The 57,671-nt window shown below is 65.4% G+C and carries 48 protein-coding genes and 1 tRNA gene (2 of these 49 cut by a window edge); 24 read left to right on the top strand and 25 right to left on the bottom strand.

The features are described from left to right. Positions 1 to 873, bottom strand: the 5' portion of a protein-coding gene (locus HG718_RS07285) for a bifunctional 2-C-methyl-D-erythritol 4-phosphate cytidylyltransferase/2-C-methyl-D-erythritol 2,4-cyclodiphosphate synthase (RefSeq protein ID WP_160588061.1). Its footprint begins 312 nt before the window's first position; the window shows 873 of its 1,185 coding nt (coding positions 1-873); the start codon lies at positions 871 to 873; the stop codon falls past the left edge of the window. Between the two features lie 286 nt (positions 874 to 1,159). On the opposite strand from HG718_RS07285, the gene dusB reads away from it, so the two are divergent. From dusB to hflX, 9 genes are all read left to right on the top strand, one after another. Beyond that, a complete protein-coding gene (gene dusB / locus HG718_RS07280; protein ID WP_280521613.1) occupies positions 1,160 to 2,194 on the top strand; it encodes a tRNA dihydrouridine synthase DusB in 1,035 nt (344 codons plus the stop codon). Further along, positions 2,194 to 3,372, top strand: coding sequence for a two-component system sensor histidine kinase NtrB (locus tag HG718_RS07275; protein ID WP_160588058.1), 1,179 nt, complete (start codon positions 2,194 to 2,196; stop codon positions 3,370 to 3,372). The genes dusB and HG718_RS07275 overlap by 1 nt, the downstream gene beginning before the upstream one ends. Next, positions 3,362 to 4,804 (top strand): nitrogen regulation protein NR(I), encoded by a 1,443-nt coding sequence (gene ntrC / locus HG718_RS07270; RefSeq protein WP_160588056.1) that lies wholly within the window; start codon positions 3,362 to 3,364, stop codon positions 4,802 to 4,804. Before HG718_RS07275 ends, ntrC begins: the two co-directional genes overlap by 11 nt. Positions 4,805 to 4,959: 155 nt before the next feature. Beyond that, positions 4,960 to 7,326 carry a sensor histidine kinase NtrY-like gene (locus tag HG718_RS07265; RefSeq protein WP_160588055.1) on the top strand — a complete coding sequence of 789 codons (2,367 nt, stop codon included), beginning with the start codon at positions 4,960 to 4,962 and terminating at the stop codon, positions 7,324 to 7,326. An 18-nt stretch (positions 7,327 to 7,344) separates the two neighbouring features. After that, entirely contained in the window at positions 7,345 to 8,739 is a 1,395-nt protein-coding gene (gene ntrX, locus HG718_RS07260; protein WP_027841595.1) for a nitrogen assimilation response regulator NtrX, read from the top strand. Between the two features lie 112 nt (positions 8,740 to 8,851). Then, entirely contained in the window at positions 8,852 to 10,228 is a 1,377-nt protein-coding gene (gene trkA / locus HG718_RS07255) for a Trk system potassium transporter TrkA (protein WP_027841594.1), read from the top strand. A gap of 23 nt (positions 10,229 to 10,251) precedes the next feature. Further along, a complete protein-coding gene (locus tag HG718_RS07250) occupies positions 10,252 to 11,736 on the top strand; it encodes a TrkH family potassium uptake protein (RefSeq protein WP_160588053.1) in 1,485 nt (494 codons plus the stop codon). Between the two features lie 342 nt (positions 11,737 to 12,078). Next, positions 12,079 to 12,330, top strand: coding sequence for an RNA chaperone Hfq (hfq, locus tag HG718_RS07245; protein WP_027841592.1), 252 nt, complete (start codon positions 12,079 to 12,081; stop codon positions 12,328 to 12,330). Between the two features lie 87 nt (positions 12,331 to 12,417). Next, the gene (gene hflX, locus HG718_RS07240) at positions 12,418 to 13,770 is read left to right on the top strand and encodes a GTPase HflX (RefSeq protein ID WP_205345748.1); all 1,353 of its coding nucleotides are present in this window, start codon (positions 12,418 to 12,420) and stop codon (positions 13,768 to 13,770) included. A gap of 21 nt (positions 13,771 to 13,791) precedes the next feature. Here the strand turns inward: hflX and mazG are convergent, their stop codons facing one another. The 8 genes from mazG to HG718_RS07200 all read right to left on the bottom strand — a co-directional run bounded on the left by mazG (position 13,792) and on the right by HG718_RS07200 (position 20,214). Next, positions 13,792 to 14,640, bottom strand: a complete 849-nt coding sequence (mazG, locus tag HG718_RS07235; RefSeq protein ID WP_205345683.1) for a nucleoside triphosphate pyrophosphohydrolase — start codon at positions 14,638 to 14,640, stop codon at positions 13,792 to 13,794. Between the two features lie 4 nt (positions 14,641 to 14,644). Beyond that, positions 14,645 to 16,051: an MFS transporter gene (locus HG718_RS07230; RefSeq protein WP_036264816.1), complete on the bottom strand. Its 1,407-nt coding sequence runs from the start codon at positions 16,049 to 16,051 to the stop codon at positions 14,645 to 14,647. Between the two features lie 100 nt (positions 16,052 to 16,151). Beyond that, complete coding sequence (locus HG718_RS07225) at positions 16,152 to 16,502, bottom strand: DUF3147 family protein (protein ID WP_160588048.1); 351 nt, start codon at positions 16,500 to 16,502, stop codon at positions 16,152 to 16,154. Positions 16,503 to 16,539: 37 nt separating this feature from the next. After that, positions 16,540 to 17,307: an SDR family oxidoreductase gene (locus HG718_RS07220; protein ID WP_160588046.1), complete on the bottom strand. Its 768-nt coding sequence runs from the start codon at positions 17,305 to 17,307 to the stop codon at positions 16,540 to 16,542. Further along, positions 17,304 to 17,960, bottom strand: a complete 657-nt coding sequence (locus tag HG718_RS07215; protein WP_027841588.1) for an MBL fold metallo-hydrolase — start codon at positions 17,958 to 17,960, stop codon at positions 17,304 to 17,306. The genes HG718_RS07220 and HG718_RS07215 overlap by 4 nt, the downstream gene beginning before the upstream one ends. 65 nt (positions 17,961 to 18,025) lie before the next feature. Then, positions 18,026 to 18,877, bottom strand: coding sequence for an SDR family NAD(P)-dependent oxidoreductase (locus HG718_RS07210; protein WP_160588043.1), 852 nt, complete (start codon positions 18,875 to 18,877; stop codon positions 18,026 to 18,028). 146 nt (positions 18,878 to 19,023) lie between these two features. Then, the gene (gene hspQ / locus HG718_RS07205; protein WP_027841586.1) at positions 19,024 to 19,353 is read right to left on the bottom strand and encodes a heat shock protein HspQ; all 330 of its coding nucleotides are present in this window, start codon (positions 19,351 to 19,353) and stop codon (positions 19,024 to 19,026) included. A gap of 15 nt (positions 19,354 to 19,368) precedes the next feature. Continuing rightward, entirely contained in the window at positions 19,369 to 20,214 is an 846-nt protein-coding gene (locus HG718_RS07200) for a mechanosensitive ion channel family protein (protein WP_160588041.1), read from the bottom strand. A gap of 101 nt (positions 20,215 to 20,315) precedes the next feature. On the opposite strand from HG718_RS07200, the gene HG718_RS07195 reads away from it, so the two are divergent. Then, a complete protein-coding gene (locus HG718_RS07195) occupies positions 20,316 to 20,732 on the top strand; it encodes a hypothetical protein (RefSeq protein WP_027841584.1) in 417 nt (138 codons plus the stop codon). A gap of 18 nt (positions 20,733 to 20,750) precedes the next feature. On the opposite strand, the gene HG718_RS07190 is transcribed toward HG718_RS07195, so the two are convergent. The 3 genes from HG718_RS07190 to HG718_RS07180 all read right to left on the bottom strand — a co-directional run bounded on the left by HG718_RS07190 (position 20,751) and on the right by HG718_RS07180 (position 23,181). Beyond that, positions 20,751 to 21,191 (bottom strand): hypothetical protein, encoded by a 441-nt coding sequence (locus HG718_RS07190; protein ID WP_160588039.1) that lies wholly within the window; start codon positions 21,189 to 21,191, stop codon positions 20,751 to 20,753. Between the two features lie 130 nt (positions 21,192 to 21,321). Next, positions 21,322 to 22,467, bottom strand: a complete 1,146-nt coding sequence (locus HG718_RS07185; protein WP_188658402.1) for an acyl-CoA dehydrogenase family protein — start codon at positions 22,465 to 22,467, stop codon at positions 21,322 to 21,324. Positions 22,468 to 22,536: 69 nt separating this feature from the next. Next, positions 22,537 to 23,181, bottom strand: coding sequence for a TetR/AcrR family transcriptional regulator (locus tag HG718_RS07180; protein ID WP_160588037.1), 645 nt, complete (start codon positions 23,179 to 23,181; stop codon positions 22,537 to 22,539). Between the two features lie 128 nt (positions 23,182 to 23,309). On the opposite strand from HG718_RS07180, the gene HG718_RS07175 reads away from it, so the two are divergent. The 5 genes from HG718_RS07175 to HG718_RS07155 are packed head-to-tail and all read left to right on the top strand — an operon-like array spanning position 23,310 to position 30,436. Then, the gene (locus tag HG718_RS07175) at positions 23,310 to 25,118 is read left to right on the top strand and encodes an acyclic terpene utilization AtuA family protein (protein WP_160588035.1); all 1,809 of its coding nucleotides are present in this window, start codon (positions 23,310 to 23,312) and stop codon (positions 25,116 to 25,118) included. Continuing rightward, on the top strand, positions 25,118 to 26,740 hold the full coding sequence (locus HG718_RS07170; protein ID WP_160588033.1) for an acyl-CoA carboxylase subunit beta: 1,623 nt from the start codon (positions 25,118 to 25,120) through the stop codon (positions 26,738 to 26,740). Before HG718_RS07175 ends, HG718_RS07170 begins: the two co-directional genes overlap by 1 nt. Positions 26,741 to 26,752: 12 nt before the next feature. Further along, positions 26,753 to 27,556: an enoyl-CoA hydratase/isomerase family protein gene (locus HG718_RS07165; protein WP_160588030.1), complete on the top strand. Its 804-nt coding sequence runs from the start codon at positions 26,753 to 26,755 to the stop codon at positions 27,554 to 27,556. A gap of 15 nt (positions 27,557 to 27,571) precedes the next feature. Continuing rightward, entirely contained in the window at positions 27,572 to 29,569 is a 1,998-nt protein-coding gene (locus tag HG718_RS07160; protein WP_188658400.1) for an acetyl-CoA carboxylase biotin carboxylase subunit, read from the top strand. Positions 29,570 to 29,629: 60 nt separating this feature from the next. Next, on the top strand, positions 29,630 to 30,436 hold the full coding sequence (locus HG718_RS07155; protein ID WP_160588028.1) for a TIGR03084 family metal-binding protein: 807 nt from the start codon (positions 29,630 to 29,632) through the stop codon (positions 30,434 to 30,436). Positions 30,437 to 30,463: 27 nt separating this feature from the next. Here HG718_RS07155 and HG718_RS07150 read toward each other — a convergent pair whose 3' ends face one another. The 9 genes from HG718_RS07150 to HG718_RS07110 form a co-directional block, all read right to left on the bottom strand. Next, a complete protein-coding gene (locus HG718_RS07150; RefSeq protein WP_160588026.1) occupies positions 30,464 to 31,855 on the bottom strand; it encodes a DEAD/DEAH box helicase in 1,392 nt (463 codons plus the stop codon). A gap of 255 nt (positions 31,856 to 32,110) precedes the next feature. After that, on the bottom strand, positions 32,111 to 32,716 hold the full coding sequence (locus HG718_RS07145; protein ID WP_160588024.1) for a TetR/AcrR family transcriptional regulator: 606 nt from the start codon (positions 32,714 to 32,716) through the stop codon (positions 32,111 to 32,113). A 95-nt stretch (positions 32,717 to 32,811) separates the two neighbouring features. Next, positions 32,812 to 35,886, bottom strand: coding sequence for an efflux RND transporter permease subunit (locus tag HG718_RS07140; RefSeq protein WP_160588022.1), 3,075 nt, complete (start codon positions 35,884 to 35,886; stop codon positions 32,812 to 32,814). A gap of 11 nt (positions 35,887 to 35,897) precedes the next feature. Beyond that, positions 35,898 to 36,986, bottom strand: coding sequence for an efflux RND transporter periplasmic adaptor subunit (locus tag HG718_RS07135; RefSeq protein ID WP_160588020.1), 1,089 nt, complete (start codon positions 36,984 to 36,986; stop codon positions 35,898 to 35,900). 84 nt (positions 36,987 to 37,070) lie between these two features. Beyond that, positions 37,071 to 38,198, bottom strand: coding sequence for a DUF1513 domain-containing protein (locus HG718_RS07130; protein ID WP_160588018.1), 1,128 nt, complete (start codon positions 38,196 to 38,198; stop codon positions 37,071 to 37,073). Beyond that, complete coding sequence (locus tag HG718_RS07125; protein ID WP_160588016.1) at positions 38,188 to 39,288, bottom strand: imelysin family protein; 1,101 nt, start codon at positions 39,286 to 39,288, stop codon at positions 38,188 to 38,190. Before HG718_RS07125 ends, HG718_RS07130 begins: the two co-directional genes overlap by 11 nt. Next, positions 39,266 to 40,780, bottom strand: a complete 1,515-nt coding sequence (locus tag HG718_RS07120; protein WP_160588172.1) for a di-heme oxidoreductase family protein — start codon at positions 40,778 to 40,780, stop codon at positions 39,266 to 39,268. Before HG718_RS07120 ends, HG718_RS07125 begins: the two co-directional genes overlap by 23 nt. A gap of 81 nt (positions 40,781 to 40,861) precedes the next feature. Further along, positions 40,862 to 42,145: an imelysin family protein gene (locus HG718_RS07115; protein WP_160588014.1), complete on the bottom strand. Its 1,284-nt coding sequence runs from the start codon at positions 42,143 to 42,145 to the stop codon at positions 40,862 to 40,864. Between the two features lie 21 nt (positions 42,146 to 42,166). Continuing rightward, positions 42,167 to 43,258: a porin gene (locus tag HG718_RS07110; RefSeq protein WP_160588012.1), complete on the bottom strand. Its 1,092-nt coding sequence runs from the start codon at positions 43,256 to 43,258 to the stop codon at positions 42,167 to 42,169. A 259-nt stretch (positions 43,259 to 43,517) separates the two neighbouring features. Between HG718_RS07110 and HG718_RS07105 the strand changes: the two genes are divergently transcribed. From HG718_RS07105 to HG718_RS07090, 4 genes are all read left to right on the top strand, one after another. Beyond that, positions 43,518 to 44,117 (top strand): biliverdin-producing heme oxygenase, encoded by a 600-nt coding sequence (locus HG718_RS07105; RefSeq protein WP_160588010.1) that lies wholly within the window; start codon positions 43,518 to 43,520, stop codon positions 44,115 to 44,117. After that, complete coding sequence (locus HG718_RS07100; RefSeq protein ID WP_244617713.1) at positions 44,110 to 46,686, top strand: HWE histidine kinase domain-containing protein; 2,577 nt, start codon at positions 44,110 to 44,112, stop codon at positions 46,684 to 46,686. The genes HG718_RS07105 and HG718_RS07100 overlap by 8 nt, the downstream gene beginning before the upstream one ends. Positions 46,687 to 46,899: 213 nt before the next feature. Then, the gene (locus HG718_RS07095) at positions 46,900 to 47,355 is read left to right on the top strand and encodes a (2Fe-2S)-binding protein (RefSeq protein ID WP_027841096.1); all 456 of its coding nucleotides are present in this window, start codon (positions 46,900 to 46,902) and stop codon (positions 47,353 to 47,355) included. A 17-nt stretch (positions 47,356 to 47,372) separates the two neighbouring features. Continuing rightward, positions 47,373 to 49,592 (top strand): xanthine dehydrogenase family protein molybdopterin-binding subunit, encoded by a 2,220-nt coding sequence (locus HG718_RS07090; RefSeq protein WP_160588006.1) that lies wholly within the window; start codon positions 47,373 to 47,375, stop codon positions 49,590 to 49,592. A gap of 91 nt (positions 49,593 to 49,683) precedes the next feature. Here HG718_RS07090 and HG718_RS07085 read toward each other — a convergent pair whose 3' ends face one another. Further along, the gene (locus HG718_RS07085; RefSeq protein ID WP_160588004.1) at positions 49,684 to 51,066 is read right to left on the bottom strand and encodes a cytochrome P450; all 1,383 of its coding nucleotides are present in this window, start codon (positions 51,064 to 51,066) and stop codon (positions 49,684 to 49,686) included. Positions 51,067 to 51,228: 162 nt separating this feature from the next. Between HG718_RS07085 and HG718_RS07080 the strand changes: the two genes are divergently transcribed. From HG718_RS07080 to HG718_RS07070, 3 genes are all read left to right on the top strand, one after another. Beyond that, positions 51,229 to 51,693 (top strand): cupin domain-containing protein, encoded by a 465-nt coding sequence (locus tag HG718_RS07080; protein ID WP_160588002.1) that lies wholly within the window; start codon positions 51,229 to 51,231, stop codon positions 51,691 to 51,693. A gap of 144 nt (positions 51,694 to 51,837) precedes the next feature. Further along, on the top strand, positions 51,838 to 53,058 hold the full coding sequence (gene zigA / locus HG718_RS07075) for a zinc metallochaperone GTPase ZigA (RefSeq protein ID WP_160588000.1): 1,221 nt from the start codon (positions 51,838 to 51,840) through the stop codon (positions 53,056 to 53,058). Further along, positions 53,055 to 53,777, top strand: coding sequence for a DUF1826 domain-containing protein (locus HG718_RS07070; protein ID WP_160587998.1), 723 nt, complete (start codon positions 53,055 to 53,057; stop codon positions 53,775 to 53,777). Before zigA ends, HG718_RS07070 begins: the two co-directional genes overlap by 4 nt. 78 nt (positions 53,778 to 53,855) lie before the next feature. On the opposite strand, the gene HG718_RS07065 is transcribed toward HG718_RS07070, so the two are convergent. Continuing rightward, on the bottom strand, positions 53,856 to 54,731 hold the full coding sequence (locus tag HG718_RS07065) for a pirin family protein (RefSeq protein ID WP_160587996.1): 876 nt from the start codon (positions 54,729 to 54,731) through the stop codon (positions 53,856 to 53,858). A 110-nt stretch (positions 54,732 to 54,841) separates the two neighbouring features. Between HG718_RS07065 and HG718_RS07060 the strand changes: the two genes are divergently transcribed. Next, entirely contained in the window at positions 54,842 to 55,753 is a 912-nt protein-coding gene (locus HG718_RS07060) for a LysR substrate-binding domain-containing protein (protein WP_160587994.1), read from the top strand. 8 nt (positions 55,754 to 55,761) lie between these two features. Here the strand turns inward: HG718_RS07060 and HG718_RS07055 are convergent. Beyond that, positions 55,762 to 55,851: transfer RNA gene (locus tag HG718_RS07055), tRNA-Ser, on the bottom strand. 333 nt (positions 55,852 to 56,184) lie between these two features. On the opposite strand from HG718_RS07055, the gene HG718_RS07050 reads away from it, so the two are divergent. Next, positions 56,185 to 56,631 carry a hypothetical protein gene (locus HG718_RS07050; RefSeq protein ID WP_160587993.1) on the top strand — a complete coding sequence of 149 codons (447 nt, stop codon included), beginning with the start codon at positions 56,185 to 56,187 and terminating at the stop codon, positions 56,629 to 56,631. 44 nt (positions 56,632 to 56,675) lie between these two features. On the opposite strand, the gene HG718_RS07045 is transcribed toward HG718_RS07050, so the two are convergent. Next, a protein-coding gene (locus HG718_RS07045) for an MmgE/PrpD family protein (protein ID WP_160587991.1) crosses the window boundary here: on the bottom strand, positions 56,676 to 57,671 show its 3' portion. The gene runs 351 nt beyond the window's last position; 996 of the gene's 1,347 nt are visible here — the last part of the coding sequence; its start codon lies beyond the right edge, outside the window; its stop codon occupies positions 56,676 to 56,678.

Raw genomic sequence — 57,671 nt, 5'->3', positions numbered from 1 at the left:
ACCCGCGCCGATGGCACCGAGAAGCGCATCGGTGAGCGCATGCAGCCCCACATCCGCATCCGAATGGCCCACCGTGTCGCAATCATGGGGCACCGGAATGCCGCACAGCATGATCTCGCTCGCCGTGCCCGGCGCATCGAATTTGTGTACGTCGAAGCCGGAGCCGGTGCGGATATCCCCCAGCCGCAGGGACAAGAGCCCCTCCGCCCGCACAAGGTCGTCCTGGGTCGTGATCTTCAAATTGTCCTCCGCACCCTCAACCAGCGCTATGGCCATCCCGGCCCGTTCCGCCACCGCCGCGTCATCCGTCAGCGCTTCACCTGCCACCGCTTTGTGCGCCGCCATGATCTCGGCGAAGCGGAAGCCCTGCGGCGTCTGCGCGCGCGCCAGCCCGGTCCGGTCAACCGTATCGCCCACCATGCCGTCCGCCACCCGCTTCAGGGTGTCCGTCACCGCCACGCAGGGCAGGGCGGCTGCGTGCGTGTCCAGCGCGCTCACCACCCGGGTGATCAGCCCGGCGCTCGCCAGCGGCCGCGCCCCGTCCTGGATCAGTACCTTGGCGGGGCCATGCGCTGCCAGCGCCTCGAGCCCCATCCGCACCGAATCCTGCCGCTCGGCCCCCCCATGCACCGGCGCCAGCAGCTTCGGCTGGGTGCCCAGCGGTGCAATAGCGGCATCATAGAGGTCCCGGTCATCCGGGTGGATCGCGGTAATCACCTGCGCCACATCCGGGTGCTGCAGGAAGGCGCGCAGCGTATGGGTCAGCACGACGGCACCCTGCAGCGGCATATATTGCTTGGGCATGTCGCCGCCAAACCGGTGGCCGCGCCCGGCGGCGACAATCAGGACGGCGGTAGCGGGCTGGGCGGTCATGGACTAAGGGTCTGCCTGAAAAACGGGACATGCGAAAAAACAGGCAGCCCCTCGGGAATTTGGGGCTGAAAGCTAGCCGCCGCTCCCCGGCCTGCCAAGCGCCGGGGGCAAAAATATCATGCAAAGCCGCACCTTACCGCTTGTCGCGGCCCGCGCATCTGTGTAGTTTGATCAACAAATAGGCAGCCAGAATATGTGCACACCAACTGAGCAAGTAGCGGGCGGGGCCCCATCCCCGTCCACCGCCGCCGATGACACCGCTCCCGCAGACGGGGCGGGCGGTCAGGTGCGGCGCGATCCTGTGTGCATCAGCCGGGGCGGCACGGACATCCATGTGGAGCCGGTGTTTCTTGCTCCCATGTCCGGCATCACCGACCTGCCGTTCCGCCGGGCCGTCCGCGCCCAGGGCGGCGGCCTCGTCGTCTCCGAGATGATCGCGTCCGAGGATCTTGTCCGTGAAAAGGAAGACGTGGTCCTGCGCGCCCGCCGGGAGGCGGCGGAAGAGCCCATGGCCGTGCAGCTCGCCGGCCGCGAAACGCGCTGGATGGGGGAGGCGGCCCGCATCGCCCAGGCCTCCGGTGCCCGCATCATCGACATCAATATGGGCTGCCCCGCCAAGAAGGTGGTCGGAGGCCTCTCCGGCTCGGCGCTCATGCGCGATCTCGATCACGCCATCGACCTCGTAAAGGCCACCCTCGACGCGGTGGATGTGCCCGTCACCCTCAAGATGCGCACCGGCTGGGACATGGACAGCCGCAACGCGCCCGAGCTTGCCGCCCGCGCCGAGGAAGAAGGCGTGGCACTTGTCACCGTGCATGGCCGCACCCGCAACCAGTTCTACACCGGCACCGCTGACTGGGCCTTTGTCCGCGAAGTAAAGGCCGCCGTCAGCGTCCCCCTCATCGTCAATGGCGATATCTGCACCATTGCTGACGCCGAAGACGCCCTCGGCCAGTCCGGTGCCGACGGCGTCATGGTGGGGCGCGGTGCCCAGGGCACGCCGTGGCGGCTGGCGCAGATCGCAGCCTCCCTCGCCGGGCGGCCCGTGCCCGAAGATCCGGATACGGAACAGCGGCTGGAGATCGTCCGCCGCCACTATGCCGATACGCTGGAGCATTACGGCGAGGCGCTGGGCGTCCGCTGCGCCCGCAAACACCTGGCTTGGTATGTGGAAGACCTCGAGCAGCATCTCGGCGTCAGCCTGCGCGCCGCCAAGGCCAGCCTGTGCCGCATGTCCGACCCCGCCGAGGTGCTGTCGGCCCTTACCGCCATTTTCACCGCCGTCGGCGATCAAGCCGCCGCAGAGGAGAGCGCCGCCTGATGGCAGAGCACGCGATTGACCTGAGCAAGGCTGATTTTTCTTCCGGCTCACCGGAAGCGCATCTGCTGGACGCCCTGCCGCATCCCGTCATGAAGGTCGATCCCGACGGCAATGTTGCCTTCGTCAATGTGGTGGCCGAACAGTTCTTTGCAGCCAGCGCCGCCGTCATTCTCGGCAAGCCGCCGAGCGAACTCGTGGCCTTCGGCAGCCCCCTTGTCGCCCTTATTGACCAGGTGCAGGCCACCGGCGCCTCCGTCACCGAATATGGCGTCGCCATCGGCAGCCCGCGCATGGGCGAGCGGGACGTGGACATCCAGGTTGCCCCCATCGTCGAGGAGCCCGGCGCCGTCGCCGTCATGCTCCAGGAGCGCACCATCGCCCACAAGATGGACCGGCAGCTCACCCATCGCGGCGCCGCCCGCTCGGTGATGGGCATGGCCGCCGTCCTGGCGCATGAAATCAAAAACCCCCTGTCCGGTATTCGCGGCTCCGCCCAGCTCCTTGAAATGGGCGTGCAGCCGGAAGACCGCCATCTCACCCGCCTGATCACTGAGGAGGTGGACCGCATCTGCAAGCTGGTGGATTCGATGGAGGTGTTCTCCGACCAGCGCCCGCTGGAGGTGGAGCCCGTCAACATCCACGAGGTGCTGGACCATGTCCGCCGCCTCGCCGGCACGGGCGTCGCAAAGGATATTCGGCTTACGGAGGAATATGACCCCTCCCTGCCGCCGGTCCCCGGCTCCCGCGACCAGCTGATCCAGGTCTTCCTCAACCTCGTTAAGAACGCCGCGGAAGCAGTGGACCCGGAAGACGGCGAGATCGTCATCTCTACCGCGTATCGGCCCGGCGTGCGTCTCTCCATTCCCGGCAGCAGCGAGCGTGTCAGCCTGCCGCTTGAAGTCTGTGTGCGCGACAACGGCCCCGGCGTGCCGGAGGACCTGCTGCCGCACCTGTTTGATCCCTTCGTTACCACCAAGTCCTCCGGCACCGGCCTCGGCCTTGCGCTGGTGGCAAAGATTGTCGGCGACCATGGCGGCGTCATCGAATGTGACAGCCAGCCCCGCCGCACCGTGTTCCGCGTGCTCCTCCCCATCAAGCGCGCCCCCATCAGGAACCCGTCCCTCGGTGCCAACAGCGCCGTGATCGGCAACGGCTCAGGAGAGCAAGATGCCAAGTGAAACAATTCTCGTTGCCGATGATGACGGCGCCATCCGCACGGTCCTCAACCAGGCGCTGGGCCGGGCAGGCTTCGATGTGCGCTCCACCGGCAACGCCTCCACCCTGTGGCGCTGGGTCAGCCAGGGGGAGGGCGATCTGGTCATCTCCGATGTGGTGATGCCGGACGAAAACGCCTTCGACCTGATCCCCCGCATCAAGAAGCTGCGGCCCGAACTGCCCATCATCGTCATGAGCGCCCAGAACACGCTGATGACCGCCATCACGGCAGCCGAGCGTGGCGCCTATGAGTATCTGCCCAAGCCGTTTGACCTCAACGAGCTGACCGGCATCGTCCGCCGTGCCCTGTCACAGCCCAAGACGAGCGTCGCCAAGCGCGAGCCGGAAAGCGACGAGGACCGTATCCCCCTCATCGGCCGCTCCGCCGCCATGCAGGAAATCTACCGCGTCATGGCACGCCTCGTCGGCACGGACCTGACCGTGATGATCATCGGCGAAAGCGGCACCGGCAAGGAGTTGGTCGCCCGCGCCCTGCATGACTACGGCAAGCGTCGTAATGGCCCCTTCGTCGCCATCAACATGGCCGCCATCCCGCGCGAACTCATCGAGTCCGAGCTGTTCGGCCACGAGAAGGGCTCCTTCACCGGCGCCAGCGGCCGCGGCGTCGGCCGCTTCGAGCAGGCCGAAGGCGGCACGCTGTTCCTCGACGAGATCGGCGACATGCCGATGGACGCCCAGACCCGTCTGCTGCGCGTGCTGCAGGAAGGCGAATACACCACCGTCGGCGGCCGCAACCCCATCAAGACCGATGTGCGCATCGTCGCCGCCACCAACCGCGACCTGCGCCAGCTCATCAATCAGGGCCTGTTCCGCGAAGACCTGTTCTATCGCCTCAACGTGGTGCCGATCCGGTTGCCGCCGCTGCGCGAACGCTCCGAGGACATTCCCGATCTGGTCCGCCACTTCCTCGCCCTGTGCGAGGAAGAGGGCCTGCCCGCCAAGTCGATCGACAATGCAGCGCTTGACCTGCTCCGCCGTCACCGCTGGCCGGGCAATGTGCGCGAGCTTGAAAATCTCGTCCGCCGGCTGGCAGCGCTCTACACGGAAGACACCATCACCGCGGAGGTGATCCACGCCGAACTCTCCGAACCTGCCGCCGCCACGGGCGTGGCGGAAGGGGCCGAGGACGAGACCCTGGGTGCGGCCATCGAGCGCCACTTGCAGCGCCTGTTCGCGGAATATGGCGATGCCCTGCCGCCGCCGGGCCTCTATGAGCGACTGCTGAAGGAGCTGGAGCGGCCGCTGATTTCCATGTCCCTGGGCGCCACCCGTGGCAACCAGATCAAGGCCGCGCAGCTACTGGGCCTCAACCGCAACACCCTGCGCAAGAAGATCCGCGACCTCGATATCCAGGTCGTGCGGGGAATACGCTAACGGAAACAACGGCTTGGCGTGCTTGTCTGCCTGTCGCATTCCGGCAACAATGTTGTTGATTTGCATCTGTTGCATCGTCACAATACCGCTTCCCCCGTGAGGCCGGTGTGACACCGCAGGGCTGAAACGGGGTTTGCACACAGGGCACCCCGGGGATGACGTCCACAAGTTCGACAGCAGATCTCAAGGGCTCCTACAGGACCGCCACAGCGCGCGTTGCCTGGTGGCTGCGTCGTATCCAGTGGCCCACCTTTCTCGGCATCGCCCTGGCCATCGCCGCGGTCATCAGCGGCATCATCACCTATCTGTCGCTGACCGGCGCCACTGATTTCACCCCCACCCGCGGCCAGGCCATCGCCATGATGCTGGTCAACCTGGCGCTGGTGCTGACCCTGCTGGCCCTCATCGCCTACCGGCTCGTGCGCCTGTGGATGGCCCGCCGCGCCGGCAATGCGGGTGCGCGGCTGCATGTGCGGCTCGTCGCCATGTTCAGCCTCGTGGCGATCATGCCGGCCATCATCGTGGCCGTCTTCGCGGCCATCACCCTCGACCGCAGCCTCGATTCCTGGTTCTCCGACCGCACCCGCACCATCGTCAACAATGCCGCCACTGTCGCCCAGGCCTATCTGGACGAGCACCGCCAGGTGCTCCGCGCCGACGCGCTGGCCATGGCGGCGGACCTCAACCGCTACGCACCGCTTTACTTTTCCAATCCCGCCCGCTTCCGCGAGGTGATGACGACGCAGGCGGCACTCCGCTCCCTGTCCGGCGCCTTCGTGGCGGATTCATCCGGCACCCTCATGTCCTATGCGGACGGTTCCGCCCAGACGCGGATTGATCCGCCGACCCCGGAATTCCTGAAGGAGCTGGGGGAGGGCGAAGCCCACCTGACGTCGAGCGAAGCCGGTGACCAGGTGCAGGCACTGGTGCGGCTGACCGGCTTCGAGGATGCCTTCCTGCTCGTCACCCGCTTCGTTGATGCGCGCGTGCTGGACCACCTGGCCCGCACCCAGGCGGCCGCCGCGGAATACGACAATCTCGAAAGCCGCCGCTACACCTTCCAGCTCACCTTCGCCCTCATCTACGTCATGGTGGCGCTGCTCGTGCTGCTGGCAGCCATCTGGTTCGGCCTGTGGGCGGCCAACCGCATGGTCGCCCCCATCGGCATGCTGGTGGGCGCGGCGGAGCGCGTCTCCGACGGCGATCTCACCACCCGCGTTGAAGTGGGCAGCGACGCCGATGAGATCACGGCGCTGGGCCGCACCTTCAACCGCATGACCGGCCAGCTGCAAAGCCAGCGCAACGAACTGGTGGAAGCCAACCAGCAGCTCGACCGCCGCCGCCGCTTCACCGAAACCGTGCTCTCCGGCGTCAGCGCCGGCGTCATCGGCCTCGACGCCAAGGGCCGCATCAATCTCGTCAACCGCAGCTGCCTGTCGCTCCTGGGCCGCACCCGCGACGAGCTGATCGGCCAGCCCCTCATCACCGCAGTGCCGGAGACCAGCATCTTCGTCCGCCAGGCCATTGCCCGCAGCGACCGCCCGTCCGAGGGCCAGATCATCATCCCGCAGGAGGATGGCGGCGAGCGCACCCTGACCATCCGCGTGGTGTCTGAAAAATCCGGCGACGGCGCGCACGGCTTCGTCGTGACGCTCGACGACATCTCCGAGCTTGTCTCCGCCCAGCGCGCCTCCGCCTGGGCCGACATCGCCCGCCGCATCGCGCATGAGATCAAGAACCCGCTGACACCGATCCAGCTCTCCGCCGAGCGCCTCAAGCGCAAGTTTGGCCCGCAGATCGAGAAGGACCACGAGGTCTTCGAGCAATGCACCAGCACCATCGTCCGCCAGGTCGGCGACCTTGGCCGCATGGTGGATGAGTTCTCGTCCTTCGCCCGCATGCCCACCGCCGTCATGGCCGAGGAAGACGTGTCCGAGCTGGCGCGCGAGGCTCTGTTCCTGCAGCGCGTCGCCGCCACCAACCTGTCCTTCGAGTTCGACGAGACGAGCCCGCCGGTGCACGCGGAATGTGACCGCCGCCTCATCGGCCAGGCGCTCACCAACCTCATCAAGAACGCGCGCGAGGCCATCGAAACCCGTCACGCGCAACACGGCACGGCGCCGGACGAGGAAGCAGACCGCATCGTCGTCGATGTGCGCGACATGGGCGAGATGGTATCGGTCAGCGTATCCGACACCGGCATCGGCCTGCCGCGGTCAGAGCGCTACCGGCTGCTTGAGCCTTACGTGACCCACCGCGAAAAGGGCACGGGTCTCGGCCTCGCCATCGTGAAGAAGATCATGGAAGACCATGGCGGCACCCTGGCGCTGGAGGATGCGCCCTGGGTTGCCGAGGGCGGGCACGGCGCGTGCATCCGCCTCACTTTCCCGAAGCGCCAGGAAGCGGCGCCGTCGGACGACGACACACTTGAGCAGTATCCGGACGATCCGGATACGACCGAAGGATTTGCCGATGACTCGCTGAACGGCCTTTTCGGCCTCGGCACATCGGCCGGACGTTAAGATTGGGGGGCTAGACGAATGGCATCTGACATTCTGATCGTCGATGACGAGTTCGACATCCGCGAACTCATGGCGGGCATCCTGGAGGATGAGGGCTACGAGACGCGCCTTGCCGCCAACAGCGATGAGACGCTGAAGGCCATTCAGGCCCGCGTGCCGCGCCTCGTGGTGCTCGATGTGTGGCTGCAGGGCAGCCGCATGGACGGCCTCGACCTGCTCGCCGCCATCAAGGAGAAGCACCCGGACCTGCCGGTCGTCGTCATCTCCGGCCACGGCAATGTCGAAACCGCCGTCACCGCCATCAAGAACGGCGCCTATGACTACATCGAAAAGCCCTTCAAGGCGGACCGGCTGGTCCTCATCGTCAAGCGCGCCCTTGAAGCCTCGACCCTCAAGCGCGAGAACGAGGAACTGCGCCAGCGCTCCAGCGACGAAGCAGAGCTTGTCGGCAATTCCTCGAGCCTCAACCAGCTCCGCCAGATGGTGGACCGCATCGCCCCCACCAACAGCCGTGTGCTGATCACGGGACCGTCGGGCTGCGGCAAGGAAGTGGTGGCGCGCATGCTGCACGCCCGCTCCCTGCGCACCACGGGAGACTTCGTGGTCATCAACGCGGCCACCATGGCGCCCGAGCGCATGGAAGAGGAACTCTTCGGCGTCGAGGCGGCGGAGGGCCGCCCGGCCAAGGTCGGCGTCTTCGAGCAGGCCCACAAGGGCACGCTCTTCCTCGATGAAGTGGCGGACATGCCGCTGGAAACCCAGGGCAAGATCCTCCGTGTCCTCGTGGACCAGACCTTCGAGCGCCTTGGCGGCGGCCCTCGCGTGCAGGTGGATGTGCGCGTGGTGTCGTCATCAAGCCGCGACCTCACCACCGAGATCGCCGCGGGCCGCTTCCGCGAGGATCTCTATCACCGCCTCAACGTGGTGCCGATCACCGTGCCCGCCCTGGCCGACCGCCGCGAAGACATCCCCGTGCTCGCCGAGCACTTCATGGATCGCATCGCATCCGCCACCGGCCTGTCGGTCCGCAAGATCGGCGAAGACGCCATGGCCGCGCTCCAGGCCCATGACTGGCCGGGCAATGTGCGCCAGCTGCGCAACAACATCGAGCGGCTGCTGATCCTCGCCTCCGGCGACAAGGACGGCGCGATTACCGCCGACATGCTGCCGTCGGAAGTGGCGCGCACCACCCCGCAGGTGGGCGAGGGCGAGGCGGGCCAGAACATCATGGCCCTGCCGTTGCGCGAGGCGCGGGAAAGCTTCGAGCGCCAGTATCTGATGGCGCAGATCCGCCGTTTCGGGGGCAACATCTCCCGCACCGCCGCCTTTATCGGCATGGAGCGCTCGGCGCTTCACCGCAAGCTCAAGTCGCTGGGGGTCACCACCTCCAACCGCTCGGAAGTAAGCGCCTGACGCCCGATTGTGATACCACCATCGCCTGCGCCCGGCTTCAGCCGTCAAGCGCAGGCGGCGTTTTCTGTCCCCGTCCCCCGGCGGCACTCAAGAGCAGTCCCACGAGCATCTCATGAAAGTCATCGTTTGCGGCGCGGGCCAGGTCGGCTCCGGCATTGCCCGTCAATTGGCGGCGGAACACAACGACGTCACCGTCATCGACAATTCGCCGGACCTGATCCAGCAGATGGCCGACAATCTCGATGTGCGGACGGTGGTGGGCTATGCCTCCCATCCGGACGTGCTGGAGCGCGCCGGCGCGCGCGAGGCCGACATGGTCATCGCTGTCACCTTCGCCGATGAAGTCAACATGGTCGCCTGCCAGGTGGCGCACTCGCTGTTCAACGTGCCCACAAAGATCGCCCGCATCCGTGCCCAGAGCTATCTGTGGCCCATGTGGCAGGACCTGTTCACCCGCGATCACATGCCCATCGACGTGATCATTTCCCCGGAACTGGAAGTTGGCCGCGACGTGATGCGCCGCCTGGAAATGCCCGGCGCACTCGAAGCCATTCCCTTCGCCGACGGGCATGTCTCCTTCCTCGGCATTGCCCTTGAAGACGATTGCCCGGTGGTCAACACCCCGCTTCGTCAGCTGACGGAGCTTTTCCCGGACCTCAAGGCCGTTGTTACCGGCGTGCAGCGCGGCGACCGTCTGTTCGTGCCGGATTCAGGCGACCAGATGATGGTCGGCGACGTGGCCTATGTGGTGACCGAAACCAGCCAGACCCGCCGCGTCCTCTCCCTGTTCGGCCATGAGGAACAGGCCGCCCGCCGCATCGTCATCGTCGGTGCCGGCAATATCGGCCGCCACGTGGCCAAGGAGCTGGAAGAGACCCACAACCGGGTCAAGGTGAAGATCATCGAGGCAGACAAGTCCCGCGCCGTCATGGCCGCAGACGCCCTGTCCCGCACGGTGATCCTCAACGGTGACGCGCTGGACGAGGAAGTGCTACGCGAAGCCGGGGCCAACAATGCCGAGACGCTGGTGGCGCTAACCAATGACGACGAGGTCAATATCCTGAGCTGCGTCATGGCCAAGCAGCTCGGCTGCGAGCGCACCGTCGCCCTCATCAACAACCGCGCCTATGCCAGCCTCAAGGGCGCCATGGGCATTGATGCCTTCGTCAACCCGCGCGCCACCACCGTGTCCACCGTGCTGCGCCATGTGCGCCGCGGGCGTATCCGCGGCGTGTCCTCCGTGCAGGATGGCAAGGCGGAAGTGATCGAGGCCGAAGCACTGGCCACCTCCACCCTGGTGGGCCGCCCGCTGCGCGAGGCCGAACTGCCGAGCGGCATGCGCATCGGCGCCATCCTGCGTGAGGAGGAGGTCCTCGTGCCCCGTGGCGACACGGAAATTCAGGCCGGTGACCGCGTCATCATGTTTGCCATGGCCGACGAGGTGCGCCGCGTCGAGCGCATGTTCCGCGTCAGCATCGAGTTCTTCTAAGAGGCAAGGGAGCGGGCAGCGCCATGTCGTTTCCCATCATAGGCGTCGTCCTTGCCGCATCCCTGTCGGTAATCGCCTTCGCGCATCTGCTGCCCGCCGTCATCGCCCTGTCCGTGGGCCAGCCGGGCCAGGCGGTCATCTTCCTGATGACCGGTCTGCTGACAGCCTTCATCGCCGGTGCGCTGGCTTTCAGCGTGCGCGGGCAGGGGCACCGGCCCTCGGCGGCTGAACGCATTCTCGCGCTCTCCACCATCTGGCTGGTCACCCCGGCCTTCGCAGCCATCGCCTTTGTCGGCATCGACCCTGAAGTCCTCTATATGGACGCCTATTTCGATGCGGTCTCGGCCCTCACCACCACCGGTGCCGTGGCCACAAACCCCAGCTTCGCCAGCATCGAGGAAGCCGCCCCGCTCACCATCTGGCGCGCCACCCTGCAATGGATCGGGGGCTATGCCTCCGTGATGACCGCCATGCTGGTGCTGGCGCAGCTTGGCCTTGCAGGCCTGTCCCTGCGCCGCGCGCCCATCCCGCCGGGCATGACGTCAGGCCCCTTCGGGCGCTACTGGCCTGCCATGCTGGCGCTGGGGGTGGCCTATGGCGGCATCACGCTCATGGGCCTTGTCGGGCTGCTGATCAGCGGCATGCCGCTGGTGCCCGCCATCGCGCTCAGCTTTTCAGCGATCGCCACCGGCGGGCTGATGCCTGAAAGCAGCTTTGCCCTTGCCGCCATCGGCCCGTTCCCGGCGCTGGTCATCTGTCTCCTGCTCATTGCCGGTGCCACCAATTTCCTGCGCCACGCCGGCATGTCCCGCCGCACCATCGCCAGCTACCTTGATGATCCGGAAGTGCGCTATCTTCTACTCGGCATCGCGGCGGGCGGCATCGTGCTGGCGACGGTCATTGCCCTGTTCTCCGGCGGGGGCCTGTCTGTGCTCGATGCCATGATGTGGATGGCATCCCTGTTGTCGACATCCGTGGTCCCGGTCACCGAGGAAGGCTTCCGCCAGATCCCGCTGCTGGTGGCACTTGCCGTCGTCTTTGTCGGCGGCAGCACCATGTCCACGGCAGGCGGCCTCAAGCTCATGCGCATCTCCCTGCTCATCAAGCAGGGTTCGCGCGAGATTTCCCGCCTGTCCCATCCGCACGGCATCGTGCACACGGAGTTCGGCGGACGGCCGTTCTCCATCCCCATCATGCGCGGCGTCTGGGCCATGTTCGTCATGATGCTGGTGGCAGCGGTGCTCACCACCCTGGGCCTCACCCTTTATGGCGTGTCCTTCGAGATGGCCATCGCGGCCTCCATCGCGGCACTGTCCAATGCAGGCCCCGTACTCGGCTTTGCGCCTGATGCGGCAGGCAATGTGCTGGGCCTCGACATGATGCAGGCCTATGCCGCCATGGCCCCCGGCGCCAAGCTCGTGCTTGCCATCGCCATGATCGCCGGGCGCATCGAGGTGCTGGCGGCCGCTGCCGTACTTGCAGCCTTGCGCACGACCGACAGCGCCTGATGAGCACCTGTGGGCCCCCGTAATCCTGCGGGACAGATATGCGCCCTTTCATGCGAACCCTGTGCTACACGGTCGCCCCGCCCGGCAGACACCGGGCAGGCAGCGCTGACGACAGGAGCGGCATCCTCCCGTTTTTTCCTGTGCAACTGCTCATGAATTATGCAAATCCGCCCGTACCGGCGAATTAGGACTTGTTCCGCAAGAAAACTGTATCAATTAATTGGTAGTCAGGGCGCGTGGAACAGGACCAGCCAGGTGCTGTAGCCTGCCTCAAGTCCCGCGAGGTTGCCGTCCCCACAGGCAGCCGGCGGTCGGCACAAGAAAAAAAGAAAGGCCAAACTGATGTCCTCCGAGAAACCTCAAAACCTCCAGGACACCTTCCTCAATTACATTCGCAAGCAGAAAATGCCGGTCACCGTCTTCCTGGTGAACGGCGTGAAGCTGCAAGGCGTGGTAACCTGGTTTGACAGCTTCTGCGTGCTTCTGCGCCGTGACGGCCATTCGCAGCTCGTGTACAAGCACGCGATTTCTACCATCATGCCGTCTGCGCCGGTCCAGCTGTTCGATGATGAAGGCGAAGGGTCCGGCGCGTAACAAGCGCAGGACCGCATCCGCCAATTGACGACACCTAAGGACGCCAAGCAGAGCCGCCGCACGGCCCCCGACGACGAGCCGGATTTCATCCCGCTTGAGGACCGCGTTGCGGCGACCGATATCGGCCGCGCCATCGTGCTGCACCCCTGGATCAAGTCCGGGGGTGCTGGCGCGCATCTGCGCCCCGGCCAGCGCGCGCCCGAGGACCGGCTGGAAGAGGCCGTGGGCCTTGCCGCGGCCATCCATCTCGACGTCGCCCATTCAGCCGTCGTGCCCGTCGCCTCGCCCAAGCCCGGCACCCTGTTCGGCGAAGGCAAGGTGGAAGAGATCAAGGGGCTGGTGAAGCTGGAGGAGGCGGGCCTCGTCATCATCGACGGCCCGGTCACCCCCATCCAGCAGCGCAATCTCGAGCGCGCCTGGAAGACCAAGGTGCTGGACCGCACCGGCCTGATCCTCGAGATCTTCGGCGAGCGCGCGGCCACCCGTGAAGGCGCTTTGCAGGTGGAACTGGCCCACCTCATCTACCAGAAGAGCCGCCTGGTCCGCTCCTGGACCCACCTTGAGCGTCAGCGCGGCGGGCTCGGCTTTGTCGGCGGCCCCGGCGAAACCCAGATCGAGGCTGACCGCCGCCATATCCAGGACCGCATCACCAAGCTGGAAAACCAGCTTGAGCGCGTCACCCGCACCCGTGAGCTGCACCGCAAGAAGCGCCGCCGCGTGCCTTATCCCATCGTCGCGCTCGTCGGCTACACCAATGCCGGCAAGTCCACCCTGTTCAACCGCATGACGGCAGCGGAGGTGATGGCGGAGGACATGCTGTTTGCCACCCTCGACCCCACCATGCGGGCGCTCGACATGCCCGGCGGCCAGCGCGTCATCCTGTCCGATACGGTGGGCTTCATTTCCGATCTGCCCACGTCCCTCGTTGCCGCCTTCCGCGCCACGCTGGAAGAGGTGCTGGAAGCCGACCTGATCCTGCATGTGCGCGACATCTCCCACCCGGAGACCGCCGCCCAGCGCCTCGACGTGCACCAGGTGCTGCGCGAACTCGGCGTCGACCCGCAGGACACTGGCCTCATCGTCGAGGTTGCCAACAAAATTGACCTGCTCGAGCCCGCCGCCCGCACCGTGCTGGAGGCGGAAGCAGCCGCAGACCCCAACCAGGTCCTCGTATCCGCGATGACGGGGGAGGGGATCGGCACCCTCAACACCCTCATCGAAACCCGGGTGACGGCGCATCTGATGGATCTCGACGTGACGCTGACACCGGCGGACGCCGCCGCGCGCGCCTGGCTGCATCAGCACTGCACGGTGGTGCGGGAGGATGCGCCGGATACGGACGGCAATGTGGAGATCCACATCAAGGCATCTGCGGCCGATATCGGGCGGATCAACAAGCAGTTCCCCGGTCTGCTGCCGGAGGCGGTGACGCTGCACTAGCAGCAGCCGGGCGGCGGGGCGCTAGAGCTCGCCGCGCTCTTCCTGCTTGGCGCGGGTCCACAGGGCGTCCATCTCGTCCAGCGTGGACTGGTCCGGCGTGCGGCCCTCTTCGGCCAGCCACGCCTCGATGCGGCGGAAGCGCCGCTCGAACTTCGCGTTGGTCCCGGCAAGCGCCTGCTCGGGGTCCACGTCGAGATGGCGGGCGAGATTGGCATAGACAAACAGGATGTCGCCCAGCTCATCCATCACCCGGGCCATGTCCGCGCCATCCTGCTTTTCTGCGCTGTCGATCTCGGCTTTCAGCTCGTTGGTTTCTTCCACCAGCTTGTCCAGCACCTGCGCTGTCTGCGGCCAGTCAAAGCCTACGCGCGCGGCGCGCTTCTGAAGCTTCACGGCACGCACAAGCGAGGGCAAGGCGCGCGGGATCCCGTCCAGCGTGCCCGGCGGCGTGTCCTGGCCGGATTTCGCCGCCCGTTCCTCCGCCTTGATCTTCTCCCAGGTGCCGGCCACCGCAGGCGCCGTATCCGCGTCGCCGTCGCTGAACACATGCGGATGGCGGCGGATCATCTTGTCGGAGATCGACTGCACCACGTCGGCGAAGGTGAACGCTCCTTCGTCCTCGGCGATGCGGGAGTGGAACACCACCTGCAGCAGCAGGTCGCCCAGCTCGTCCTTCAGATCGGCCATGTCCCCGCGCTCGATCGCGTCCGCCACTTCATAGGCTTCCTCGATCGTGTAGGGCGCGATGGTTGCGTAGGTCTGTTCCAGGTCCCACGGACACCCGCCCTCCGGATCCCGCAGCCGCGCCATGATGGCCAAAAGGGCCTCGATGCGGCGGCGGTCGTCGGGGGGCGGGGTCGAATGGGGCATGGGGTCAGTCCGCGGGCCTGTCATGGATGGTTGTCGCCACAGCACTCACGGCCGCAGCGGCATCCGCCGCAGTCTCGTGGTCATGGTGCCGGTCCGCAAGCTGCCGGCGCATTTCTTCCTGCGCGGCCTTGGTCAGCGGGTAATTCCACATCACAAGCCCCGCCGCCAGCATGAACAGCGCCGGCATCCCCACATAGAGCGCCAGGAGCTGGTCCAGCGTCTCCGGACTATTGGCCCCGGGCTCCGCCACGAAGCCGATCAGGTCAAGGATGGGGTAGGTGATGCCGACCGAGAGGGCAAAGCCGATCTTGTTGGTCATGGTCAGCAGCGAATAATAGAGCCCGGTCCGCTGCTGGCCGGTCTCCAGCAGATCCTTGTCGCACACATCAGCCATGATCGCGCGCAGCAAAAACGAACCCGCCCCATAAGCAATGCCGTACAGCACATTGCCGAAGAACAGCCACCAGAACTCCCCGCGCGGCATGAACACCACCAGCGGCAGGGCGATGGCGCCATAGAACATGGCCGTCGCCAGCGTCCGGTGCTTGCCGAAGCGGTGCGACATCCGCAGCCAGATCGGCACGCCCACGAACCCGGCCACGAAATAGACCAAGAGCAGCAGGCTCGCCCATTTCGGCAGGTCCATCACATAGGACGCAAAGAAGATGTAGAGCGACCCGGTAATGCCAGGTGCCACGCCCACCAGAAGGTCTGCCAGCAAGACCCGGCGCAGCAGCGTGTTCTTCAGCAGCAGGCGGCCGGACTCCATCCAGTTGATCGCCGCCTGCGGCACGCCCTTGAACTCCGGCACCGCCCACACGGCGATGCCCACGGTCAGTGGCAGCAGGATGATGACAAACCAGCCCATCGCCGCCACGCTGTCCGACCGGCCCGTGCCGTCGGCGGCAAATTCCACCAGCGCCGGCAGCGCCAACACGGTGAACGACCCGAAGATCAGCGCAAATTCCCGCCAGCCCTGAATGGATGAGCGCTCGTCATAATCCTGCGACAGCTCGGCGCCCCAGGACATGTGCGAGATAGTGATCAGCGTCCAGCCCACATAGAGCACCACCATCCAGCCGAACAAATAGAGTCCCGTCACTTCCCCCTGCGGCATGAACAGCATCCATGCCGAGAACATCAGGATGGGCGTTGAGATGACGATCCAGTGCCGCCGCCGCCCCCAGGGCGAGTGAATACGGTCCGAGACCGTGCCCAGCACCGGGTCGGTGAACACGTCCCAGAACCGGGCGATCATGAAGATCCAGCCAACCAGCGACAGCGACAGCCCCATATCCTCCGCATAGAAGGGAGGCAGGTAGACCACGATGGGAAGGCCAAGGGCGGAAATGGGGATGGAGGGCAGGGCGAACGCGGCAAGCTGCCCCCGGCTGATGCGGCCTTTGGCCATGGAACTCGTTACCTCACTGAACTCTGGGATACGCGGATCGGCTTTTTGCGGGGCACCCTAATGCCCCTTCACTCCGCGCACAATCACGCGTGACAGTTTGTCAAAGCTGAATCCCGAAGCGTGACGCGACGAAAACCACCAGCCCGTAAAGCGCAACCGTCATCAGAACCGATGCACCTAGCGCCGCCCAGAAGGCCATCCCCCCGCGCAGTAGCATCGGCATGACAAGAAACATCGGCAGCGACGGCAGCACGTAGAAGAAAGTCGCTTCCAGATGGTTCGCCACCCGCACCGTGTCGCCGGTATCGTTCCATAGCCAGATCACCGCCAGGATCGAGATCAGCGGCAGCGACGCCACCAGAGCCCCGAAAGCCGGGCTGCGCTTGGACGTCTCGGCGACGATCATCACCAGAATGCCCGACAGGGCGGCCTTGATGGCGGCTTGCAGCATGAAAATCCCTCCGCAGGCGCGCGCAGTGCGCCGCCGGCTAGTAGTGGCTCATATAGCCGCCATCCACGGCCAGCGTGTGCCCGGTCACATAGCTTGCGGCATCGGACGCGAGAAACACCGCCGCCCCGCCGATTTCCTGCGGTTCACCCCAGCGCCCGAGCGATGACCGGTCGCGCGGCATCTGGGTGATGGCCTCGACCTCCACCAGCGGTGCATTGAACTCGGTGGCGAAAAAGCCGGGGCAGATCGCGTTGACCGTGATGCCATGCGGCCCGAGCTCCGCCGCCAGCGCGCGGGTCGCCGTTGCCAGCCCGCCCTTGGCCATGCCGTAGACCGGGTCGCCCTTGAGCGAGATATGGGCGCCGATGGAGGTGACGTTGATGATCCGGCCGCGCCCCTTACCCACCATGTGGCGGGCCGCCATGCGCGACAGCTCGAACGGCGCAATGAGGTCCACATGGATCAGGTCGGCGATGGCCTGCTCCTCGAACGCGAACAGGTCGCGCCGGTCACGCGCCGCGGCATTGTTGAGCAGGATGTCGATGCCGCCATCCGTGTCCACCAGGTGCTGCACCGCCTTGCGCGCGGCGGCGAGGTCGCCGGGGTCAAAACACAGCGGCTGCACCTTGAGGTCCTCCGCCGTCAGCCGTTCCGCCGTTGCATGCAGCGTCTCAGCGTCCCGCCCGCCAATGGCCACATGGGCACCGGCGCCTGCCAGGGCCCGCGCCATTTCAAGGCCAAGCCCGCGCGCAGCCCCTGTTACCAGCGCCACCCGGCCGGTCAGGTCAAACGGATGCGCGCTCATGCGAGGCCCAGAACCTGGTCAGAAACATAGGGGTTGGTCTGCCGCTCATACTCAAAGGTGGAAAGAGGCCCGTGCCCCGGCACAAAGCCCGTATCGCCGCCCAGCGTGAACAGGCGGTCCCGAATCGAATCGATGAGCTGCTGGTGGTTTCCGCGCGGAAAATCAGTGCGTCCCACAGATCCCTGGAAGATCACGTCGCCCACCAGCGCGATGCGCGACGGGCCATGATGAAAGACCACATGCCCCGGCGTGTGGCCCGGGCAATGAATCACATCCAGCGTCAGCCCGCCGACGGTCACCGTGTCCCCATGGTCCAGCCAGCGCGTCGGTTCGAACAGGGGATATTCCGGCAGGCCGTATTTGGCGGATTGCTCGGGCAGGGTCTCGATCAGGAAGGCATCGTCCTTGTGCGGCCCCTCGATGGGCACCCCGTAGGTGCGGGCGATCTCGCCCGCCGCGCCCGCATGGTCCAGATGCCCATGGGTCAGCAGCACCTTTTCAAGCGTGAACCCGGCTTCCGAGATGGCGTCGCTCAGCCGTCCGATATCGCCGCCGGGGTCGCAGATCGCCCCCACCATGGTTTCATCGTCCCACAGCAGCGAGCAGTTCTGCTGCAGCGGGGTCACGGGCACGATGGCGATTTTCAGGGGCATGGCGGCAATCCGGTCTCTTCAATAATGGGTCGCCCTAGTTCTAGCGCGTTGCCGCGCCAGCGCAACTAGCTGCCGGACGCCATGAAGGCCTCGAACGCTGCCGCGTAATCCTTGTGCCAGCGCGACAGGGGCGGGCGGTTTTCAATCATGTCCCCGGCGGTCCACGCGATCCGCTTTTCGTCTGTCTGCCGGTCTACGTCATTGTCCGGACACAGAATATAGAACTCGTCGCGTCCAAGCGCGTCGAACAGGAAGTCCGCCACCTGCTCGGACGTCCAGGCAGCCGGTGGCTTCTCCGGCAGGAACTGGCTGATCATCCCCGTATAGGTAAAGCCCGGCACCAGCAGATGCGCGCTCAGTGCCCCGCCTTCAAGCGAGCGCAGCTCATGGGCCAGCATCTCGGTAAATGCCTTCACCCCGGCCTTCGACACATTGTAGGCGCTGTTGCCCGGCGGCAGGGTGATGCCCTGCTTGGAGCCCGTATTGACCACGAAGCCTGCCTGCCCATGCGCCAGCATATGCGGCACGAAGGCCTGCACCCCGTTGATGACACCGCCGAGATTGATTGCCAGCAGGTCACGCCACTTGTCGCCGTTCTCCCACGGCTTGCCCGGGTTCATGCCCGCGCCCGCATTGTTCATCAGGAAGGTGACAGGCCCGCAATCCGCTGCCACGCGGGCCGCCAGCGCATCCAAGGCGCCCGCGTCGCTCACATCCAGCGCATGGGTAATCAGGTCCGGCCCGTCGCCCAGTTCGGCGCGCGCCGCCGTCAGCGCGTCCTCGTTGCGGTCAGCCAGCACCAGCTGCATGCCCGCACCGGCAAGCTGCCTGGCCACCGCGAGGCCGATGCCGTTGGCACCGCCGGTGATGACGGCGGTGGTGCCGGACGCAAGCGGGGTGAGATCGGACAGGGCCATGAAATCCTCCGGACAGGCTGGGGAGTGCTGCGGCCATTATCCGACCGCGAGTCATTTCTGACGCGGAGTGTGGCGATCCGCCCGCAGCCCCGCAAGAGGCCGCAGCCGGAAAACCCTATCCATCACGGATGGGATGGGTGCTGCGCCTAATGCGCCGAGCCTGCCGGAATTTCGTACAGCCCGTCTTTCAGCTCGCCGAACATCTCTTTCACCTGCGGGTGACGGACCGGCTTGCCGCTGTCGTCGATGAGCAGGTTCTGCTCCGACACATAGGCTTCGTACTCGGTTTCGTCATTCTCGGCGAGCAGGTGATAGAACGGCTGATCCTTGTGCGGGCGCATATGCTCCGGGATCGCCAGCCACCATTCCTCGGTATTGTTGAACACCGGGTCCACATCAAAAATGACACCCCGGAACGGGAACAGGCGGTGCTTCACCACCTGGCCGATCCGGAACTTGGCGCGTTTTTCTTCCATGACAGCAGAATAGTCTCAGTCGGCGGCGTTGTCGCCTACGTGATAGACGGTGCGGCTGGGGAACGGGATGGTGAGACCGGCGGCATCGTAGCCTTCCTTCACCTCGCGCGTCTTGTCGAAGGTGAACGGCCAGAAGTCAGCAGACTTCACCCACACACGGCAAATCACGTTGACGGAACTGTCGCCCAGCGACTTGACGGCGAAGACCGGTTCCGGCGTCGGCAGCACGCGCTCGTCCTCCGCCACCACCTTGCGCATCACGTCCATCGCCTTGCCGATGTCGTCGTCATAGGAAATGCCGCAGGCGATTTCCACGCGCCGCGTCGGCTTGGAGCTGTAATTCTTGATCGCCGAGCTCCACACATCGCTGTTGGGCGCGAAGATCTGCACATTGTCCGGCGTCGCAAGCTCGGTGTTGAACAGCGAGATGCCTTCCACCGTGCCGGACACACCGCCCGCTTCGATATAGTCACCGGTCTTGAACGGGCGCAGGAACAGCAGCATCACGCCCGCCGCCACGTTGGACAGCGTGCCCTGCAAGGCAAGGCCGATGGCGAGGCCTGCCGTGCCCAGCACCGCCAGAAGGCTCGCCGTCTGCACGCCGAACTCCGACAGCACCGCCAGCACCGTGACGATGATGATGATGTAGCGGGTGACATTGCCCAGGAAGCGGCCCAGCATCGGGTCGACGCCGTGCATGCGGCCCAGCAGGCGTTCCACCAGCTTGCGCGCGCGCCCCGCAGCCCAGAAACCGACGATCAGGATAATGAGCGCGCCGATCACACTTAGGCCATAAGTTACGGCAACCTTGCTCAGGGTCTCGGCGGCTTGTTCGGTAATGGTCGCGAAATTCTGGTCCATGAGTGGGCCTTCCAGTCGGGATACATGCGGGATTTGGCGAGGCCGGCTGCCCGGGCGCTCCCAAGCGCACCGGCGAGTCGGCTCAACGGGGAAGATAGAGCATGAAACAGCATAATCAGGCAATTTCCGGGCGTCTGGCCGGGTCTCTCGCCCTTGTCTGCGGGCTGCTGATGTCCGGTGCGGCCGCAGCCCAGCACCAGGGCCTGTTCGAGCGCGGCCCCCGGGCATCCGTCACCGGCGAACACGGCACCTACAACATCGCCTGGATCACGATCACCGATCAGGTGCTGCTGCAGAAGCCCGAATATGAAGTGATGGTGACCTATCACAGCCCCCGCCGCGGTGCCGGCGCAGTGAAGCAGAAGCACTGGGATGAAATGCTGCAGGTGGCCACCGACGAGATCGCCCGCCGCTGCCAGCCCCCCGCCGAATGGGAAGTCCTCACCTCATGGCAGGACTACGACCCCAGCGAGCGCGGCATGGGCGCTGAACTGCGCGTGACCTATACCTGCCGGTAATGAGGGCAGGCCGCCGCCTCAGTTGTTGGTGTTGGTATTCGTGTTGCGCGGGTTCGCCGTCTGGTTCTGACGGATGATCGTTGTTTCCTCGCTTCGGTCGATGCCGACCGAATGCGGATAGGGAAACTCCGTATAGGGAATGGTGGCGGGCACGCCGCCGTCATGCCCCGCCACGCCGTCACCGCAACGCGGCCGCAGGGCGTCGCAGTTCCATTTCACCCCTGACAGCTCACCGCTGATCGACCCGCCGCGCACCTGCACGCACTCGCACGAAATCCCGCCCATGCAGGCGGTGGCACCAAGCGTTGCAGGCTCGCAGCGCGGCAGTTCCGTGCTTGCGGCCTCATCGGCGCGCACGCCGCCGGGCATGGCAAGCACCAATGCCGCGGCCATGGCGAGCGCCGGCACGAGCGCGCGGCTCACATCCAGACCGGAAGTGCTGAAACGGGCAGGGCGCATGGCATCCTCCTTGGGGCGCCGGAAGGGCGCATCCCAGTCTCCCCCGTTCCGGTGAACGATCCGTTGCCCGTGCAGGCACAATTGCCGCTGCCCAGTGTAACAGCCGGGGCAGGGGGACATAGAACCGAGCCTACAGCCCCATCTGCCGCACGGCCAGATCGCGCATGATCTCTTCCGACCCGCCGCCGATCGCCAGCACCTTCACCTCGCGATAGATGCGCTCCACCGAATTGCCGCGCAGATAGCCCGCGCCGCCGAGGATCTGCATCGCTTCCGATGCCACGAATTCCAGCGCCTTGGTGCCGAACACCTTGGCCTTGCAGATTTCCGCCACCGGCATCTCGCCCTCATTGATGGTGTGGCAGATCTGGTCGAGATAGGCGTCCAGCGCCTCGGTCTTGGCGGACATGTCGGCGATCTTGTGGCGGATCACCTGGTGCTCGATCAGCCGCTGGCCGAAGGTCTTGCGCTCCTGCGCCCATTCAATGGAGCAGCGCAGCGCCTCCTTCATCATGCCCAGAGCTTCCGCCGTCAGCCCCACGCGTTCGAGATTGAAGTTCTTCATGATCTCGATGAAGCCGCGTCCCTCAGTGCCCATCAGGTTTTCCGCCGGCACGCGGCAATCATCGAAATAGAGCGTCGCCTGGTCAGAGGCCCACCAGCCCATCTTGGCGCCCAGCGGCGTGCGCGAGAAACCGGGGAAGTCCTTTTCAACGAAGAACAGCGAAATGCCGTTGAGGCCCTCGCCGCCGGTGCGCGCGCCGACCACGAAATAGTCGCTCTTCATGCCGCCGGTGATGAAGGTCTTGGAGCCGTTCAGCACATAATGGTTGCCGTCGCGGTGGGCCCTGGTCTGCAGGTTGGCCACGTCCGAGCCGCCCGAGGGTTCGGTGATCGCAAGGCTCGAGCCCTTCCGGCCTGCCACCACATCCGCCAGCACCCGCTCGCGGATTTCTTCGGACGCCAGCTTCTGGATCGGGTCGATGGAAATGGTGCGCCCCACCAAGGCCGCCAGCACGCCGTTTGCGCCCGAGGCCCCCATCTCCTCCATCCATGCCTTGCGCATGAAGCAGTCATCGAAGCCGAGCCCGCCATACTGCTCGTCGATGCCGAACCCGAAGACGCCGAGCGACCCGGCCTTCTCATGCAGCTCCCAGGGAATGTCCCCCGCCTCGTCCCATTCGTCCGCATAGGGGCGCACTTCGGTATCCACAAAGCGGCGCACGGTGTCGCGGAACTGGCGGCGTTCTTCGGTATCATAGGCGTTGAGCAGCATCGGGGTCTCCCTTGGGCAGAGCAGGCAGGCAGCGCCAGTCAAAGCGGCGCGCGAATTGTTGATTAGGTTCTAGCGGAGTTTGAGGTGCGGCGCGACGAGATCGATGAAGCGGTCCACGATCTCCGTGCCTTCGGCGCGCGTGCGCGTGAAGCGTTCATGCAGGATCATGCCGCGCATGAACACCCGGCAGATCGCCCACAGGGTCTCCACGTCCCGGTCATCCAGCCCCGGCGACTGATAGACTTCCACCACGGCCTCGCCCATGCGCGCGTTCCACGCGATCAGGCTCTTCGCCGTGCGCTTACTCAGCGCCTTGTCGGTCCGCGCGGCGATCAATATCTCGACCAGCGCCCGGCCTTCCGGTGTGCGCACCAGCCGTTCCCACAGCCATTTGAGATGCGCCCGCACCTGCGCGTCCTTGTCGGCCAGCTTGCGCCACGGCATCCGCTCTAGCCGCGCCGCCGACATCACGCTGCGCGCCAGCAGCATGTCCAGCGTCGCGGCAATCAAATCTTCCTTGGAGGGAAAATGATGCGTCAGCGCCCCGCGCGACAGCCCGGCCCGCTCCTGGATGCGCGCCAGCGACGTATCCGCATAGCCCATCTCGTCCAGGCACGCGATCGCCGCCTCGCAGATGGCGCGCCGCGTCCGGTCGGCCTGCTGCGCCTTCGGGGCGGCGTCCGTATCGGTAAGAGCATGGGCCATAGGCGGCATCGTCAGGCTCCGGCGCGGGAGAGTGCGGGAAACATCGTTGACAGACCGATCAGTCGGTCGGTAGGACACTAGGCAACACGCGGCTTCGATGCAAGGCTGCGGCAGCGCAACAGGCAGGTGAGGGGCGCATGAGCGGCACATCATCCATCCGCATCGGCGGAGCAGGCGGCTTCTGGGGCGAGGCGCTGAGCGCGGCGCCGCAGCTCCTGCGCGGCGGCGAGCTTGATTATCTCGTCTTCGACTATCTGGCCGAGATCACCATGTCGATCATGGCCCGCGCCCGCGCCAAGGACCCGGCCCAGGGCTACGCGACCGATTTCGTGACCGGCGTCATGAAGCCCTGCCTTCCAGAGATCGCATCCCGCGACGTCAAGGTCATATCCAATGCAGGCGGCGTGAACCCGCGCGCCTGTGCCGATGCCGTGCGCGCCCTGATCGACAAGGCCGGCCTCGACCTCAAGGTCGCCGTCGTCGAAGGCGATGACCTGCTGGCTCGCGCGCAGGAGCTTGCTGATGCAGGCCACACCGAAATGTTCTCCAGCGCGGCCTTCCCGCCGGTCGACGCCGTCGCCAGCATCAACGCCTATCTCGGTGCGTTCCCCATAGCAGCGGCCCTCGCCAGGGGGGCTGACATCGTCATCACCGGCCGGGTAGTGGACAGCGCCGTGACCCTGGGTGCCTGCATCCATGAATTCGGCTGGCAGCGCGACCAGTTTGATCTGCTGGCCGCAGGTACGCTGGCCGGCCACATCATTGAATGCGGCCCCCAGGCCACCGGCGGCAATTTCACTGATTGGCGTGACGTGGCCGATGATCTGGAAACCATCGGCTACCCCATCGCTGAGATTAGCGCTGATGGCAGCTTCATCTGCACCAAGCCGCCGGAGACGGGCGGCAAGGTCTCCGTCGGCACTGTCTGTGAACAGATGGTCTATGAGATCGGCGACCCCCAGGCCTATGTGGTGCCGGATGTCGTGTGCGATTTCTCCGCCGTCGAAGTGACGCAAGAAGGCCCGGATCGGGTGAAGATGACTGGCGCGAAGGGCTATCCCGCGCCCGACACCTACAAGGTCTGCACCACCTATGCCGATGGCTGGCGCGGCGGGCTGATGATGGCTTTCATCGGTCTCGACGCCGCCGACAAAGCGCGCACCTACGCCGAAACTTCCCTGTCCCGCGCCCGCGCGCTGCTGCGCCAGGCCAATGCACCGGACTTCACCGAGACCAGCATCGAGATCATCGGCGACGATTCCCAATATGGCGCGGCGGGCACCAGTCCCACGTCCCGCGAAGTGGTGATGAAGCTTGCCGCCAAGCACCCGGACCCCAAGGGCATCGGCGCGCTCCTGAAAGAGGTAACGGGCCTTGCCCTTGCCACGCCTGCGGGCCTCACAAGCTTTTCGGGCGGCCGCCCCAAGCCGTCCCCCGTGGTGCGCCTGTTCTCCTTCCTGCTGCCGAAGGATCAGGTGACGATCAGCGTCGATGTGGATGGCGACGCCGCACCCCTGCCGCCGGAACAGCGCACGGCTTTCGATCCCGCAAGCCTCGACCGCCCGGCTGATCCTGAGCCCGCGACAGACGGCACCGTCGAGGTGCCGCTCATCAAACTCGCCTGGGCGCGCAGCGGCGACAAGGGCGACAAGGCCAATATCGGCGTCATCGCCCGCGACGCGGCCTATCTGCCCTATATCACCGCCGCCCTGACCGAAGACGCAGTGGCGCAGCGCTTTGCTCATTTCCTCGACACATCCTCGGGCGGGGGCAGGGTGGAGCGCTTCTGCCTGCCCGGCGCGCACGCCTTCAATTTCCTGCTGCATGACGCGCTTGGCGGCGGTGGCGTCGCGTCCCTGCGCGCCGACCCGCAGGCCAAGGCCTATGCGCAAATCCTGCTTGACCATCCCGTGTCCGTGCCCGCGGACCTGGCCGGGAGACTGTGATGCCCGTTTTCCAGACCAAGATCGATCCGTCCTCGGAGGACTTCGCCCGCAACCGGCAGGACATGCTGGGGCTGGTGGAGCAATTGCGCAGCTACGAGGCCCGCGCCGCCATGCTGTCGGAAAAGCGCAAGCCGCGCTTCCAGCAGCGCGGCCAGCTCACCCCGCGTGAGCGCCTTGCCCAGCTGCTCGACCCCGGCATGCCGTTCCAGGCCATCTACAACATGGCCAATTTCCAGGTCGATGACCCCAACCCGGAAACCTCCGTGCCGGGTGCCAACGTGATTGTCGGCATCGGCTTTGTCGGCGGCGTGCGCTGCATGGTTTTCGTGGATGACAGCGGCATCAGCGCCGGGGCCGCCACCGGCACCACCGTGGATGTCATGACCGGCTCCATGAAGATCGCCCTGCGCCAGAAGCTGCCTTTCATCCATCTGGTGGAGAGCGCTGGCGCCAATCTGCTGGAATACACCGTCGAGCTCTGGGCCCATGGCGGCGGCATGTTCCGCAACCTCGCGCTGCTCAGTGCGGCGGGCATCCCCACCTTCGTGATCCTGCATGGGCCCTCGACGGCGGGCGGCGCCTATCAGCCGGGCATGAGCGATTATGTGATCGGCATCAAGAAGAACGGCATGGCAGCCCTCGCCGGGGCTGCGCTCGTCAAGGCCGCCACCGGTGAAGTGGCAGACCCTGAGCAGCTCGGCGGCTCGGAGATGCATGCCAGCGTCACGGGCCTTGTGGAATATCTCGCCGAGGATGACGCCCACGGCATTTCCATCCTGCGCGACATCATCACCCGCCTCGACATCAACAGCCAGATTTCGGCCCAGCCGGACCGTGTCTTCGAGCCGCCGGTGCATTCGCCGGACGAGCTGGCCGGCGTCGTGCCGGTCAATTACCGCGAGCCCTATGATGTGCGCGAGGTGGTAACCCGCGTGGTGGACGGCTCCGACTTCGCCGAGTTCAAACCCCGCTTCGGCCCTGCCACAATCTGCATGCAGGCCCGCATCATGGGCCACGCCGTCGGCCTCATCGGCAATAACGGCCCCATTGATCCGGCGGGCGCCAACAAGGCGTCGCATTTCTTCCAGCTCTGCGATCAGGCGGAGATGCCCATCATCTTCCTCAACAACACCACCGGCTACATGGTGGGCACGGAATATGAGCAGGCGGGCATGATCAAGCACGGCTCGAAGATGATCCAGGCCGTCTCCAATGTCCGCGTGCCAAAGATCACACTCTATATCGGCGCGAGCTTCGGGGCGGGCAATTACGGCATGGCGGGCTATGCCTATGAGCCTGATTTCCTGTTCGCCTGGCCCAACGCCACCACCGGCGTCATGGGTGGCGAGCAGGCGGCGGGCACCATGATAGAGGTCGCCCGCGCCGGGGCCGCCCGCCGCGGCCAGGAGCTTGATGAAAGCGCACTGGCCGAGCAGCACGCCGCCATCGTGGAGCTGTTCGACCGTCAGTCCACGTCCTTTTACACCTCCGGCCGCTGCCTTGATCACGGCATCATAGACCCGCGCGACACGCGCAAGGTGCTTGGCTTCGCGCTCCAGACGATCTGGGAAGGCCGCAACAAGACCCTCCACCCCAACGCCTTCGGCGTGGCCCGGCATTAAAGAGGCAGACCCATGACGACTCTTCCTGACGTGACCGGTGTGGAGCTTGAGCTGGACAAGGGCTGGCTTACCATCTGGTTCGACCAGCCCGACACCCGCAATGCCCTGACCGATGATCTGGTGGACGGCATCACCCGCACCTTCAAGGCCGTGCGCGATGACCGTACCGTGCGCGGCATCACCCTGCGCGGCCGCCACGGCGTTTTCTGCGCGGGCGGCAATCTCAAGCAGTTCAAGGAAAGCTTCCAGGGCGGCGGCAGCCGCGACGACATCATCGAGATGTCGAAAGGGGCCGCGGAACTGTTCGACCTCATCAATGACGCGCCCCAGGTCGTCATAGCCATCATCGAGGGCGCGGCCATGGCCGGTGGCTTCGGCATGGCCTGCTGCGCCGATGTGGTGATCTGCGAAACGGGCGCGAAATTCGCGATGACGGAAACCGCCATCGGCATCTCGCCCGCCCAGATTGCCCCCTTCGTGATCCAGAAGCTCGGCTACGCGACAGGCCGCCGCCTGATGCTGACCGCCGCCCGCTTCGATGGGCGCGGGGCCCATGAACTCGGCTTTGCTGATTTCGTGGCCGACGATTTGGCCGGGCTGAATGCCGCCGAGCAGCAGATCCGTTCCCAGGTGCTCAAATGCGCGCCCGGGGCAATTGCCGACACCAAGTCGTTGATCCTCAGCCTGCCGGGCATGAGCCGCCCGCAGGTGGTACAGGCCGCGGCCGAAAACTTCGCAGGCCGCCTGCTTAGCGACGAGGGGCGGGAAGGGGTCGCCTCCTTCCTCGAAAAACGCAAGCCCGTCTGGGCCGAGTGAGGAAAGGGGGAGATCATGCGCTTTACCTCGATCCTTGTGGCCAATCGCGGCGAGATCGCCGTGCGTGTCATACGCACGGCAAAGGCACTCGGCTACCGCACTATCGCGGTTTATTCAGACGCTGATGCCGAGGCACCCCATGTGGCCATGGCAGACGAAGCCGTGTGCATCGGCCCCGCGCCGGTTGCCCAGTCCTATCTTGACCCGCAGAAAATTCTCGACGCCGCAGCGCGCACCGGGGCAGGGGCCATCCACCCGGGCTATGGCTTTCTCAGCGAGAATGCCGGCTTCGCCCGTGCCTGTGAGGCCGCGGGCCTTACCTTCATCGGCCCGCGCCCCGACGCTGTGGACATCATGGGCAACAAGGCCGAGGCTAAGCGGCGGATGATCGCCGCCGGTGTGCCCTGCGTGCCGGGCTATGAAGGCGAAGACCAGGCGGACGACACCTTCATCAAGGCAGCGTCGGAGATCGGCTTTCCCGTCATGGTCAAGGCAGTCGCAGGCGGCGGCGGGCGTGGTATGCGCCTTGTTGATGATACGGCCGATCTGCCCGAAGCCATCCGGCTCGCCCGGTCGGAGGCTGAGAACGCCTTCGGCTCCGGCGAACTGATCCTCGAAAAGGCGATCATGCGCCCGCGCCATGTGGAGGTGCAGGTCTTCGCTGACGAGGCAGGGAATACAATTCACCTGGGCGAGCGCGACTGCTCCGTTCAGCGCCGCCACCAGAAAGTCATCGAAGAGGCCCCGTGCCCGGTGATGACCGACGAATTGCGCGCGAAGATGGGCGCAGCCGCCGTGGATGCGGCAAAGGCGATTTCCTATCGCGGCGCGGGCACGGTCGAGTTTCTACTCGGGGCGGATGGCGAGTTCTATTTCCTCGAAATGAACACCCGCCTGCAGGTGGAACACCCGGTCACCGAACTCATCACCGGTCTCGATCTCGTGGCCCTTCAGATCAAGGTCGCGCAGGGCGAGCCACTGGGTCTTACCCAGGAAGACGTAACCCTGTCGGGCCACGCCATCGAAGTCCGTCTTTATGCGGAAGATGTCGCGGGCGGCTTTCTGCCCTCCACCGGAACCGTCGATCTGTGGCTGCCGCCGTCAGGTGACGGCGTGCGCGTCGATGCGGGCATTGCGACGGGGCTTGAGGTCTCACCCTTCTATGACCCGATGATCGCCAAGATCATGGCCCACGGCCCCACCCGCGACGTCGCCCGCCAGCGCCTCATCGAGGCCCTGCGCCGCACCGGCCTGTTCGGCCCGAAGACAAACTGCGATTTTCTCATCGATGCCCTGGGCCGCCCAGCCTTCGCGCAGGGCGAGGCCACGACGGCCTTCATCGATGAGACCTATACCGCCGATGATCTTGCCGATGCCGCGCCGTCGCCGGAGATCACAGCCGCCGCCGCTGCCATCTTCTACATGCTTGAAAGCAACGAGGCCCAGGCCCGCGCCTTCGCCGTCGATGACGAGCTGATGAACTGGAGCAGCACCGGCCGCCTGGCGACCGTCTATCGCTTCGGCACGCCGGAGGCGCCAGAAGACGTGACCGTCATCGCCGCCGGGCCGGATGCCTATCAGGTTGCCATCGGGGACGCGTCCCATGAGGTTGTCCTGCTGGATGCAGACCCGGCCCGCTGCCGCCTGAAGGTCGATGGCGTCACCCATGACGTGATCTTCGACGCGCCGGAAACCGGCGTGCTGCATATCAGCATGGCCGATCGCACCGGCCTGATGCGCAACCTCTATGCCTTTGCCGGGGCTGAGGACGACAGCGCCGGTGGCGGCCGCATTCTGGCCCCCATGCATGGCCTCATTCTGGAAGTGCATGTGCGCGAAGGGCAGGCGGTGACAAAGGGTGAGACCCTGGCCGTGCTCGAAGCCATGAAGATGCAGCATCAGATCCGCGCCGAAGCGGACGGCACCGTTACGTCCATCCGCTGCACCGCAGGCGCACAGGTGCCCGCCGGTGACGTGCTGGTGGAAATTGATGTAAGCACGGAAGAACAATAACGCGCCCGCGCGGGCTTGCCCCCAGGCACCGCGCAGCACTGCACAGGTGAGGACCACTTTATGTTTCAGCAGCCCCAGGATTTCCGGGACGAGAGCGACGCGCTCTACGGCCTGATCAAGGATTTGTCGGAGGACGAGCTGCGCGCGCCCACCCAGTTCAAGGGCTGGACGATCCGCGACGTGATCGGCCATCTCCACATCTGGAACGAGGCCGCCCACAAATCATTGACCGATGAGGCCGCCTTCAACGCTTTCTATGAGCGCGTCGGCAAGGCGGTTATCGGCGGCTCCCTGCGTGACTTTGAAAATGCGGAACTGGATGGCGTCAGCGGCACCGAGCTGCGCGACCGCTGGCATGGGTTCTATGGCCCCATGGCGGACGCCTTTCTTGAGGTGGACCCCAAGCAGCGCGTGCCCTGGGCCGGGCCGAGCATGAGCGCACGGTCCAGCATCACAGCCCGGCTGATGGAGACCTGGGCCCACGGCCAGGAGGTCTATGACAGCCTTGGCGTTGAGCGCGTGAACGCGGACCGGATCAAGAATATCGCCGTCCTCGGGGTCAACACCTTCGGCTGGACCCACATCACCAACAAATTGCCGGTGCCGGAAAAGGTGCCCTATGTGAAGCTCACGGCGCCGTCCGGCGAGATTTGGGAGTTCAACGATCCGGACCCGGATAACATGGTCGAAGGATCAGCGGAGGAGTTCTGCCAGGTCGTGACGCAGGTGCGCAACGTGGCCGACACCAGCCTGAAGACTACGGGCGACGTTGCCACCAAGTGGATGGCCATCGCCCAGTGCTTCGCCGGTCCGCCGGAGACACCCCCGGCCCCCGGCTCGCGGCATAAGGTGGTGAAGGCGGCCTGACGCCGCCTCCACCCTTTTTCATGACATTCAGGCCGCGGCTGCGGGCCTGCGGTTGCGCTTCTGCCGCCGCTGCCCGTTGCCGGGCTTGGCATCACGCTGCGCGCCGCCCTGCGCCTTGCCGGAGCGGGCCTTGTGGCCACGCGCCGGACGGCCCGCATTCTGGCTGCCGTCCTGTTTCTGGCCAGCGCCTTGCGGCTTGCGGCGACGGGGCTTGCGGGATGTGGGGCGCGGCTTTTCTTCCGCCACCTCATAGGAGGCCCGCTCTTCCGGCGCCACCACCGTGCGGCCCGAGGCTTCCGGTGTCTCCGCAACATCAATCTTGCGCTTGATCAGCCGCTCAATGTCGCGCAGCAGCCCGCGCTCGGTGTTGTCACACAGGGTCAGCGCCTCGCCGCTGCGCCCGGCGCGCGCCGTCCGGCCCACCCGGTGCACATAGGCTTCGGCTACATTCGGCAGCTCGTAATTCACCACATGCGACACGCCGTCCACGTCGATGCCGCGCGCGGCAATGTCGGTCGCCACCAGGACCGTTACCTTGCCGGAGCGGAAGCCGTTGAGGCTGCGCGTGCGCTGGTTCTGGCTCTTGTTGCCGTGGATGGCCGCAGCAGCAAACCCGAACATGTCCAGATGCTTGCACACCTTGTCGGCGCCGCGCTTCGTCCGGGTGAAGACGACCGCGCGCTCCACGCCGTCACGGGCGAGATAGTCCACCAGCACGTCCCGCTTGCTGCCGGCCGGGATCATCAGCACCTTCTGGTCGATCCGGTCGATGGGCTTGGAGTTCGGCGTCACCGTCACTTCCAGCGGCTTGAACAGGAAAGCCTGGGCCAGATCGCGCACCGTCTTCGGCATGGTGGCCGACAACAGCACCGTCTGCCGCTTCTTCGGCAGCTGCGCCATGATCTTCTTGATCTGCGGCATGAAGCCGAGATCAAACATCTGGTCGGCTTCGTCCAGCACCACGGTCTCGACAGCATCCAGCCGGGCGGCCTTGTTCTTCACCAGGTCAAGCAGGCGGCCCGGTGTGGCAACAACGATGTCATTGCCGTTGGCCAGCGCCTTGATCTGCGCGGGAATGCGCGCGCCGCCCACAACGACCGCAACGGACGGACGCGTGTGCTTGCCATAGACGCGGATGTTATCGGCAATCTGCGCTGCCAGTTCACGCGTCGGCGACAGGATCAGGGTCCGGCACGCCATGGGCTGCGCCGGACGCATGTGCTGCTGCAGGGTGTTGAGGATCGGCAGCACGAAGGCGGCGGTCTTACCGGTGCCCGTCTGTGCGATGCCCAGCACGTCGGTGCCCTGCATCATGGCGGGGATCACCTTGGCCTGAATGGGCGTAGGGGAGGTATAGCCCTCGGCCGAAACGGCACGAAGGATCGGCTCGGCAAGGCCGAGCGAGGAAAAATCAGTCACTCAAAGTCTTTCAAATGGGCGTCCGTGCCGGGCCGCGGTTCAGTGAGGCAGCCGGGGGGATGACGCTGAAGGTGGTTCGCGGAGGTGGCGCTGTTGGAGCCTCATGCCCCACGCGCTTCCGGGTCGTCTGGTTTGACCCTCATCTTCCGGCGGTGCCGGTCGCGAACGTCAAAGCCCGCACCCATGTGCAGACTTGAGGCGATGCATGACAGGCAATTGCGGCGAATGCAAGGCCCATCAGCGGGAGGCAGGTAATCATCCGTGCCCGGCAAGCCTGCCAACCGCCAGGCGCACCGCCGCCTCGGCGTCCTTGCGGGACAGGCCCTGATCCTGCCTCAGCCGCCGCCAGCCATTGAAGCTGGTAACCATTTCAAGCCCCGCGCACAGGGCTTTATCCTGCGTCACTGAAGCGGGAAGCAGCGCGTGCAGCCCATCCCGCTCAAGCTGCGCAAAGCGCTGATAATCTTCCATCAGGTAAGGCGACTGGTGCCGCCGCAGCCCGGCTGCGACCTTCACCGGCAGAATGTGCTCATAGACCCGGACCCGCCGGGAAATCATCTCGTCCAGCTTGCCGCGCCAGCTCCGCGCCGCATAGGGCTCCTCGAGGATCGGCATGATCTCCGCCTCGATCTGCGCCGCCATCTGCCGGTAAAGCCCCTCCACGTCATCGAAATGCCGGAACACCGTCCGGATACCGACATTTGCTTCCTCGGCGAGGGCCGCGGCGCTGGGGTTCATGTCCCCGGCGCGGATGAGGGCAAACATGGCCTCGACGATCCGCACCCTGCTGCGCGCACTCCGCTGCCGCCGCCCGTCTTGCGGGGCGTCGGTGCTGTCGGTCATCGTGTCAGTCTGCGTCATTGTCGCTTTCAATGGCAGTCAAGCAGGGCGGGCGGGTCCTGCCCGCCGCCTTGTCCGACGCTAGGTATCGGCACCCGGACTGTCAATAAAGTCGCTCACGCCGCCTCGGTCTCTTCTTCGCCGATGCCGAAGAAGATGGCATAGAGCGCAGGCACCACCACCAGCGTCAGCAGCGTCGCGAAGGACAGGCCGAACACCAGCACCACGGCCATCGCCTGGAAGAAGGCATCGAACATCAGCGGCAGCACGCCCAGCACCGTGGTGAGCGACCCCATCATCACCGGCCGCACGCGGCTGGCGGCACTGTCCACAACGGCATCCAGCCGCGCCTTGCCCTCGCGGATTTCAAGGTCCATCTGGTCCACCAGCACGATGGCGTTCTTGATGAGAAGACCGGACAGCGACAAAACGCCGAGAATGGCCATGAACTCCATGGCGCTGTTGGTGACCAGCAGGCCGACAACGACGCCGATAAAGGACAGCGGCACCGTAAGCCAGATCAGCGCCGGTTGCCGCAACGCGTTGAACAGCACGATGATGGTCAGCACCATCGCCGCAAAGCCGAGCGGAATGGTAGCGGCAAGGCTCTCATTGGCTTCCGCGCTGTCGCCCGCTTCACCTTCCCAGATCAGAGAATAGCCCGGCGGCAGGTCGATGGCTTCGATCTTCGGGCGGATGCGCGCAAGCGCTTCCGACGCAAGCTCGTCCGGCCCGGGGTCGGCCTGCGCCTTGATCGTCCATACCCGCTCCAGCCGCCGCACCCGCGCATTGCGCCAGTCGGTATCGAAGCCACTCACCACCTCAAGCAGCGGTACCGATTGCCCGGTGGCCTGGGAGGGGATCTGCACATTGCCGATGTCGGACACGCCTGCGCGTTCCGCCGCCGGGGCGCGCGACACGATGGGGATCAGCTCGTCCTGCTCCCTGTAATAGCCGATGGTGCGGCCCGAATAGTTGGAGCGCAGCGCATTGGCCAGGTCCTCGCGCGAGATGCCAAGCCGCCTTCCGCTGGTTTCGGAATAGACGGGCTCGATCACCGACACCTGCTGCCGCCAGTCATTCTTCACCGCCACCAGCCTGCCATCCTCGGACATGATGGTGGTGGCCTGGGTCGCAAGATCCCGCAGCACGTCAGGATCGGGGCCTGAGAACTGTGCCTCGATGAGCGAACCGCCGCCCGGCCCGAGCCGGAACCGCCGGACTTTTGTCTGCGCATCCGGGAAGGCCGAATCCGCATAGGACTGGATGCGGGGCATCAGGTCTTCAATGAGCGAGGAGTCAGTAACCCGAAGCAGCAATTGCCCATAGGCGGAATTGGGTGATTCCGGTCCATAGACCAGCATGTAGCGAAGTCCGCCCTGGCCCACATAGGTTGTCACGCTCTCGATCCCGTCCAAGGCCCCCACGGTATTGCCAAGCCTGGCCATGTCGGCATTGGTGCGGGAGATATCAGTGCCTTCGGGCAGCCAGTAATCCACAATGATCTGCGGTGTGGTGGACACGGGGAAAAACCCGGCCTTGGTGAACTGGAACCCCCAGATCGACAGACCGAACAGGGCAAAGGCGCCCGCCACCACGATCCAGCGCCGCCTCAGCGCCCGCCGCATGAAATCCTTGTACAGAACAAAAAACCGGCTTTCCGTCGCATCCTGCCGGTCACCGGCGTGGGTCTCTTTGAACATCCAGTCCGCCATCAGCGGCACCAGTGTGATTGCGAAGACCCAGCTGAACAGCAACGAAATCAGGATCACCCAGAACAAGTGGTTGGTGTATTCCGCCGTGTTGCCGGCGGCAAAGCCGATGGGGGCAAAGGCAATGATGCCGACAATGGTGCCGCCCAGAAGCGGCCACCACGTCCGCGTCACAATGTCCTTGGCGGTCTCAAGTTTGCGGCGGCCCTGCTGCACGCCCACCAGAATGCCCTCGGTCACCACGATGGCATTATCCACCAGCATGCCCAGCGCGATGATGAGCGCCCCCAGCGAAATGCGGTGCATCGGGATGCCCACCAGGTTCATGGTGGTCAGCGTCGCGGCGATGGTCACCAGCAGAACCGCGCCGATGATGAGAGCTGAGACCTTTCCCATGAAGATCAGCAGCGTCACCAGCACGATCACCAGTGCCATCACCACGTTGAGGGCGAAGTCCTGTACCGCGTCGTCGGTCACCTCGCCCTGATTGTAATATTCGTGGATATCGATGCCGATGGGCCGGTCGGTCATTTCCCGTGCCAGCGTCTCGCGTACACCGTCGGCAACCTTCACCACATTGGCCCCGCTCACATTGGCGATGCCCAGCCCAAGGGCCGGCTTACCGTTGTGCCGCAGGATGAAGCTCTGCGGGTCCTTGAGCTCCCGGCGAACGGTGGCGATGTCACGCAGGTAAACCACGCCCGTCGTACCGGAGCCGTCTGATGCAGCCGTTGATACAATCACATTTTCGATGGCGCTGACGGAATCCACATTGCCTGTCGGCAGGATCTGAATGCGGAGATCATCAACCCGCGCGCTGCCCGCTGACACGACGGAGTTCTGCTGTGCCAGATCGTTGAACACCTGGTCGATGGAAACCCCCAGCGCCGCCGCCCGGTCGCGCGCGATCTCCACATAGATCGCTTCTGACTGCACGCCGGTGATCACCACCTTGCCGACGTCATCCACCGTCAGCAGGCGTGTGCGCAGGCTTTTGACGTAGTCATGCAATTCGTCATCGTTGAAGCCTTCGCCGGTGACCAGATAGTAGATGCCGTAAACATCGCCGAAATCGTCATTCACCAGAGGCGTCGAGGCACCCGGCGGCAGGTCGCCGGTCGCATCCGTCACCTTGTTGCGCAGCTTCGTCCAGATGAGCTGAAGCGCGTCCTTGCTGGGAGAGAACTCGTACTTGATCTCAACGGTAATGCGCGACAGGCCGAAGCTCGAGACCGACCTGATCTCCTTGACCTCCTGCATCTCCTGGATCGCCGTCTCCAGCGGCTCGGTGACTTCGAGCGCCACTTCCTCCGGCGTCGCCCCGGGATACTGGGTGATGACGACCGCCTCACGGATGGTGAATTCCGGATCCTCGAAGCGCGGCATGTTGAGATAGGCCATCCACCCGCCGAACAGGAAGATGAGGATGGTGATGACGCTGATGAGGCGGTTCTTGACCGCAAACTCTGCCGGGTTCATGGCTGCCGCTCCTATTGCCCGTAGGGGCGGACCTTCATGCCCTCTGCCAGATAGGAAACGCCGGCCTCGACGATGATGTCGCCGGGTTCAAGCCCGCCGGTCACCGGGATGCCTTCCTCAAGCCACGGGCCGGTCTCGATGGCCTGCTGGCTCACCGTCATCGTGTCGGGATCAACTTTCCACACATAGAGCGTCTCGCCGCGCGGCAGCACCGCGGTGCGCGGAATGGGCATGTGGCTCTCCCCATCGCGGCCGTTGATTGCCAGGCTGGCCCGCAGCGTGCCCGTCATGCCTGGCAGGATGGTCAGCTCCTCCGGCGGCTCGAACGCGAAACTCACTTCGAAGGTCTGGGTGCGCGGGTCGGTCCGTGTGGATGTCGACACGATGGAGGCCGGGATCGGCGTGTCCGGTGCCGCGTCCAGGATCACCACGGTCTCGATCGGCTGGATCTGGTTGGAGTTGGCCACCAGCCGTGACGGGATCTGCACCACGGCTTCAGCAGCGCCGGTGGACTGGATTGTCACGATAGGTGTTTGCGGCGCGATGGTCTGGAACTGGTCCACATGCTTGGTGGCGATCACCCCGTCGAAGGGCGCGCGCATGGTGCTGTCCTCCAGCCGCTTGCGCGCATTGTCCAGCGCCGTCTTCGCAACGTCCCGGTCCTTCAGCCGCGTGTCATAGGTGCTGCGGGCAATCGTGCCCTTGTCGATGAGCTGGGCAGCGCGGTTGAACTGGGCCTGCGCGTTCCGGTACTGCGCTTCCGCCTGCGCCACGTCGTTCTCGAAACTGCGCTGTTCGAGCTGCGCAATCAGCTCGTCCTTCGCCACCTGCTGGCCTTCGGAGACGGGGAACACTTCAAGCACCCCGCCGACCTCAAAGGTCAGCTCCGCGCTCGACCGTGCCTTGATGACAGCGGGAAAATTCGTGGTCCGTGCGTTGAGCGTTTCCTCGACCTCGAACAGCTTGGCCGGGCGTGCCGGCGGCTCGGCCGGGGCCGCATCATCTTCGGCGCAGGCGGCAAGCCCCGATGAGAGGGCGACCGCAACGAGAAGACCCTTGGGGCCGTTTCGGGTGAGGGAGAGGAAACGGCGCAGGGTCATGCTCATCAATCCTGAGGTCCAGTTGAATCACCGCCTGATTAAAGCACGATCCGCCTCAATCCAAGACGTGCAATTCAGCCATGATCAAATGGCCGTCAGATGATTGTCGAAGGCCCCGCCGCTCTGTCCGGTTTCGTGGATGTCATTACTCTGCGCATCAATTTCCCGGACCGCGCCGGTGCCGGAGGTGAGGACGAACCGGCCCGGCATGCCCGCCGCCGCCACGCCGCAGCAATCCGCAAGCCGCACCGTCGTCGCATAGCGGCGTGTGACGGCGTCGAACAGCACCGCCATCCCGCCGCGCGGCGACGTGGCAGCCAGATAGTGCCCGGCCACGTCAAACGCGACGCTGCCGCAATAGCCCTTCATCCGCGCCAGTTCCGCGTCGGGCAGGGGCAGGGGCGTGAGGTAGGTGTCCCCGGGCCGCGCCAGCGCCACCAACTGCGGCTGCTCCATCCGCGCGCCCTCGAACTGCATCCCCACGGCCACCAGCCCGTCCGGTGCGATGGTGAGGTGGCGGATGCTGAGCTGGTGCCATTCAGGCGGCATGACCGCCTGCCCGGTGAGGCTGCCCGTCCGGCGGTCAATGAAGACGAGGCTCGGGGCCATGCTGTCGATGTTGAGCTTGAGCCGCGGCATGTCCGGATGGGTGGCGATGCCCCCGTTTGCGACCGCCAGTGTCACCCCGTCCGGCATCAGCCGCAGTTCATGCGGCCCGGTGCCGTGCGACGCAAATTCACCAAGGCGCGTGCCGTTATCCTTCAGGTCGTAGACGCCGATAACGCCGGTCTCCGCGTCGCCCGTCTCTGCGTCATAGTCATTCTCGGTCGTGTAAAGCAGCCGCCCGTCCGGCGAGAACGCCGCGTGCCCATAGAAGTGCCGGCCCGCCGCCGCACTGATCTCGGCAAGAGGCGCAAGATCATCGCCGGACAGGACATGGAGATACCGCCCCGGCCGCCGCGCGGCAGCCGCCAGCAGCCTGCCGTCAGCACTTGCCGCGATGGCGTGCGGCCGCCCCGGCATATCGGCCTGCGCCAGCACCCTGCCACGCGCGTCTATCAGTGCCAGCGCGAAGTCGCCCGTCTCCCGCCGCAACCCGCTGACGAAGCGGCGCGGCGCATCATCTGCTGCCAGCGCGCGCAGGGGCAGAAGCTGCGGTGCCAGCAGCACTGCACCTGCCGCCGCCAGAAAGTGCCGCCGGTCAGTCACCATCGAGCGAATTGAATCCCACGCTCAGCCCCAGCGCCTCCGCCAGCCGCGTGCCGACGATCTGCCGCAGGGCGCGCAACTGCGTGGCCAGGTGCGCCACCTTCTTGCGCTCTTCTGCGTCAGTCACAGCATCCGCCAGGGGCAGGGCAATGCTGTCTGCCGTCGCCCGCGTCTTGCTGAAGGCCTTCTCCATCAGCGGGGCAAGCGCCGTATCGGTCACGCTCTGGCCCGCCAGCGCTGCCAGGCCGGTTCCATCCGGACCCTGATAAAGCGCTTCAAGCGCTGCGAGATTGGTGCGGATCGTGTCTAGCGCGGCCTCCGGGGCGACACCCTCGACATGGCTGGGCCGGGCGTCCGCGGGTGTCTTGCCCAGTGCCGGTTCGATCTTCAGCGCCAGGATGCGGCTCAGCTCATCATGCAGGCTCTTGAACAGGGCCAGCGTCGCGTCCGCATGATCCTCGAAGGGCAGGGCTCCGGTGCCCGGCGTGGTGAAGGCTGCAAGATAGGGCGTGTTGCCGCCGGTCCACTCATCGCGGATGGCACTCGTCATCCGCGCCACATTCCCGGCAATCGCCTGCGCCAGGTCACAGCGCGGCGTCCCCGGTGCGGCACTGTCGTCACCGTTGAACAACGCGTCCAGCGCCGGCACGCCCTGAACGGCGAAGGACTGGCGCGCGACATCCATGCCGCCACCAGCTTCCTCAGCCTTGGCAAGCGCGGAGGACAGGGCGTCCGCCACCTTGCCGCGCGCCTGCGGCCAGAAATTGATCCGCAGGCTGCGCATCCCCAGTTCGGCGGGTCCGAACCGCAGATGCTCGGCCCCGGCCCAGCTGCGTCGGAACGCCGCCAGCGCCTGCCGGGCATCCGCCAGCGGCGCGTCTGCCGCGCAATAACTGTCCGTCACGGCAGCCAGTGCCGTCCCGGCCTCTGCCAGCGCGTCATAAGCGGGCAGGATGTGGCCCTCGGCCACGGCTGCATTGACCGAGGCATAATCCGCCGCGCGGGCAGGGGTGGCGAGGCACAGGAGCGCGGCGAGGCCCGTTGCAAAAACTGCCGCCAGTCCCTGCCGCCTAGAGTGAATTGATGAACGCAAGAAGCGCCTCCCTGTCCTCGGCGGGCATCGCCGCCACATTGTCGCGGGCGGCCTGTGCTTCGCCGCCATGCCACAGAATGGCTTCAAGCACATTCCGCGCCCGGCCGTCATGCAACAGCAATGTATGCCCGCTGACGGCCTCCGTCAGCCCGATGCCCCAGAGCGGCTGCGTGCGCCATTCCTGCCCGCTCGCGGCCCCCTCCGGCCGGTTGTCCGCCAGCCCCGGCCCCATGTCATGCAGCAGCATGTCCGAATAGGGCCAGATGAGCTGGAAGGACTGTTCCTCGCCGATGGCATCGCGCCGGGTCACGAATTTGGGCGTGTGGCAGCTGATGCATCCGCTCTCGTAGAACAGCTTCTTGCCTGCCAGCACCTGCGGGTCATCTACGTCGCGCCGGGCCGGCACGGCGAGATTGCGGCTGTAGAACACCACCCGCTCGAACATGTCGTCCGTCGCTTCGGTGACCGTGCCGTCGCGTGTGCCGCCATGGGGGGCGTCCCGGCAGCCGTCCTGTGCGCCTTCCCGGCAATCGCCGTAATGGGTGCGGAAGAGGGGAGTGGAAATGCCGATATCGCCATGGAACGCGGCAGCCGATTGCTGCGCAACGCTCGGCTCGCCCGCCTTCCAGCCGAACCGCCCGAGCTCAACCTCGCCGGTCTCGTGGTTGAAGGCCCAGTTGGGCTGGCCTGAAATCCCGTCACCGTCTTTGTCCTCCGGGTCCGCGCCAGCAAGAACGTCCTCGGCGCGAATGGCCTCGAGCAGCCCGAGCCCGATCATTGGCGACGCGACGCGCGGCGACAGCATCACGTCCGGATGCATCGGCCCGTATTTCAGATTGACCGCCTCATAGACCGGCCGCCGCAGCTTCACCTCGGTCCCGTCGCCCAGGGTGACGGTCTCTTCCTCATAGGTGACTTTCATGTCGCCTTCGGCGTCATGACCCTGGATCGAGAAATTCTGAAGCTGGCCGCCATAGGCCGGATCGGGAATGACGCTTGCGAGATAGGTCGCAAGCGCGGTCCGGTCGTCTTCCGTCTGCGGCGGAATGGAGAGGCGCAGGAACATGGAGACCGGCGTTTCCCCCGCCGCAGGCGGATGGCCACGCCCGTCCTTCAGATGGCAGCGCTGACACGAGCGCGCATTGAACAGGGGACCCAGCCCGTCGGACGATTGGGTGGAACTTGGCGACGACACCCAGATCTTCTTGAAGATGCCATTGCCGACCCGGAAATCGAGTTGCCGCTCGAAGGGCATGTTGGCGGATGGCTGGGAGAAGGCGTCCCTGTTCGGGTGCTTGAAGCTGGTGGCGGCGCCGCCCGGCCGCGTTTCGAACGGTTCGGGCGCGGAGAAATCCGTCGCAGGCGCCGTGACCCTGGCGACCCGGGCCGCCTCTCCGGCATCACGGGCGGCAACAGGCGTGACCGCCGCACCGAGAAACACTGCACAAACAGCAATGGCCCCGCCGGCAAGGGCAGGGCCACGCATCATCATTGTGCGGAAGAGGCGGCCAGCCGGAAGCTGAAAGACGAAACGCGTCCTGACACTCACCGGCTGGCCTTTCTTCTCACTGTCTTACTCGAACACCGCTTCGGGGGCATCGAGGCTGTCGGAGCCCTCAAAGGCGATCGGCTCAAGGCCGAGCACCGCAACGGCACCTTCGATGTCGCGGGTCTGCGCGGTCAGGCCGTCGATGGCGGCCTGGACCACGGCGTTGCCCGCCTCATTGCCTTCGCCGATCATCTGATCATAGGCCTCGCCATTGTCAGCGCGGTCTTTCAGCGCACCCATGGCTGCCATCGTTGCATCGAGGCTCGCCACCAGCGCCTTGTCGGCCTCGCCATTCTTGGCGGCCACGAGGTCGGACACCGACGCACCGTCAACCACCGACCCGTCAATGCGGGTGTAGCGGCCGCGATAGGCATTCACGATGCCCAGCGCGTCGTAATAATGGCTGTTGTGGGTGTTGTCGGCGAAGCAGTCATGCTCCTCCTCCGGATCATGCAACAGCAGGCCGAGCTGCATGCGCTCACCGGCAAGCTCGCCATAGGAGAGGCTGCCCATGCCGGTCAGGATGCGGGCCACACCGGCATCCGCGCCCTCGGCGGTAAGGTCGGCGCGCGCGTCGCCCTCAGGGCCCCAGGCTGAGGCCATCCACTCAAGGTCGTCCACGAGCAGGTGCGTGGCGGTCAGCAGATATTCGCCGCGGCGCGCGCAATTTCCATTGGTGCAGTCGTCACCCTTGGCGTAGTCCGTCCACGGACGGTCACCGGCACCCGGTCCGGTCCCGTTCAGGTCCTGACCCCAGAGCAGGAATTCGACCGCGTGATACCCCGTTGCCACATTGGCTTCCACGCCGCCCAGCTCGTGCAGCGTCTCCGCCAGCAGCGCTGCGTCGATGGTGGAGGCATCCACCGTCTCGCCGCTGAGGGTCAGCTCCGCATTGGCGATCACATTGGCCGCATAGGCCGCGTTGTCGCCGGAAGACGTGCCGTAGGACGCATCCACATAGTCGATGAGGCCTTCATCCAGCGGCCAGGCATTCACCTTGCCTTCCCAGTCATCCACGATCGGATTGCCGAAGCGATAGACTTCCGTCTGCATGTAGGGCACGCGGGAGGCGAGCCACGCCTCACGGGCAGCGGTCATCGTCTCGGCGGACGGATCGGCGACCAGCGCCTCGACAGCGGTCTCCAGCTGCTTGGCGAGCGTGACGGAATCCTCATAGCCCGCCTGGGCGATATCCGCGTAGGTGTCCAGCACGGCATCCTTGCCGGGTGCATCACCCTGCGCGGCATGGGCCATGGCCGGTGCCAGTGCAAACGCACTGGCTGCGATGGCGATCAAATGTGTCTTCATGAAATGTCTCCCGACTGTGCCTTAAGGGGCTGAAAAGGGAAGGGTGTAGGTGAGGAGAGCGCCAACCGTGTTGGAATCCGAATTGGACTCCTCGGTGTGCTTGTAGCCGATGTCCAGCGCCAGCCCGTTGTCGAAGGCGTAGCCGCCGGAGACCTGGAACTGGTTGTCATCCACGTCGCCGGCCCCGGCCGGGTCGATGGTGCGGATGGTGTCGGACACGGCGATGTTCCACGGCCCGTGCACGAGGGCCGCACCGAGGGTGATGTAATCTCGGTCCTCGGCGATGCCGCCGGCGTCGGACTGATGGACATACTCGACCACCGGTCCAAGCACCGTGTCCTCGCCGATCTCGAACTCACCATAGAGCGCCGCGGCGATGCCGAATTCGTCTTCCGGGTTGCCGGTGCCGCCTTCCTGGCTCTCAAAGCCCAGATGGTAGGCAAGGCCGGGCACCACGATGCCGAGATCACCGTCCAGCGCCACCGCGAAGGACGAGAAGTCTTCCGTGTTGCTGACACCGCCGGACGACTTCCGGTTGCGTGGCCGCTCGGTAATCAGGGATTCAGACAGGAAGCTGGTGTCGGCGAAGAAGGTGGAGGCAGTGATGGTGTGCAGCCCCGTCTCGTCATTGCCGAGGGTAACGCTGCCGCCCAGGCCGATCCGTTCGGTCAGCTCGTAGTCTTCGGCCAGATCCGTGCCATAGACGCCAGGGGCAATGTCCCATGCCACCCCGAAGGCCGGATTTATCTTGCCGCCGAACAGCGAAAAGCTGTCGGTCGCGTATTGCAGGAACAGGGTTTCGACGAACAGGCCCTCATCCTCGAAGAAGCGGTCGTCGCGCGGGTCCGGGTCCAGCACAGGCTCCAGCACAAGGCCTGCCTCGATGGAAAACTCCTCCGTGAACCGAACACTCACCGCAGGTTCGATCGTCGTGTAGAGGTCGTTCAGCTCCGCGTCCCGGTCATCGGAATCGTAGGTGTAATCGTTCTGGATCTCGATCGGGATCTCGCCCTTAATGCGCGGAAAGCTGTCTTCCGCAAGGGCGGGGGCTGTGAGGCAGGTTGTGGCCACGAGCGCGGTCATGGTCCTGGCGATGGCGGAAAGTTGTGGCAAGGCAAAGCCCCCATTGGTGTTTGTTGTTGGTCGCCGCCTCCGAAACGCGGAAGCAGTATGAAAAGTCCCCAGCCGGGTGCTGCTTCTAATATAAATGCGACTTATTTGCAATTGCGCTTTTCCGCCGCAGCCCCGGCAAATCCGTTGTTGAGAATTGGACGCAAACCATGGAAGATGCGGGGTTACAGGGGCACATTTTCAACATCGGTACGGCTGCGTAGCTGCCGCCCATAGGGCGCACATACTCAGGCAAAGCCATATGTCATCGATTGGAGTGCCACCCATTCCGGCGGCCAATTCTATTTTCCTGCGTGATCGTCTCCGGGCGGAGACCCGTCCGGCGCATGACGCGCTGGATACGCGCCTTGCCCATGTCGACGTTTCATCCGTGGACGGACTGGCAGTGTTCCTGCGCATGCAGGCGCGCGCCCTTGGCGTCCTGTCCGAATGCGATGCGGGAAACATCAGCAAGCTGATGATCGTGGATCTTGCGCACCGTGCCCGGACGGACCTTGCGGTGCTGGGCCATCAGGTGCCGCCCGTTGCTGTCCCGCCTGTTGATGCTGCCCGGCTTCACCCGGATGCCGTGGATTACGTGCTGGCCGGGTCCCGCCTCGGCAACGCGATGCTGAAGAAGCGCTGGCGCAGCAGCACGCAGCCGGACGTCCGGCACGCCGCGGCCTTCTTCACGGCGCCGGATTATCTGGATGTGTGGAAAACATTCTGCACCGGTGCGGGCAGGGGTGACGCCCGCCTGCCGGGCAATGAAACCATCGTGACGGACGCCCGCGCCGTCTTCGCCCTGTTCAGCCATTACGCCGCCGATGCGGCCGAAGAGAAAGTGCCTGCCCTTGCGTGACCCCGATCCCACTCTCGCCGGTGAACCGGTGGACCTCAGCAATTGTGACCGGGAACCGATCCACATTCTCGGCCACGTGCAGGATTTCGGCTGCCTGGTCGCGGTCTCCGCCGACTGGATCATCGCCCATGCCTCCACAAATTGTGCTGACAAGCTGGGCTTCGATGCGGAAGCGATGATCGGCGCGCCTTTCGGCGACATCTTCCCCAGCGGCCTCGCCCATGATCTGCGCACCCGCATGCAGACGCTCGCCAACCAGAATGCGTCAGCCCGCCTGTTCAGCTATCCGGTCTTCGGCGATGGCCGGCGCTTCGATGTGTCGATCCATGCGTCCGGCCACCTCACGGTGCTCGAGTTCGAGCCCCGCGCCGACGAACCCGGCGACAGGGACGACGCAGCTCAGGTGCAGGGCCTGATCGCCCGCGTGGCGCGCCACGACGAGATGGAAAGCATGGCGCGGGAAGCCGCCCGCGGCCTCAAGCTCCTTTGCGGCTTCGACCGGGTGATGGTCTACCGCTTCGAGGAAGACGACACGGGCACGGTGATCGCCGAAGCCGCGGGCCCCGGCATGGAGTCGTTCCTCGGCCTGCGCTATCCCGCGAGCGACATTCCCAAGCAGGCGCGCGCACTTTACTGCCGCAATATGCTCCGGCTCATCGCGGATGTGGACGGGGCCATCCATCCCATCATTCCCGACGTGATGCCCAATGGCGACCGGCTGGACCTGTCGCTGTCGGTCGCCCGCGCCGTGTCGCCCATCCACCTGGAATATCTGCGCAACATGGGGGTAGGGGCCTCCATGTCGGTCTCGATCCTGCGCCAGGGCAAGTTGTGGGGCCTGTTTGCCTGCCACCACAACACGCCGCGCTATATCGATTTTGAAAAGCGGAGCGCCGTGGAGCTGTTCGGCCAGCTGTTCAACTATGAGCTTGCCCAGCTCGAAATGAACGAGGAACTTCAGCAGGCGGACAAATCCCGGGCCCTGCATGACCGGCTGATGGTGAAGGTCTCCAGCGGCGTTGATCTCGCCACCACGCTGGACACCATCGGCGCGGACATCGAAGAGGTCATCGATTTCGACGGCATCTCGATCTATTCCAACGGCCATTATGTTGCCCAGGGCCCCGCGCCGACGGCAGAGGAGTTCGCAGGGCTTGCCCGCTTCCTCAACACCACCCAGGCCGGCCACATCTATTCCACTGACTGCATCTCCGCCCGCTATGCCAAGGGCGATGATTTCGTCGAGCGCGCCGCCGGTATGCTGGCGCTGCCCATCTCCCGCCAGCCGCGCGATTACATCGTGCTTTTCCGCCGCGAACTGGTGCAGACGGTGTCCTGGGCCGGCAATCCGGACAAGCCCGTCGAGATCGGCCCGCATGGCTCGCGCCTCACCCCGCGCAAGAGCTTTGAGGCCTGGCAGGAAGTGGTGCGCGGCCGCTGCGCGCCATGGACCCGCGCCGAGAGGCGTGCGGCTGATGCCCTGCGTGTGACCCTGCTCGAAGTGGTGCTCAAGATCGCCGACGAGACCAATGCGGTCCGCAAGCGGGCGCAGGAGCAGCAGGAACTGCTGATCGCCGAGCTCAACCACCGTGTGCGCAATATCCTCAATCTGATCCGCAGCATCGTCGCCCAGGGGCGCGGGTCCGGCGTGTCGATCGACGAATATTGCCGGGTGCTGGACAACCGGATCTATGCCCTGGCCCGCGCCCATGATCAGCTGACGGGCACCAAGTGGTCATGGGTGTCGCTGCGCTCCCTCATCGACAACGAAATCACCGCGTTCCTCATGGAGCGCGCCGCGCGCGTCTCCGTCGTCGGCGACGACGTGGACCTGTCGCCGTCCGCCTTCACCTGCCTGGCGCTGGTCGTGCATGAACTTGTCACGAACTCGGCCAAATATGGGGCGCTGAGCAATGAGACAGGGACCGTGGACATGGCCATTGCCCGCCGCCCCGATGGGCGCCTGTCCATCACCTGGCGCGAGAAGGGCGGGCCTGCGGTCAACGCGCCGACCCGGCGCGGCTTCGGCACCACCATCATCGAGCGGTCCGTGCCGTTCGAGCTCAAGGGTGAAGTGGATGTGCGGTTCAAGGTTACGGGCATGGAGGCCGATTTCGTGATCCCGGAAAGTTATGTGCGGGAAGGCGCGGCCACGTCCGCCGGCACGGTGGCGGCGGACGAGGAAGCCGCTGTCGATGTGCGTCTGGACGGCCCCGCGCTCGTGGTGGAAGACAATCTCATCATCGCGATGGATGCGTCCGACATGTTGGGCGATCTGGGTGCCGAGCCTGTGATCACCGCCAGCCGCGTCTCGGACGCGCTGCGGGAGCTGGACGCCCACGAGTTCACCTTCGCCCTGCTTGACGTGAATCTTGGCGAGGAGACGTCCGCCGCCGTCGCCCGGGCCTGTGCGGAGCGCGGCATCCTCACGCTCATGGCCACGGGCTACGGGGCCGAGGAGGCAGCGGTGGAAGACCTGCCCGACCTGCCAACCCTGCAGAAGCCCTATACCAGCGAGCATCTGAAATCGGCCATCGGCAAGGCGCAGAAGGCCGCCCGCGGCAAGTAGGCCCCTGAAGTGGGGATGGAAGCGCAGCTGAAGGCCAGCCGGGCTGACGTAAATGTGAGTGACTGAAGCGCGCTTCATCTTGCCCGCGTACGCCAAATGACCTATGGTCATTTCAATGCGACGCGCTGGCCGGAGAAAGGATTCGCTCCCCGGCCGAGCTGGAACGTGCCGGGTGCCCTTGTGGGGCAGCCCGTTTCGGGAGGGATCCGCCCCATGATCAATCTGACCATCAATGGTAAACCGGTGTCGCTGGATGTCGACCCGGAAATGCCAATCCTCTGGGTTGTCCGTGAAGAATTGCAGATGACCGGCACCAAGTTCGGCTGCGGCATCGCCGCCTGCGGAGCCTGCACGGTGCATCTGGACGGTGAACCCATCCGCGCCTGCTCGACGCCCATCGAGGCTGCCGAGGGAGCTGAGATCACCACCATCGAGGGCCTGTCTGATCCGGACGGCGCGCTGAGCAAGGTCCAGCAGGCCTGGATCGACGCCCAGGTGCCGCAATGCGGCTACTGCCAGTCGGGCCAGCTCATGTCCGCCGCAGCCTTGCTGCGCGATAACCCCAACCCGAGTGACGACGACATCGACGCTGCAATGTCAGGCAATATCTGCCGCTGCGGCACCTACACACGCATCCGCGCGGCCATCAAGGCCGCCGCGCGCGCCTGAACCGGGAGGGTCCTTCCATGAACAAGTGGTCCCGTCGCGCCTTTATCGGCGCTGGTGTGGCAGGCGGCGCAGCCCTGGTCGTGGGCGTTGCCATCCGGCCGGGCAATCCCGTCGACAGCCTGGCGAAGGACGCCGCCGTCGAGGGTGAGCAGCTGATCAATGCCTGGGTGAAGATCGGCGAAGACAATGTGGTGACGGCGATCACGCCGCACACCGAAATGGGGCAGGGCGCACTCTCCACCCTGGCCCAGATGCTGGCCGACGAAATGGACGCCGACTGGGACAAGGTCGAGGTCATGTCCGCCCCGGCCAATGGCGACTATGTCTCCTCCGAGATGGCCCGCCTGTTCGTCGCGCCCGATCTTGATGTCGGCGCCTGGCTTGAGCCCACCGTGGACGGGGTGTTCAAGAACCTGTCCTACATGATGGATCTCTATCTCACCGGCGGCAGCTTCTCGATCCGCTCCACCGGCCAGCGCGGCATGCGCGTGGCGGGTGCCGCAGCCCGGGAAATGCTGGTGGCCGCCGCCGCCGACGCGTGGGACGTCCCGGCAGGCGAGATCACCACCGAGAAGAGCCGTCTCTACCACAAGGCCAGCGGCAAGTCGGCGGACTATGCGGACTTCGCCGTCGCCGCTGCCGATCAGAGCCTGCCCGCCAAGCCGACCCTCAAGACGGTGGACGAGTTCAAGCTCATGGGCACCTCCGCCCAGCGCCTGGACATCCCCTCCAAGGTCAACGGCACCGCTCAATACGGCATCGACGCAACGGTGCCCGGCCAGAAGATGAAATATGCCGCCGTGCTGTCATCCCCGGTGCCCGGCGCGGTTGCCGACAGCATGGATGACGCCGAGGCCCGGTCCATGCGCGGCGTCGAGACCGTGCTCGACATGGGCAGTTTCATCGCCGTTGTGGCCGACAGCTACTGGCACGCCCAGCAGGCGGTGAACGCCGTCAGCGTCACCTATTCGCAGACGCCGACCGATGGCCTTGATCAGGCCGGCATGTTCGCGACCTTCGACAAGGCCCTGAATGATGCAGGCGCCAATGGCGGTGACACCCTGTTCGAGCAGGGCAATACGGGCCGCGCGCTGGAGAAGGCCTCGACCGTTATCGAGGCGGAGTACCAGGTGCCGTTCCTCGCCCATGCCTGCATGGAGCCGATGAACTGCACCGTGTGGATCCGCGACGGCAAGGCGGATTTCTGGCTCGGCACCCAGGCACCCCTGCGCTGCCGCACGGCCGCAGCCGATATTCTCGACATCGGCCTTGATGACATCACCATCCACATGCAGCAGATGGGCGGCGGCTTCGGGCGGCGTTCGGCCACCGACATGGTGGAGATGGCAGCCCGCGTGGCAAAGGAGGTGGGCGGCGGCCCGCTCAAGCTCATCTGGTCGCGCGAGGAAGACATCCAGAAGGCGGCCTACCGCAACGCCACCACCAGCCGCTTCCGCGGCGGGCTGGACGAGGCTGGCAAGCCGGTGGCCTGGGACAATGTGTTCCTCTTCCACAACGACCCGGCGGACGCGTCCTTCGTCTCCTATTACGACACCGGCAGCCAGCATATCCGTGCCCTGAGCGACGTGGACCTGCCGCTGCCGTTCTGGGCCTGGCGGTCGGTGGACCACTCCCAGCACGGCTTCTTCGTGGAGTCCTTCGTGGACGAGATGGCCCAGGCCGCCGGCAAGGACCCGGTGGAGTTCCGCCTGTCGATGCTCGGCAATTCGCCGAGGTTCGCCACCGTGCTGAAGAAGGCTGCCGCCATGGCGGACTGGGGCAGTGCCCAGCCCGCGGGCCATGGCCGCGGCGTGGCACTGGTGCGCTCCTTCAACACCATCGTCGCCATGGTGGCGGAAGTGGACATGACCAGGGGCGCTCCCCGCGTGCGCAAGGTCTTCTGCTGTGCTGATCCGGGCTATGCCATGAACCCGGACGGCTTCACCGCCCAGATGGAAGGCGGCATCATCTACGGTCTCACCGCCGCCCTGCACGGCGAGATCAGCATCCGCAACGGCGCCGTGGAACAGAGCAATTTCCACGACTACGAAATGGTGCGCATGGATGAGGCACCGGACATCGTGGTGGAGATCATCAACGGCAATCCGGAAGACATCGGCGGCGGCGGCGAGCCGGGCACACCGCCCATCGCCCCGGCGGTCGCCAACGCGATCTTCAATGCCACGGGCGTCCGCCCGCGCAAGCTGCCCCTGTCCGGCCAGTCTTTCTCCGTCTGACGGGGATCGGTCTGACGGGCTACGAGCCCAAAAATCATCCCGCCCGCCGTTAGCCGGCGCGGCGGGATGATGCGTTATGAGGGGCTGAGACTTAGTCCGCCGCCTGCGCCGGCATCCTTACCTGCACCCGCGTCGGCCGCTCGCCGCCCTGGCCATAAAGATTGACCTTGAGGCTGGAGATCGCGTGCACCAGCGCGTTGGGGGCGATCTTCTCGTGGCCAGTCCAGGTAATATTGGGGAAGCGGTCGAAAATACGCTCAAAGGCGAGCCGCAGCTGCATTTGCGCCACGCGGCTGCCGAGGCACTTATGCACCCCGTGGCCGAAGGCGATGTGCTTGTCCACATTGTCGCGCATCATGTCGAACCGGTCCGGGTCCGGGAAAACCTCGGGATCCCGGTTGCCCGCGCCATACCACAGCACCACCTTCTCGTCCTTGGCGATGCGCTGGCCGTTGAGCTCGGTGTCCTCCGCGGCCGTGCGCCGCATGTGCTTCACCGGCGAGATCATCCGCAGTGCTTCCTGCGACATGCGCGGGATCAGCGACGGATCGTCCAGCACCATCGCCCGCTGGTCAGGAAACTCCGTCATGAGGCGAATGGTGCCGGACAGCGAATTGCGCGACGTGTCATTGCCGGCGAAGACGATCAGCAGCCATGAGCCGTCGAGGAATTCCTGCGACAGCAATTCCCCATCAATCTTCGAATGCGCAATGATCGACAGAAGGTCCGGACGCGGATTATTGCGCCTGTCCGCCATCACCCGTTCCCCATAGGCGAACATGTCCTTCACCGCCGGGCCGAAACGGAAGGGGAAGGTGGGCTCAGACAGGAAGGTGCGCATCGGGTTGGTGGTGAACTGGGAGGCCAGCTCCAGATAGTGCATCCACTCCACGATCTTCGGCCGGTCTTCCTCTTCCACGCCGAGCATCTCGCACAGCGTGAACAGCGGCAGCTGGGTGGAGAAGAACTTCACGAAATCCACAACCGGGCCGTTGGCCTCCAGGTCGTCCAGCAGGCTGTCGATCTTGCGGCCCACCTTCTCGCGGATGCTCTCCACATAGGCGGGAATGAAAAAGTCCTTCTGCTGGATGCGCAGTTCCATGTGGTGCGGCGCATCCATGTTGATCAGCGAGTTAAGCGCCGCCGGCACCAGCTTCTCCGGCTTCCATTTTTCGCGCGGGCCGATCGCGATGTTGATGCTACCGCGCTGGGACGAGAACACGTCCGGCGCCAGTTCCACCTGCTTGATGTCGTCATAACGGCTGACGGACCAGAAGCCTGATGCCTCGCGCCCCATGGGCGACCACATCACCGGCGCCGTCTTGCGCATCTTCGCGTAGAACTCATAGGGCTGCCCGCCCGTCCACGCCGCCGGGTTCCACAGCTGGAACTCGTCCAGCATCGGATAAATCGCGTCGTTCACCGGCGTCTGCACGCCGCGATCAATCAGGATCTCATCGCTTACAAGGCGCATGTCTTTGCATCTTTGTCTGTTGCGCGGAAAGTGGCTGGGCGCCATCTGTCCGGGTGCGTGTGTCTCAAGCGTCTGGCTGAAAAAGCTAGCAACACACTCATCCCGCGGCCAGAGCGGGGCACGGATTTCACCACTAGGCAGCACCCGGCACGGAGGCGAAAAATGCCGAAAATCTCCATCCCCGACCTGCCGGCCTATAGCGGTTCCGGACCCATCACCCGCATTGCCGGCGAGCTTGGTGCGTATGAGGGGCGGGCGATTTCCGCAGCGTTCGGCATGGAAAAACTCGGGGCTGCCATCGAGACCCTGATGCCCGGCTCGGCTTCCTCCCACCGCCACTGGCATGAGCGGACGGACGAACTGGTGGTGGTGCTGGAAGGTGAAATTTTTCTTGTCGAAAATGAGGGTGAAACCCTGCTTCACCCCGGCGACATCGCCGTCTTCCCGGCGGGAATCGACAATGGGCACTGCCTGAAGAACAGATCCGACGCCCCGGCCCGCTTCCTGGTGATCGGCACCCGCGACCCCCAGGATCGCTGCATCTACCCCGATGCCGGGATTGTCATGGAGCCGGATGGGCGGCTGGTACGGACGGACGGGCGGCCGGCCGAGGGTGGCTCAAACTAGCGCGCACGCCTGACAGGGCGAGGTCTGTTGTCAGCTTGCAAGATGCGTCGCACACGAATAGTGTAATACTATAACAATAAATTATATGGTGGGCTGACGCCGCAGGGCGCGCCTATTGGATTTTACGGCAAGGATCAGCTCCCCATGACCCCCCAAGACCGTCTGCCCGTTACCGTGCTTTCCGGCTTCCTCGGGGCCGGCAAGACGACACTGATGAACCACATCCTCAACAACCGCGAAGGCAAGCGCGTCGCGGTGATCGTCAACGATATGAGCGAGGTGAACATCGACGCCGATCTCATCCGCGATGGTGGCGCGAATTTGAGCCGCACCGAAGAGTCCCTGGTCGAGATGACCAATGGCTGCATCTGCTGCACCCTGCGCGACGATCTCCTGCAGGAAGTGCGCAAGCTCGCCGAGGATGGCCGCTTTGATTATCTGCTGATCGAATCCACCGGCATTTCCGAACCCCTGCCGGTTGCCGCCACCTTCAATTTCCGCACCGAGGAAGGCGAAAGCCTCGAGGACGTCTCACGCCTCGACACCATGGTGACGGTCGTCGACACGGCAAACCTGCTCAACGACTACACCTCGACCGACTTCCTCAAGGACCGCGGCGAGGCGCTGGGCGATGAGGACACAAGGTCCTTGGTCAATTTGCTGGTCGATCAGATCGAGTTCGCCGATGTGGTCATTCTCAACAAGATCGACGCGGCAACACCGCAGCAGCTGGACGCCGCCCGCAAGATCATCCGCTCCCTGAACCCGGACGCGGAACTGATCGAAACCAGCATGTCGAACGTGCCGCTCGACCGGGTGCTGGATACCGGCCTGTTCGATCACGACAAGGCCGAGGAGCATCCGCTGTGGTTTAAGGAACTCTATGGCTTCGCCGACCACAACTCCGAAGCGGATGAATATGGCGTCACCAGCTTTGTCTACCGGACACGCCGCCCGTTCCATCCGGAGAAGTTCCACGCCTTCATCAATTCGCCCTGGCCGGGCGTCATCCGCGCCAAGGGCCACTTCTGGCTGGCGACCCGCCCGCAATGGGTGGGTGAACTGAGCCAGGCCGGCGCCCTCGTGCGCCACGAGGCCATGGGCTTCTGGTGGTCCAGCGTGCCGAAGGAGCGGTGGCCGGATCATCCGGAATGGCGCCGTCACCTGGCCGAGAAATGGGACCCGGTCTATGGCGACCGCCGCCAGGAAATCGTCTTCATCGGTACCGGCATGGATGAAGCCGCGCTGCGCCGCCGCCTCGATGCCTGCCTGGTGGGCGAGGAGGACGCACTGGCGATGCAGCTCGATGACTGGAAAACCCTCAACGACCCGTTCCCGCAATGGATCCCCGGAGAGGCGGCGTGAGCAGCCTGCTCGCCGAGATGGATGGCAGCATGGCCGAAGCACGCATGACAGGCGTGCGTGCCCCCATCATGAGCTCTCCTACCATTGCGACCTGCGACACGGCCGAGGGGCTCGCCGCCATCAATGGGGCGGATACGGAGCTTGTGATCTGGCAGCGGGCGCAGCCGGCCGCGCTGACGGCTTGGCTCGGGCAACTGGCTTCGTCGCAACTGCCGCATTTCCGCGTGCTGGCCCCCCTCGCTGACCTGCCGCGCGCGGTCATGGCGCAGGCTGACGAAAGCGGGATGCCGAATGACGGGGCGCGTGACCTGCTGCTGGCCGATATCACCCGCCTTGCCACGGCCTTTGCCGCCATCGCCGAGGTTGATCTCGTGGATGTGCGGCTGGAGCGGATCAGCCATGATGCCTGCTGGCGGTTCCACCGTGATTGCGTCGATGCGCGCCTGCTCACCACCTATCGCGGCCCGGCCACGGAATGGGTTCCGCCGCCTTACGCCGGTGACGCCCTGCGGGACCAGAAAGCCTATCAGGGCCCGTCCGAGCATCTCGGCATCCATGACGTTGCCGTCTTCAAGGGAAGCTGCGCCGGGCCGGGCAGGGGCATCGTCCACCGCTCTCCGCCCATCGCCGGTACCGGCCAGACACGGCTGCTGCTCGTCCTCAACAAGCAGTCCGCCGCATCGCCCAAACCCTGGACGCCGGTAGCTGCCAGCACCTAACCGGACAACGCCGCTAGACCAAGGCACTACACCGGGTTCAGTTCAGTCTTGAGGTCGGGGCACAAGGGTGCCGGCACCTCACTCCAGCGCGCCGAGCTCGCCGGCGGCATGGGCGGCTTTCACCGCTTCGATCTCGTCCAGTGTGCTCATCACGAACGGACCCTGGTGCACGAACGGTTCGCGCACCGGCGCGCCCTGAAGCATGGCCACCTGGGCCCCGGCAACGCTCTGTATACGGATCGGCAGCGCCTCATTGCCGCCATGCACGGCAAGTGCGGTGCCCTGGCGGATCAAAGTGCCGGTGTCCCCGGTGTGCACCTCGGCATCACCGCGCACCGCCAGCAGCCATGCGGCCTGCGACGCGGGCACATGGTGCGTAAACGAGCCGCCACCTGTTAGCCCGATGTCGAGAATGGTCATTGGCAGGGCCGGTGACACGGCCCCCTCTGTTCCGTTGCACGCACCCAGCACGACGCGGACGCGATACCCGTCACCCTCGATGACCGGCATCTGCCCCGCAGGCACGTGAAGGGAGGCCGGTGCGTCCGCCTTGCGGGCCGCGGGCAGGTTGACGAAGACCTGCAGCGCATGGATCCGCGCACCGGGAAGCGGCGTCTCGTCATGCACGGCCCCGCGCCCGGCCTTCAGCCAATAAAGGTCGCCCGGCGCAATGGTGAAGTCGTTGCCGAGGGAGTCGCGGTTGTGGAACAGCCCCTCACTGTCCTCGAACAGCACCGACACGGCAGACAGGCCCGCATGCGGGTGTGCGCCGAAAGTGGGCTCGGTCATCACGAAGTGGTCCACCATCACCAGCGGGTCCATCAGGCCGCCAAAACGGTCCTGCCGGAAGGTGAGGGCCTCAAAACCCTGGCCCATGCTCAGGGGCTGGCCCTTGACCGACATGGATATGCCCGGCCGGGCGGACGGGACGGGTGTCTGGCGGTGACTGGTCATGTTTGCCTCCATCTGATGTGAATGGAGATATCAGTGGAACGGAAACCGGGAGAAGTGGCGGAAACGGAAACTTTCGTTCTATAAATGGAACGAAATAGCGGGGCAGAGCCATGGATCTGAATGACTATTTCTACTTCGTCCACGTGGTGGAGAAGCGCGGATTTGCCCCTGCGGGCCGCGCGCTCGGCGTGCCGAAATCAAGGCTCAGCAGGCATATCCGGCAGCTGGAGGATCGCCTCGGTGCAAGGCTGATCCAGCGCACATCCCGCCGGTTCATCATCACCGATGCCGGAGACGCCTTCTATCGCCACGCGCGCGCAGCGCTTGACGAAGTTGCCGCGGCAGAGGCGGCGGTCCGGCGTCACGCCAACACCCTCTCCGGCACTGTGCGCCTGTCCTGCTCCGTCGGTGTGGCACAATTCGCCATAAGCCCGGCGCTGTCGCGGTTCATGGCCGCGAACCCGAAGGTGAAGATCGTCCAGCAGGTCACCAACCAGACGGTCGATCTTGTCGAAGCTGGCATCGACATGGCCATCCGGGGCCACGCGGACGCGCTTCCGCCGTCAAGCCTGATCCAGAGCCGCCTGGCACCGGTCGTCTGGCACCTGTTCGCGGGGCCCTCCTATCTCGACAGCGCCGGAACCCCCGCACGGCCGGAAGACCTTGAAACCCACACCGGCCTGAAACTCGGCTGGCGGCCGGAAACGGGCAATTGGTCGCTTCGGGGCCCAGGCGACACCCATGTCTCCATTCCCTTCACGCCCTTGCTGTGCAGCGACGACATGGTGACGCTGAAGCAATGCGCAGCCGACGGGCAGGGCATCGTCGCCTTGCCCGCCTATGTGTGCAGGGAGGAAGTAGCGCGAGGAAAACTGGTCCGTGTCCTGCCTGACTGGACCGCCGGCGACGCCCAGCTGAGCCTGCTGATGCCCTCAAGACGAGGCCTGCCCCCTGCCGTGAAAGCCCTGTCCGCCTTCCTCCGCGAGCGTGTGCCCGGGATTGTCGCGCAGGAGGGGGTATGAGGAGCGCTTGGCGGAGGGGGTGGGATTCGAACCCACGAGACGCTTGCACGCCTGCCGGTTTTCAAGACCGGTGCCTTCAACCACTCGGCCACCCCTCCGCGGGACCGGTCGGGCTCCTGTGAGAGGGGCCGTCCGTGCCGGGCGCACAGCTTTAGCTGCGTCGTGGCGCATACGCAACAATCCTCACGCGCGGAATCCTCGGGCCCTGGCGGTTTTTCAGCTGTGGCGGGGCAGTGGCGCGGGTACCGGCGCGTTAACGCTGCGGCGGGCGGGCGATTGTGCAGGGCGGCGGATGGGACGAAACTTCCCGCGATCTCTTGCCTTTTGGGCGGTCCTCATGCTTTGAACCTGTATGAAAAAGAAACAGCGGGGCAACGAATGTCCCGCGCCGCGGCCACGGCGTATTGCGTGGCGCACAAGGGGAGTTTCGGATGACCGAATACGATCTGGTCCAGACATGGATCCCGGCGACGATGATCGGGGGCCTGTTTGTGCTCATTATCCTGGACAGCCTGTGGCTTTCCTACCGCGACCGGCGCGCCGAGCGCCGCAACAGCAGCGGTGGCCCTGACAACACCGGCGGCGGCGGCGGTGGCGGCGGCGGCAATGGCCGCGAGACGGAAACCAAGTGGCATCTGGACAACAAGGCGGACTATGCCGCCCGCCAGTGGCACGAGGAAAACCGCGCCAAGCTGCGTAACCGGAACGGCACCGCGGCGCAGGCCGTGGGCGCCGCCCCGGCTTCCGCGACGGCCATGGGGGGCAGCACTGCCCCCCGTGACGCCGGCGGCTACTGGGGCCCGTGGCTCGTGCTCACCAGCCTCATCCTCGGCGCGGGCATCGCCTTTTATGCCCTGTTCCCGCTTCTCGGCGATTGACACCCGGCCCGCCGCGCCTGCGCGCGGCCCGGCTGAACTATTGCCTATCCGAAGATAGGCAGCTCCGGTAGCCTGTCCGACAGGGGCAGGGCGAGGATGGCTTCCGCCAGCTCCTCAGCCGACGCCACACCCCCGAACTCCATCAGATCAACCGCCTTGCGGACCACATCCGGCGGCAGCAGCGGCGCCTCCGGGTCGCCCTTGGCATGGCTGCGCTCGGCCCGGTGCACGGCCCCGTCCGTCAGCGTCACTTCCACAGCGCTGCCCCAGTCAGCCGGATAGGCGGAGGCGTAGGGATCAACCACCGCGATCTCGATGCCGCTGGCCAGCCGCTGCGCCTTCACCCGCGCTTCATCCGAGAAGGACGCCAGCGTCACCTCACCATTCTCCAGCGCCGTCGCCACGCAATGCTGCAGCGAGAACTTGGCTTCGTACTCGCTGGTGGCATGGGCCCGGTCGCACACATCCTCCGCCGCCTGATAGGTCTCCACCTTCACCGCATGGATCTCGTCCGGGCTCATATGCTTGAGCGTCGCCGACAGGTCCAGCGCCGCGTCGATCGCCGGGTGAGTGTGGCGGCAGGAGGGCCAGGGCTTCATGGAGGTCAGCGCCAGCTGCCACGGCCCCTCGGGACCGGACATCACAAGCTCCGCATTCCCATCCGGGCAGGCGGCGGCGAAGAAGCCCTTGTCCCCTTCAAGAATGCGCGGCGGCCCGGTAAAGCCGAGCGCTGCCAGGTCCGCCGCCTGCACGCCTGCCTGCGCCGCATGTCCCGCATGCAGATGCTTGGTCATCGCGCCCGTCTCGAGAAATTCCCACAGGCCGGCTGACTGGCTGCCCGCATTGCCCAGCGCGTGCACACTCTGGTCCTCGTCGAGCCCCAGCAGCGTTGCCGCCGCCATGGCCGAGCCATAAGGACCGCAGGTCGCCGTGTTGTGCCAGATGCGGTAATGGGCGGGCCCCACGCCCATGCCCACCCGCGTCGTCACCTCGAAGCCTTCCAGCACCGCGCGCAGAAACTCAGCTCCGCTGGCACCGGT

This window comes from Pyruvatibacter mobilis, assembly GCF_012848855.1.
Taxonomy (GTDB): domain Bacteria; phylum Pseudomonadota; class Alphaproteobacteria; order CGMCC-115125; family CGMCC-115125; genus Pyruvatibacter; species Pyruvatibacter mobilis.
This window is presented reverse-complemented; position numbering and strand designations above follow the sequence as displayed.

Bases quoted from the DNA above. Each gene is read 5' to 3' on its own strand.
- HG718_RS07060 (WP_160587994.1), top strand. From the start codon at position 54,842: ATGGATCTGAATGACTATTTCTACTTCGTCCACGTGGTGGAGAAGCGC.
- HG718_RS07185 (WP_188658402.1), bottom strand. From the start codon at position 22,467: ATGCTGCTCAACGCCTATGATACCGAAGAACGCCGCCAGTTCCGCGAC.
- HG718_RS07200 (WP_160588041.1), bottom strand. From the start codon at position 20,214: ATGGACCAGAATTTCGCGACCATTACCGAACAAGCCGCCGAGACCCTG.
- HG718_RS07105 (WP_160588010.1), top strand. From the start codon at position 43,518: ATGTCATCGATTGGAGTGCCACCCATTCCGGCGGCCAATTCTATTTTC.
- HG718_RS07135 (WP_160588020.1), bottom strand. From the start codon at position 36,986: ATGACCCTGCGCCGTTTCCTCTCCCTCACCCGAAACGGCCCCAAGGGT.
- HG718_RS07165 (WP_160588030.1), top strand. From the start codon at position 26,753: ATGACGACTCTTCCTGACGTGACCGGTGTGGAGCTTGAGCTGGACAAG.
- HG718_RS07215 (WP_027841588.1), bottom strand. From the start codon at position 17,960: ATGCCCCTGAAAATCGCCATCGTGCCCGTGACCCCGCTGCAGCAGAAC.
- HG718_RS07210 (WP_160588043.1), bottom strand. From the start codon at position 18,877: ATGGCCCTGTCCGATCTCACCCCGCTTGCGTCCGGCACCACCGCCGTC.
- zigA (WP_160588000.1), top strand. From the start codon at position 51,838: ATGACCCCCCAAGACCGTCTGCCCGTTACCGTGCTTTCCGGCTTCCTC.
- HG718_RS07230 (WP_036264816.1), bottom strand. From the start codon at position 16,051: ATGGCCAAAGGCCGCATCAGCCGGGGGCAGCTTGCCGCGTTCGCCCTG.
- mazG (WP_205345683.1), bottom strand. From the start codon at position 14,640: ATGCCCCATTCGACCCCGCCCCCCGACGACCGCCGCCGCATCGAGGCC.
- HG718_RS07140 (WP_160588022.1), bottom strand. From the start codon at position 35,886: ATGAACCCGGCAGAGTTTGCGGTCAAGAACCGCCTCATCAGCGTCATC.
- ntrX (WP_027841595.1), top strand. From the start codon at position 7,345: ATGGCATCTGACATTCTGATCGTCGATGACGAGTTCGACATCCGCGAA.
- HG718_RS07275 (WP_160588058.1), top strand. From the start codon at position 2,194: ATGGCAGAGCACGCGATTGACCTGAGCAAGGCTGATTTTTCTTCCGGC.
- HG718_RS07090 (WP_160588006.1), top strand. From the start codon at position 47,373: ATGAACAAGTGGTCCCGTCGCGCCTTTATCGGCGCTGGTGTGGCAGGC.
- HG718_RS07225 (WP_160588048.1), bottom strand. From the start codon at position 16,502: ATGCTGCAAGCCGCCATCAAGGCCGCCCTGTCGGGCATTCTGGTGATG.
- HG718_RS07080 (WP_160588002.1), top strand. From the start codon at position 51,229: ATGCCGAAAATCTCCATCCCCGACCTGCCGGCCTATAGCGGTTCCGGA.
- HG718_RS07190 (WP_160588039.1), bottom strand. From the start codon at position 21,191: ATGCGCCCTGCCCGTTTCAGCACTTCCGGTCTGGATGTGAGCCGCGCG.
- HG718_RS07065 (WP_160587996.1), bottom strand. From the start codon at position 54,731: ATGACCAGTCACCGCCAGACACCCGTCCCGTCCGCCCGGCCGGGCATA.
- HG718_RS07130 (WP_160588018.1), bottom strand. From the start codon at position 38,198: ATGGTGACTGACCGGCGGCACTTTCTGGCGGCGGCAGGTGCAGTGCTG.
- HG718_RS07155 (WP_160588028.1), top strand. From the start codon at position 29,630: ATGTTTCAGCAGCCCCAGGATTTCCGGGACGAGAGCGACGCGCTCTAC.
- HG718_RS07265 (WP_160588055.1), top strand. From the start codon at position 4,960: ATGACGTCCACAAGTTCGACAGCAGATCTCAAGGGCTCCTACAGGACC.
- HG718_RS07180 (WP_160588037.1), bottom strand. From the start codon at position 23,181: ATGCCGCCTATGGCCCATGCTCTTACCGATACGGACGCCGCCCCGAAG.
- HG718_RS07170 (WP_160588033.1), top strand. From the start codon at position 25,118: ATGCCCGTTTTCCAGACCAAGATCGATCCGTCCTCGGAGGACTTCGCC.
- HG718_RS07195 (WP_027841584.1), top strand. From the start codon at position 20,316: ATGAAACAGCATAATCAGGCAATTTCCGGGCGTCTGGCCGGGTCTCTC.
- trkA (WP_027841594.1), top strand. From the start codon at position 8,852: ATGAAAGTCATCGTTTGCGGCGCGGGCCAGGTCGGCTCCGGCATTGCC.
- HG718_RS07115 (WP_160588014.1), bottom strand. From the start codon at position 42,145: ATGAAGACACATTTGATCGCCATCGCAGCCAGTGCGTTTGCACTGGCA.
- HG718_RS07085 (WP_160588004.1), bottom strand. From the start codon at position 51,066: ATGCGCCTTGTAAGCGATGAGATCCTGATTGATCGCGGCGTGCAGACG.
- HG718_RS07095 (WP_027841096.1), top strand. From the start codon at position 46,900: ATGATCAATCTGACCATCAATGGTAAACCGGTGTCGCTGGATGTCGAC.
- HG718_RS07250 (WP_160588053.1), top strand. From the start codon at position 10,252: ATGTCGTTTCCCATCATAGGCGTCGTCCTTGCCGCATCCCTGTCGGTA.
- HG718_RS07220 (WP_160588046.1), bottom strand. From the start codon at position 17,307: ATGAGCGCGCATCCGTTTGACCTGACCGGCCGGGTGGCGCTGGTAACA.
- hfq (WP_027841592.1), top strand. From the start codon at position 12,079: ATGTCCTCCGAGAAACCTCAAAACCTCCAGGACACCTTCCTCAATTAC.
- HG718_RS07145 (WP_160588024.1), bottom strand. From the start codon at position 32,716: ATGACGCAGACTGACACGATGACCGACAGCACCGACGCCCCGCAAGAC.
- HG718_RS07120 (WP_160588172.1), bottom strand. From the start codon at position 40,780: ATGATGATGCGTGGCCCTGCCCTTGCCGGCGGGGCCATTGCTGTTTGT.
- ntrC (WP_160588056.1), top strand. From the start codon at position 3,362: ATGCCAAGTGAAACAATTCTCGTTGCCGATGATGACGGCGCCATCCGC.
- HG718_RS07160 (WP_188658400.1), top strand. From the start codon at position 27,572: ATGCGCTTTACCTCGATCCTTGTGGCCAATCGCGGCGAGATCGCCGTG.
- HG718_RS07175 (WP_160588035.1), top strand. From the start codon at position 23,310: ATGAGCGGCACATCATCCATCCGCATCGGCGGAGCAGGCGGCTTCTGG.
- hspQ (WP_027841586.1), bottom strand. From the start codon at position 19,353: ATGGAAGAAAAACGCGCCAAGTTCCGGATCGGCCAGGTGGTGAAGCAC.
- HG718_RS07050 (WP_160587993.1), top strand. From the start codon at position 56,185: ATGACCGAATACGATCTGGTCCAGACATGGATCCCGGCGACGATGATC.